The organism is Variovorax paradoxus NBRC 15149 (assembly GCF_001591365.1).
GTDB classification, from domain to species: domain Bacteria; phylum Pseudomonadota; class Gammaproteobacteria; order Burkholderiales; family Burkholderiaceae_C; genus Variovorax; species Variovorax paradoxus.
The window spans coordinates 223,525-277,771 of the sequence record NZ_BCUT01000001.1 but is presented as its reverse complement, the minus strand read 5'-3'; the positions used below and the strand labels follow the sequence as shown (position 1 = coordinate 277,771).

Below are 54,247 nucleotides of genomic sequence, written 5' to 3'. Positions count from 1 at the left end.
GTGTATGTCGAGGCGGGCCACCGCGGCGCGGGCCTCGGCCGCAGGCTCATGGAGGCGATCATTGCCGAGGCCGTGGCGCACGACGTGCACGTCATGGTCGGCGCCATCGATGCCGCCAACGCCGGCAGCATCGGGCTGCATGAGCGCCTGGGTTTCGAGCATGCCGGCACCGTGCGGCAGGCCGGATTCAAGTTCGGCCGCTGGCTCGACGTGGCCTTCTACCAGCGCATTCTTTCCACGCCGCTGAATCCGGTCGACGGCTAGCTCGCGCGAACTACATGAGCGCGAAGAAGCGCATCACGACTTCGGCCGGGTGCCTGAGGCCCGCCCCGACGAACATGCGCTCGTTGATCCATTTCAGAGAAGCAGAGGCCGTCTCGAAGCGCGGACTGCAGCGGAAGTAGACCTGCGCCGGATCGACCGGCTCGCCGCGCAGCAGCATGGCCATGACCTCTGGCGCGGCCGCGCGAATGGCGTGGTTCTGCACGTAGACCAGGTCGCCCGCATCGGTTTCCAGCCCGTAGCGCGCGTCCAGTTCGGAGAGCGTGTCGCTCACGATCAATTGAAAGTCGCTGCCGCCCGGCAGCACCCGGGCGCGCCAGCCGTGGCCCGATGCTTCCCCGCCCGTGATCGGCACCACGCGGCGCAGGCCGCGCGCGCTGCTGCCCAGCACCTGCGGCACGCCCACTTCGACGCGCAGGTCGGCGAAGTGCTCGAGCAGGGGCGTGGCGATGGCGTCGAAGCCGCTCATGGGGCCCGCCTCAGGCCTCGGGGGTTTCGGCGCTGGCCCGGTCCAGCATCTGGATGGTGCCGGCATCGAGCTTCAGCTGGGTGGCGACCACCAGTTCCTCCAGTTGCGCGATGGAGGTGGCGCTGGCGATCGGCGCCGTGACCGAAGGGCGCGCGATCTGCCAGGCAATGGCCACCTGGCCCGGCTTGGCGTTGTACTGCTGGGCCACCTTGTCGAGCGCCTCGAGAATGCGCAGGCCCCGCGGGTTCAGGTACTTCTTGATGGTGGTGGCGCCGCGCGCGCTCTTGGCGGCGTCGGCCTCGGTGCGGTACTTGCCGGTCAGGAAACCGGCCGCCAGCGCATAGAAGTTGATCACGCCCACTTCGCGCTTCAGGCACAGCGGCTCCAGCTCGTCCTCGAACACCGCGCGGTCGTAGAGGTTGTACAGCGGCTGCAGGCTCTCGTAGCGCGCAATGCCCAGCCGCTCCGAGACGTCGAGCGCCTCGGCCAGCCGGGGCGCGCTGTAGTTGGAGGCGCCGATCGCGCGCACCTTGCCGGCCTTGATGAGTTCGTCGAAGGCCTGCAGCGAATCTTCGAGCGGGGTGGCGGCATCGTCGTCGTGCGACTGGTACAGGTCGATGAAGTCGGTCTGCAGGCGCTTGAGCGAGGCTTCCACCGCTTCGCGGATGTAGGCCGGCGAGAGGCCCGACTTGCCTTCGCCCATCGGCTTGCCGACCTTGGTGGCCAGCACCACGCGGTTGCGCTTGCCGCTTTGCTTGAGCCACTTGCCGATGATGGTCTCGGACTCGCCGCCGCTGTGGCCCGGCACCCAGGCCGAATAGACGTCGGCGGTGTCGATGAAGTTGAACCCCGCGTCCACCCAGGCATCGAGCAGGCGGAACGAGGTGGCCTCGTCCGCCGTCCAGCCGAACACGTTGCCGCCGAAGGCCAGCGGTGAAACCAGGAGGCCGGAGCGGCCGAGCGAGCGGAGTTGCGACATGAGTTTGTTTCCTGAGAAAGAGAACGAGGATCAGACGAAGCCCACGGCACCGAGCAGCGCACCCGCGCCCAGCAGCCAGAGCAGGTGGACGCGCGTGCGCCAGACGATAAGCGCGGCCACTGCGGTCAGCAGCCACAGATGCCATGCAGGCGCGTCGCCGGCATGGTTACCCGCCGCCAGCACCCAGCCGGTGGCGATCAGCAGGCCCACCACCACCGGCGCCATGCCCTGCTTGAAGGCGCGCACGCCGCGCCGGTCGCGGTTGCGGTGGCCCCAGCGCGTGGCCAGGTAGGTGAGGGTGGTGCTGGGCAGCATGATGCCCAGCATGGTGACCATGAGCCCGAACAGGCCCAGCAGCCAGGCACCCGGCCCCGCGCCGATGCCGCCGCCCGCATTGAGCCCGACGTTCCAGCCCATCAGCGCGACGAAGAGCACGTTCGGCCCGGGCGCGGCCTGGGCGATGGCCACCGAGGAGCTGAACTGCGCATCGCTGAGCCAGCCGTGCTGCGCAACGAGGTAGCGGTGCATGTCCGGAACCGTAGTGATGGCGCCGCTGATCGACAGCAGCGACAGCAGCAGGTACTGGCCGAAGAGCGCCAGCCAGTCGTGCCATTGCATGGCGATGGTCAGCTGGCTCATGCGGCGATCCTGCGCCAGGTCCACGCACAGGCCACGCCGCCCACGGCCAGCAGCACCCAGCCGAGCGGCATCTTGAACAGCGCAATCGCGCCGAACACCAGCGCCACGAAAGCCAGGCAGGTGGCAAAGCCCAGCGGGTGCTTGCGCAGCTGCGGAATCAGCTTGATGCCGGTGGCGGCGATCAGCCCGCCCGACACCGCGCCCATGCCGCGCAGCGCGGCGGCCACCTGCGGGTTGGCGGCGTAGTGGGCATAGAGCACGGCCAGCACGAGGATGACCACGAGCGGTATCGCGAGCATGCCGGCCACCGCGGCAATGGCGCCGCGCAGGCCGAAGTAGCGGTCGCCGATCATCAGTGCGAGGTTGATCACGTTCGGCCCCGGCATCACCTGGGCCACGGCCCAGTCTTCCAGGAACTGCTCGGGCGTGAGCCAGCGCTTCTTCTCCACCATCTCGCGCTGGACGATGGCCAGCACGCCACCGAAGCCCTGCAGCGCAAGCCAGGTGAATGAAACAAAAAGGTCGCGTGGCGACTTCGGTTGCGGATGGGCGGGCGGCGCCGCCGCGCCTGAAGGAGACGGATGCATGTGGATGCGATTATCGTAGCCAGGCCTGCAACATGCCGGGCACCGGGCTGACATGCCCCTGCATCACTCAAAGGGAGACTCCACCGCCATGCAAATCCGCGCGCTCTTCGATCTCTGCAAGCAGGCCGTGGCCTCCTGGTCCAACGACTACGCTCCGAGCATGGGTGCCGCGCTGGCCTACTACACGGTGTTCTCGATCGCGCCGCTGCTCCTGATCGTGATCTCGGTGGCCGGCCTGGTGTTCGGCCAGGAGGCCGCGCGCGGCGAGATCTTCGCGCAGCTTTCCGGCCTCATGGGCGCGCAGGGCGCGGCCGCGGTGCAGGGCATGCTGCAGGCGGTCAACAAGCCGGCCGAAGGCATCGTGGCCACGGTGGTCGGCCTGGGCCTGCTGGTGGTCGGCGCGACCACCGTCTTCGGCGAACTGCAGGACGCGCTCGACCGCATCTGGCGGGCGCCGGCGCGCACCAAGAGCAAGGGCCTGTTCAACCTGCTGCGCGTGCGGCTGCTGTCGTTCAGCATGATCATGGCCATCGGCTTCCTGCTGATGGTGTCGCTGGTGGCCAGTGCGGCGCTGGCGGCGCTCAGCAAGTGGTGGGCGCCGGTGTTCGGCGGCTGGGCCACGCTGGCGCAGGCGGTGAATTTCGTCTTCAGCTTTGCGATGGTGACGGTGATCTTCGCGATGATCTACAAGATCATGCCGCGCGTCAGGGTGCAGTGGCGCGACGTGTGGGTGGGCGCGGCGGTCACGGCGCTGCTGTTCACCATCGGCAAGCACCTGATCGGGCTGTACATCGGCAAGAGCAGCGTGGCCTCGGGCTACGGCGCCGCGGGTTCGCTGGTCGTGGTGCTGGTGTGGGTGTACTACTCGGCGCAGATCTTCCTGCTCGGGGCCGAGTTCACCTGGGTCTATGCCAAGACCTATGGCTCGCTCAAGGACATGGGGCGCAGCGCCGACGCGAATCCTTCGCCGACGCGCTCGGACCCGCTGCCGCAGCGCTAGGGCAGGCCCTGGCTATCCCGCGAAGCCGCCCTCGTCGAGGAAGCGCTGCTCCTCCGCGCTGCTGGTGCGCCCGAGCAGCTTGTTGCGGTGCGGAAAGCGGCCGAAGCGCGCAATGATGTCGCGGTGCAGCACCGCGAAGCGCTGGGTGTTGGCATCGAGCGCGGCGTTGAGCTCGACCGAGCGCTGCTGGTCGTCCAGCGACTCGGAATGCATGAAGGGCAGGTAGAAAAAGCGCCGCAACTCCTCGTCGGTCTTCAGGTCGAGGCCCGCTTCGATCGCCTGGCGGGCGATGGCCAGCGCCTTGGCATCGGTGGCCAGCATGCGCGCGTTTCCGCGCCAGGTGTTGCGCGGAAACTGGTCGAGCAGCACCAGCAGTGCCAGGGCGCCCTCGGCGCCCTGCGCCCAATGGTCGAGCTCGCCGTGCGCGGCCGCTTCGTGGGCGGCAAGGAAGCGTTCGCGGAACTGCGCGTCGAAGGCTTCGTTCTTGGCAAACCATCGTTCGGGCCCGGCTTGGCGCCAGAAGCCGACGATGTCTCGGGCGGTGGGGAGCTCGGCAGGGTTCATGGCCGCATTCTCTTTCAGCCCGCGCCCGGCCGCCAAAGTCGCGGTGGTGGCCGACAAGGCAAATGGCAAGGCCTGCCTATGCTGTAGCGGTTTTCATAACTCAGGAGATAAAGCTCATGACCCGATATGGCAGCTTTTTGCGCGCAACCCTCATCGCCGGCGTGGCCAGTGCCGCGCTGGCCGGTTGCGGAATGATGTCCAGGTCGAACACCGCGAGCTTCAGCGGCGCGATGAACGCCGCCAGCGAAGTGCCGCCCAACATGACGCGCGGCAGCGGCCTGGCGGAAGCCTGGCTCAACCGGGACACCAATGTCCTCAAGTACAAGATCACCTACAGCGGCCTGAGCGGCCCGGCTACCGCGGCGCACTTCCATGGCCCGGCGGCCGCGGGCGCCAATGCCGGCGTGGTGCTGCCCTTTGCCAACGCGGCCAGCCCGATCGAGGGCCAGGCCACGCTCACGCCGGCGCAGGCGGCCGACCTGATCGCCGGCAAGTGGTATGCCAACGTCCACACCGCCGCCAACCCGGGCGGCGAAATCCGGGGCCAGATGCTGCCCAAGATGTGAGGGGGCCAAGCGGCGCGCGGTCAGCTTGCGGTCTTCGCGCTGGTGTCAAATGACACCATATGACGACGAAGACGACCGGGAAGCCACGTGCCGCAAGCCAAAAAACCCTCAACAACACCTTCGAGGAGCGCCGCGAAGACATGCGCGCCGCGCGCAAGGCGCTGGTGCTGCAGGGCGGCGGCGCGCTCGGCGCCTACCAGGCCGGCGTGTATGCCGCGCTCAGCGAGACCGACCTGCAGCCGCACTGGATTGCCGGTGTCTCCATCGGCGCCATCAATGCGGCGCTGATCGCGGGCAACGCGCCCGAGAAGCGCGTCGACCGGCTGCGCGAGTTCTGGCACCTGGTGTCTTCGGGGCCGGCGCAGCGCCTGCCGTCATGGCTGGGCGACCGCGCCACGCAGAACCAGTGGAGCGCCAGCATGGCGATGCTGGTGGGCATTCCGGGCTTCTTCGAGCCGCGCTATTCGCCCGCGCTGCTGATGGGCGCCGCGGCGCCGCTCCTGAGCTACTACGACACCGCGCCGCTGAAGGCCACGCTCGAGCGCCTGGTCGACTTCGACCGCATCAACGCCTGCGAGGCGCGCTTCAGCGTGGGCGCGGTCGACGTGCGCACCGGCAACTCGGTGTACTTCGACAATACGCGCCAGCGCATCGGCCCCGAGCACATCATGGCCAGCGGCGCGCTGCCGCCGGGCTTTGCGCCGGTCAGCATCGACGGCGACGACTACTGGGACGGCGGCATCGTCTCGAACACGCCGCTGCAGTACGTGCTCGACATCCATCCGCGCTCCGAGCCGCTGGTGGTGCTGCAGGTTGACCTTTTCAATGCACGCGGCGAGATGCCGCGCACGCTGTCGGGCGTGATGGAGCGGCAGAAGGACATCACCTATTCGAGCCGCACCCGCATGAACACCGATGCGCTGGCCGCCAACCTGAACCTGCAGCAGGCCATTGCCGACCTGATCTCCAAGCTGCCGGCGCGCCTTCGCAATGACCCGTCGGTGCTGGCGGTGCAGGCCGAGCTCACGCACCACCCGATCGACATCTTCCACCTGATCTACCGCGACAAGCCCTACGAGGTCGAATCGAAGGACTACGAGTTCTCGCGCGCCGCCGTCGAAGAGCATTGGGAGGCCGGCGCGCGCGACATGCGGCGCACGCTCGCGCATCCCGAGACGCTGCGCAGCGACGCCACCGTGAACGGCGTGACCACCTTCGATCTCGGCGAGCCCGGCGTGGAGCGCGTCAAGCGCCCCGGGCTCTCGCGCTGAAGGCGCCCGATTCTTGCAACCCGTTTTTTCTTCTTTCCAACCTCAAGGACATTCACCATGCAACTCAAGGACAAGGTCGCCTACATCACCGGTTCGGCCAGCGGCATCGGCAAGGAGATTGCCATCCTGTTCGCGCGCGAGGGGGCCAAGGTCGTCATTGCCGACCTCAACAAGCAGGCCGCCGAGGCCACCGCGGCCGAGCTCCAGGCAACGGGCGCGCAGGCCCTGGGCGTGGCGGTGGACGTGACCAGCGAAGAGCAGGTCGATGCCTCGGTCGAGGAGGCCGCCAAGGCCTTCGGCGGCATCGACATCCTGGTCAGCAACGCGGGCGTGCAGATCGTTCATCCGGTCGAGGAATTCAGCTTTGCCGACTGGAAGAAGATGCTCGCGATCCATCTCGACGGCGCATTCCTCACCACCAAGGCCTGCCTCAAGCACATGTACGCCCAGGGCCGCGGCGGCAGCGTGATCTACATGGGATCGGTGCACTCCAAGGAAGCTTCGCTGCTGAAGGCGCCTTACGTCACCGCCAAGCACGGGCTCATCGGCCTGGCCAAGACGGTGGCGAAGGAAGGCGCGAAGCACGGCGTGCGCGCCAACGTGATCTGCCCGGGCTTCGTGCGCACGCCGCTGGTCGAGAAGCAGATTCCCGAGCAGGCGAAGACGCTCGGCATCACCGAGGAGCAGGTCGTCAAGAACGTGATGCTGAAGGAAACGGTCGATGGCGAATTCACCACCACCGACGATGTGGCGCGCGTGGCGCTGCTGTTCGCGGCCTTCCCGACCAATGCGCTGACCGGCCAGTCGCTGGTGGTGAGCCACGGCTGGTTCATGCAGTAGCGACGTCGCCGCGCCGCGCACGGCGCACGATGGTTCACCCTAATGTCTCCGGCGAGCGAACTGTGAGAAAAACCGGTTTGCCGTTCAATCGTCATACCAATGACTTTCGCCTAGGAGACAAAACCATGCGTGTTCGTTCCGCCGGCTTTTTTTCGCGCCGCTCCTTCGTGGCCCATGCGGCAGGTGTGGCAGCAGGGCTTGCCATGTTCGCCGCGGCAGCGCCTGCGGCGGCCCAGGCGTATCCCAGCCGGCCCGTCACGCTGATCGTTCCATGGGGTGCGGGCGGCGGCACCGATGCCACGGCGCGCATCATCGCGAGCCTGCTCGAAAAGGAACTCGGCCAGCCGATGACGGTGGTGAACCGCACCGGCGGCAACGGCGTGGTGGGCCATGCGGCCATTGCCGCCGCACCGCCTGACGGCTACACCATCGGCATGGCCACGGTCGAGATCGGCATGATGCATTGGCAGGGGCTGACGCCGCTGACCAGTGCCTCGTACACGCCGATCGGCCTTGCCAATCTCGACCCGGCCGGCATCCAGGTGCGGGCCGACGCGCCCTACAAGAACGTGGCCGAGTTGCTGGCGGCCATCAAGGCCAGTCCCGGCAAGCTCAAGGCTTCCGGCACGGGACAGGGCGGCATCTGGCACCTGGCCATCGCGGGCCTCTTGCGCGACCAGAAGATCGATCCCGCGGCCGTGCCGTGGGTGCCGAGCAATGGCGCGGCGCCGGGCCTGCAGGACGTGGTTGCGGGCGGTGTCGACATCGCGCCGGTCTCGCTGCCCGAGGCGCGTTCGCTGATCGATGCGGGCAAGGTCAAGAGCCTTGCGATCATGAGCGACAAGCCCTCGGCCCTCTATCCCAACGTGCCCACGCTCAAGGCGGCCATCGGCAGCGACTGGTCGATGGCGGCCTGGCGCGGCATCGTCGCGCCCAAGGGCCTGCCGGCCGACGTGCGCGACAAGCTGGCGGGCGCGCTCAAGAAAGTGGTGGCAAGCAAGGAGTACACCGATTTCATGGCCTCGCGCGGCTTTGGGGTGATCTATGCGGGCCCCGACGACTTCGCTGCCTACATGGCCAAGTCCGACGCCGAACTCGGCGCCACGATGAAGGCCGTGGGTATCGTCAAGTGAGCGCCGGACGGCGCGCGCGCCCGCCGGGCGGAGGTGCGGCGCGATGAAATTCAACGACGCGATCTTCGGCGCGATCCTGCTGGCGCTCGGCATCGTGGTGCTTGCCGTGGTGCAGGGCTATCCGGGCATACCGGGCCAGCAGGTGGGGCCTGCGCTGTTTCCGGGGCTGATTGCCGCGGGGCTGTGCGTCTGCGGCGCGATGCTGCTGGCCAAGGGATGGCGCGAACGCCATGCCGCGGCCTGGGTGCGGCTTGGCGACTGGGCCGCTTCGCCGCGTCACGTGCTGTCCGCCGCGCTGGTCATCGGCGCGGTGCTGTTCTACATGTTCGCCTCCGAGCGGCTCGGCTTCCTGCCGACTGCAGCGATCTCGCTGCTGGCACTGATGCTCGCCATGCGCGTGCCGCCGGGCCGTGCGCTGCTGATCGCGCTGGTTGCCGCGCTGCTGATCCATGCCGCGTTCTACAAGCTGCTGCGGGTTCCGCTCCCCTGGGGCGTCCTGATGCCCATCGCCTGGTAACCGGAAACATCCATCCATGTCCGCAGCACTCTTGCAGGCTTTCTCGATGGTCTTCGAGCCCTACACCATCCTCGTGATGGTGCTGGCCTCGCTCTATGGCCTGTTCGTCGGCGCGGTGCCGGGGCTGTCGGCCACCATGGCGGTGGCGCTGCTGGTGCCAGTCACCTTCTTCATGCAGCCGATCCCGGCCATTGCGGCCATGGTGACTGCCACCGCCATGGCCATCTTCTCGGGCGACATCCCGGGCTGCCTGCTGCGCATTCCGGGCACGCCCGCGTCCGCCGCCTACACCGACGAAGCCTTCGCGATGACGCGCAAGGGCATGGCCGAGACGGCATTGGGCGCGGGGCTGGTGTTCTCGGCCGTGGGCGGTCTTTTCGGTACGGTGGTGCTGATCGTGGCGGCGCCCGCGCTGGCCGACTTCGCGCTCAACTTCAGTTCCTTCGAGTACTTCTGGCTCGTGCTGCTGGGCCTGACATGCGCGGTGTTCATCACCTCCGACCGGCCGCTCAAGGGCATGATCACGCTGCTGCTCGGCCTGCTGGTGGCCTGTGTGGGGCTCGGCAATCCGGCGGGCTTTCCGCGCTTCACCTTCGGCAATGCCGAGATGACCGGCGGCATCGGCATGATCCCGATGATGATCGGCATGTTCGCCATCTCGGAGGTGATCCGCTTCGCGGTCGACACGCTGCCGCCGGGCGAGGTGGTGGTCGAGAAAGTGGGCAGCGTGCTCTCGGGCCAGTGGGCGCTGGCCAAGAAGTATCCGGTGCAGATACTGCGCGGCAGCCTGCTGGGCACGGCGGTGGGTGCGCTGCCGGGTGCGGGTGCCGACATTGCGGCATGGATGTCGTACGCCATGAGCAAGAAGTTCTCCAAGGAGCCCGAGAAGTTCGGCACGGGCCATGTCGAAGGCATTGTCGAATCGGGTTCGGCCAACAACAGCGCACTGGCCGGCGCGTGGATTCCGGCGCTGGTGTTCGGCATCCCGGGCGACTCGATCACGGCCATCGTGATCGGCGTGCTCTACATGAAGAACCTCAATCCGGGGCCGACGCTGTTCACCACCAATCCGCAGAACATCTATGCGGTGTTCATGCTGTTCATCATCGCCAACATCATCATGGTTCCGCTGGGCATCCTGTGCATCAAGGTGGCCAAGCGCATCCTGCGGGTGCCGCGCAACGTGCTGATGCCGCTGATCCTGCTGTTCTGCATCGTGGGCGCGTTCGCCATCAACAACTCGCTGTTCGACGTGGGCGTGATGCTCGTGGCGGGCATGGTGGCCTACCTGCTCGAGGAGAACGGCTTTCCCATTGCGCCGGCGATCCTGGGCGTGGTGCTCGGCGGCATGCTCGAAGAGAACTTCATCACCTCGATGATCAAGTCGGACGGCAACCTGGCCGGCTTCGTGTCGCGGCCGATTGCCGCATCGCTGGCGGCGGTGGTGCTGCTGGTGTGGCTCGCGCCCCTGCTGAAAAAGCTGTGGCTGAGGGGGCGGCGCACCGCTTCGTCTACTGCAGCTTGAGCGACCAGGTCTCGCCCACGAGCTGCTGACCGAAGCCTTCGTAGGGCTCGGCCTTGTCGAGCTTGAAGCCCCGCTTGGCGTAGATGGCGCGCGCGGCCGCCAGGCAGCTGTTGGTCCAGAGCACCATCTTGCGATAGCCCTTGGCGCGCGCGAAGGCGATGCATTCGTCGGTCAGGCGCGCGCCCAGGCCCAGGCCGCGTGCGGATGGCGAGAGCAGCAGCAGCCGCAGCTGGGCCGTGGTGGCCGACTTGCGCACGACGAAGATCGCACCCACGCGTTCGCCGTCGAGCTCGGCGATCCAGCACTTCTCCCATGCGGGCTGGAACTTGCGCACGAACTGCGCCACGATGTCGGCCACCAGGGCCTCGAACTCGCTGTTCCAGCCGTACTCGCGCGCATAGAGCTCGCCGTGCTGCTGCACCACCCAGCCCATGTCGCCGGGCAGCGGGTCGCGCAGCACGATGGTGCGCGTGCGCCCCGCAGGGGCCGCAGCGGGATCGAGCACCCGCTCGATGCGCGCCATGGCATCGATCACCTGCTGGCGCCCGTGCGCAGGCAGCGGCGCAAGCAGGGCGGCCGCCTCGTCACGCGATTTCTGTTGCAGCGGCGCAAATGCGGCGTGGCCGGCTTCGGTGAGGCGCAGCACGCTTTGGCGCGCGTCGCGCGGGTGCGGCGCGCGCGTGAGCCAGCCGGCCGCTTCGAAGCGGCGCAGGATGCGGCTCATGTAGCCGGCGTCGAGCCGCAGGTCGCGGCCGATCTCGCTCGCCACGGGCGTTTCCCGGTGGGCCAGCTCGTACAGCACCCTGACATCGGTCAGCGACATGTCGCTGCCAAGGTAGGGATCGAGCACGCCGATGCGGCTCGTGTAGAAGCGGTTGAAGCGCCGGATCGCCTTGACCGCGGCGGCGTCGGGCAGGGGCGAATTGTCCTGAATGGTTGCTGTTGTCATATTGATGGTTGACTGAGGCAACCATTTAAAAGCCTTGCCGCAGGCGCGTCAACAGCCGCTAACGCGACAGAAGTGGTGGAAAACCCTAAAATCGCGGGTTGCCCACTGCCGCGCCGTGCCCGCCAAGCCGCCGCGGCCAACTTCCCCACTGATGAACGCCCCCGTCGACGTCTCCTTTTTTGCGCGTGCCGCCAAGCCGCTGACCAGCTACCGCAAGTACTGGGCGGCCCGTTTCGGCACGGCCAAATTCCTGCCGACCACGCGCAAGGAGATGGACGCGCTCGGCTGGGACAACTGCGACATCATCGTGGTGACGGGCGACGCCTACGTCGACCACCCGAGCTTCGGCATGGCAGTGATCGGCCGCATGCTCGAGGCGCAGGGCTTCCGCGTGGGCATCATCGCCCAGCCCGACTGGCAGAGCGCCGAGCCCTTCAAGGCACTGGGCAAGCCGAACCTGTTCTTCGGCGTGACCGCCGGCAACATGGATTCGATGATCAACCGCTACACGGCGGACCGCAAGATCCGCAGCGACGACGCCTACACGCCCGGCGACGTCGGCGGTGCGCGGCCCGACCGCGCGGCCATCGTGTATTCGCAGCGCTGCAAGGAAGCCTGGAACGACGTGCCGATCATCCTCGGCGGCATCGAAGGGTCGCTGCGCCGCATCGCCCACTACGACTACTGGCAGGACAAGGTCCGCCGCTCGATCGTGGTCGACTCGAAGTGCGACCTGCTCTTGTACGGCAACGCCGAGCGCGCCATCGTCGAGATCGCGCACCGGCTGGCGGCCCGCGAGCCGGTGCACGAGATCACCGACGTGCGCGGCACCGCCTTCGTGCGGCGCGACACGCCCGCGGACTGGTTCGAGATCAACTCCACCAGCGTGGACGAACCCGGCCGCGTCGAAGCCCACGTCAATCCCTACCTGATGGTGTCCGAGCAGGCCAAGGCCAACGGCGCCACCTGCGCCAAGGAAGAAGAGGCCCAGGCCGTGGCGCAGGCCGCGGAGGCAGGCGCCGCGGTGAACCCGGCCATCAAGCCGCTGACCTTCGTGCCGAACCCTGCGCTTGCGCCGCGCGCAAGGATCAAGGTGCCGCCGCGCGACCGCAGCGTGATCCGCCTGCCGTCGTACGAGCAGGTTCGCGCCGACCCGGTGCTCTACGCCCACGCCAACCGCGTGCTGCACCTGGAGACCAACCCCGGCAACGCCCGCGCGCTGGTGCAGGCGCACGGCGAGGGCGCCACCGCGCGCGACGTGTGGATCAACCCCCCGCCCATTCCGCTCACCACGGCCGAGATGGACCACGTGTTCGACCTGCCGTATGCGCGCAGCCCGCACCCGCGCTACGCCGACGAGAACGGCAGCCACGACTGCGCCACCAAGATTCCCGCGTGGGAAATGATCCGCTTCAGCGTGAACATCATGCGCGGCTGCTTCGGCGGCTGCACCTTCTGCTCGATCACCGAGCACGAGGGCCGCATCATCCAGAGCCGCTCGGAAGAATCGATCATCAAGGAAGTCGAGGCCATCCGCGACAGCGTGAGCGGCTTCACCGGCACCATCTCCGACCTCGGCGGGCCCACGGCCAACATGTACCGCCTGGGATGCAAGAGCCCCGAGATCGAGTCGGCCTGCCGCAAGCCCAGCTGCGTGTACCCGGGCATCTGTCCGAACCTGGGCACCAACCACGATCCGCTCATCAAGATCTACCGCCGCGCGCGTGCGCTCAAGGGCATCAAGAAGATCCTCATCGGCTCCGGCCTGCGCTACGACCTGGCCGTGCAGTCGCCCGAGTACGTGAAGGAACTGGTGCAGCACCATGTCGGCGGCTACCTGAAGATCGCGCCCGAGCACACCGAGCAGGGCCCGCTCACCAAGATGATGAAGCCCGGCATCGGCAGCTACGACAAGTTCAAGCAGATGTTCGAGAAGTTCTCGGCCGAGGCGGGCAAGAAGCAGTACCTCATTCCGTACTTCATTGCCGCGCATCCGGGCACCAGCGACGAGGACATGATGAACCTCGCGATCTGGCTCAAGAAGAACGGTTTCCGCGCCGACCAGGTGCAGACCTTCTACCCGAGCCCGATGGCCACGGCCACCACGATGTACCACACCAACAAGAACCCGCTGCGCAAGATCACGCGCGAGAGCGAGACGGTGGACATCGTGCGCGGCGACAAGCGCCGCCGCCTGCACAAGGCCTTCCTGCGCTACCACGACGCCAACAACTGGCCGCTGCTGCGCGAGGCCTTGAAGAGCATGGGCCGCGCCGACCTGATCGGCAACGGCAAGCACCACCTGATCCCGACGTGGCAGCCGCTGACCGATGGCGGCTACACGAGCGCGCGGCGCAAGAACTCGACCTCCGCGCCGGTGGCGGCCAAGGCGTCGGCGCCGGTCAGGCTGGCGCCGGTGAAGCCCTCGAAGGGCCGCATCCTCACGCAGCACACGGGCCTGCCGCCGCGCGACAACGGTTCGGCGCCGGCGCCGCGCAAGGCCTCGGCCGGCCCGGTGCGCGGCAGCATCCGCAAGCCGCGCTGAGTTGTTCAGCCCGCGAGCAGGCTCGCGGGCAGCAACTTGCCGACCCAGGCCGCTACGGCGGCCATATTCAGCAGCACGGTGGCCCAGTACACCGCCATGAAGCTCGCCTTGCGCGACTTGTGGCGAAAGAGCCGCTGCGCGCACCACGCGCCCGGCCATCCCCCCGCCAGCGACAGCAGGTGCAGCGTGCTTTCCGCCGTGCGCCAGCGGCCGGCCTGCGCGGCGCTCTTGTCGAAGCCGTAGACGGCGAAGGCCAGCAGGCTGATCAACAACAGCACGCCCAGCGCAATGGGCGGCAGGCGCGTGGTCCACACCCCATACCCGAGCAGCCCCGCATAGCCGAGGAGCAGCACTGCGATGGGCAGCATCGACGACAAGGAAGACGAGGCCACCGGCTCGCGGCGCCGCCCTTGGCGCTTCATGGCGTGCGGGAAGAAGGAGGACACATGGCCGCGATTCTCCCTTGCCGGGGCGGCGGCCGTCTCTTGTGTATGGTGTGGTCCATGAGCAGTCCGTTCCATTTGCCGGCTCCATGGTTGCGCGCACAGGCGTGCGCCGTCCTGCTCGCGTTTTCCGCGCATGCCCCGGCGGCGTCGCCCGACACCTCGCCCGCACCGGCCTCGGCCTCGGCCGCGGCGCAGGCACTGCGCGCCACGCACCAGCGCACGGGTGCGAAGCTCGCGCAGAACGGCTTCGGGCGGCCCATCCAGCTGGACTCGATGGAGACGCCGAACGGGCTGCAGGGCGACATCTACGCGGTGGTGGACCACCCGCTGCCGGAGATCAGCGCCGCGCTCAAGGAGTCCGCCCGCTGGTGCGAGCTGCTCATGCTGCACGTCAACAACCGCCGCTGCCGCACCGGCACGTCGCCGCAAGGCGGCGAGATGCTGACGCTGTTCGTGGTGCGGCGCTACGACAAGCCGGTCGAACAGGCGTTCCAGCTGCCCTTTGCCTATCGCGTGGCCAGCGCGACGCCGGAGTACCTGTCGGTCGAGATGAATGCGGCCAACGGGCCGCTCGGAACCAGCAACTACCGCGTCATGCTCGAGGCGGTGGCACTCGACGGGCAGAAGAGCTTCCTGCATTTCGGCTACAGCTACGACCACAACATGATGGTTCGCATGGCCACCGAGGCGTACCTGGCCACCTTCGGCCGCAACAAGGTGGGCTTCACGGTGGTGGGCAAGGAGGCCGACGGGCAGCCCGACTACATCCGCGGCACGCGCGGGCTGGTGGAGCGCAATGCGATGCGCTACTTCCTCACGCTCGACACCTATCTCTCTTCGGGAGCCGGAGCGCCGGCCGAGCGGCGGGAACGTTCCTGGTTCGCCGCGGCCGAGCAGTATCCGCGGCAGCTGCACGAGGTCGACCTGGACACCTATCTCGCGATCAAGCGCGAGGACCGGCAGCGCGACGGCGCCGGCCGCTGAGCACGCGCATCCCCGGCTTCCTGCTTTCACTGGCTTGTCACACGCCGCGGCGCTAATCGCCGGGGCCTGTGCCTGTTGCACAGGCGCAAAACAAGGACAAGCGATGGCGAAGAAGACAAGAGGATCGAGGATGGGCTGGCTGGCGCTCGCGGGTGCCGCCGGTGCGCTGGTGGCTGCCTGCGGTGGCGGCAGCGGCGGCGGAGGAGGAGGGTGGGCATTTCCCGTGACGGGCGGTGGTGGTGGGAGCGGCACCACCAACCCGCCGGCTGCGCAATCGAAGACCGGCATCTTCCTCGACGCGGCCGTCGAGGGCCTCGACTACACCACAGGCGGCGCCGCCGCGGCCAGCACCAACGCGAATGGCGAATTCAGCTGCAAGGATGGCGAGACCGTGGCCTTCAGCGCCGGCGCGCTCGCGCTCGGCAGCGCGGCCTGCGGAGACGCGGTCACGCCGCTGACCCTGGCCGGCGGCACTGGCGTGAAGGCCGATGCGGTCGTCAATCGCCTGCTGGCATTGCAGAGCTTCGACGAGGACCGCGATCCCTCGAACGGCATCCGGCTGACGCCTGCGCTCAAGGCCGGATTGACGGCAGGCGCGCTCGATTTCGGTGCCTCGGCCGAGGCCTTCGACACCGCGCTCAATGCCGTGCTCGCCGCGCTGCCCGCGCCGTACGCCACGCGCACGGTCGACGCCGCCCGCCGCATGCTGGCGCGCGAGCACTTCGAAAACACCCTGGCCTCGCGCCTGGCCGCGCCCGTGACCGAAGCCGCCACCCAGGCCAACCAGCTCGGCGCCATCGGCATCGGCGTGACGCGCTACCAGCTGCAGGCCGACGCCCGTTTCAACGTGCCCTATGAAGGCGACAACGCCAGCATCAAGGCCGATTTTCCCCAGGGCTTCCTGCCGGCCTACGGCTCGGGGCTCGCGTTCAAGGGCAAGGCGGACGACGGCGCGCTCGAGTTCTATGCCATCACCGACCGCGGCCCGAACGGCGACGGCCCGACCGCGCCCGTGCCCGGCGGCAATGGCGCCACCAGCATCAGCAAGGTGTTCCCGGCGCCGTCGTTCGCGCCGAGCTTCGGCATCGTGCGCGTCGGCAAGACGGGCGCCGTGCTCGCCTCGAGCCTGCCGCTCAAGCTCGATGCCGGCAGGAAGATCAGCGGCCTGCCGCCGCAATCGGGCGTGGGTTCGACCGGCGAGACGCCGCTGACCGACCGCTACGTGTTCGACGCCGCCAAGGCCAACTTCGATGCCAACGGCCTCGACCCCGAGACGCTGGTGCTCGACAAGGCGCGCAACGTGCTGTGGACCAGCGACGAATACGGCCCCTTCATCGCGCGCATCAACATGGCGACCGGCGTGATCGAGAAGAAATACGCACCGGGCAGCGGCGCCGCCGACCTGCCGCTGGTGCTGTCGCAGCGCCGCCCCAACCGCGGCATGGAAGGTTTGACGCTCGATGCTGCGAGCGGCGTGCTGCACGGCTTCCTGCAGAGCCCGATCGATCCGCGCGATGGCAGCGGCAAGTCGATCAAGGCCAGGCCGCCGGGCGGCAGCAACACCGACGTGCGCCACATCGCGAAGTTCACGCGCTGGCTCGCCTTCGACCCGGCAACGGAAACTTCGAAGCTCTATGCCTACCCGATCGACGGCAGCCAGTACGACAAGGACCGCACCGGCAACGCCAAGCTCGGCGATGTGGTGAGCCTGGGCAACGGCCGCTTCATCGTGATCGAGCAGGGCGCGCGCAAGGGCGACGGCAAGGTGTTCAACAAGCTGATGCTGGTGGAGCTGCCGGCCAACGCGACGGACATCAAGGCCTTCGACCACAACCTGGAGATCAGCAGCATCACGCAGGCGCCCTCGGGCACCGCCGACTATTCGAGCGTGGTGACGATGCGCAAGACCGAGCTGCTCGACCTCAATGCACTGGGCTGGCTGGCCGAGAAGGCGGAGGGCCTGACGATCGTGGACGACCAGACCCTGGCGCTGGTGAACGACAACGACTTCGGCCTGGGCACGGTGCTGCTCGATGCCGGTGGCAAGACCCTGCCCGGCAGCGTCGAGGACTGCACGGCCGACGCCGGCGGCGTGCTCAGCGGCTGCCCCGCGGGCGCCACCGGCGCGCGCATCACGCGCGGCTCCGACCTGGAGCGGCCGACGCGCATCTGGCTCATCAAGCTCGACCGCAAGCTCGGCGAGCTGCGCCTGCCGGCGTCCTGAGGACGCACGCAGGCCGCTCCGTCAGTTGGCCAGCGTGAGCAGCGGCACGTCGCGCTCGCGGCCCATGGCGTCGAGCTCGGCGCGCGTGCGCGTTGCGAGCCAGGCGGCCAGCGCCGCGTGCGTGGCCGGCGCCGTCATGTCGGGCGGCGACACGCCCGCGGCCTCGCAGAGCCGGGCCGCGAAGTGCGGCTCCAGCGCCGCCACCGCCACGCGGCCGTCGGCGCAGGGATAGACGCGGTAGCCCGCATGGGCGCCGCCGACCGTGCCCGTGGGCTGCGTGAGGCCCCAGGTGCGCGGCAGCGCCAGCCAGTCGGCCGAGGCATTGAGCGCCACCTCGAGGTACAGCCCGTTCGCGCCGGCCACGGTCCGCGCATGCAGGGTGGCTTGCAGCACGGCTTCGCTCGCGAGCAGCGCGCCGCCCATGTCGGCAAAGAGCGTGGGCGGCAGCTCGGTGCCGGTGACGAGGCCGCTTTCGGCGAGGTAGGTCAGGTCGTGGCCCGGCTCCTCGGCGCGCGCGCCGGGCGCGCCGACGATCGCCACTTGCGACAGCCGCGGATGCCGCTCCTGCAGCGCGGCCCGGTCGAGGCCGAGCTTGGCCAGCGCGGAAGGGCGGAACGAAGTCAGCAGCACGTCGGTCTGCGCGAGCTCTGCGTGCAGCTGCTGCCGTCCGGCCTCGGACTTGAGGTCGGCGGTGCGGACCGCGATCCCTTCGTGCAGCGCGGCATAGGCAGGCTTGTTGTAGTGCCCCATCGGGTCGCCCGCGGGCGGCTCGAACTTCACGCAGGCGGCGCCCATGGCCCGGCAGCGCAGCAGCGCCGCGGGGCCCGGAAGGTTGAGCGCAAGGCTCAGCACGCGCACGCCTGCAAGCGGCTGGAAGAGGGAGGCTGTGGAAGTTGGCATGGGCGGATTCCAGGGAACAGGTCGGCTGCCATTCTCACCCGGTGCCGGGAGCCGGATTTCGCAAGCCGCGGCACCGGCAGCGCGCGTAGCATGTGCGACGGCGGCGCTCCCTGCCTTGGCGCTGCCGCAACGACCAAGGAGACCACCATGTTCGAACCTTCCCTCATGACCGGCCAGCGCATTCTCGTGACCGGCGGCGGCACCGGCCTGGGCCGGGCCATGGCCGAGCGCTTTCTGGGCCTGGGCGCCGACGTGGCCATCTGCGGCCGGCGCCAGTCGGTCTGCGAGGAAACCGCGGCCGCGTGGCGCCAGCAGTTTCCGGGGCGCCGCATCGACACCTTTGGCGTCGACATCCGCGTGGCGCAGAGCGTCGACGAGATGGTCGAGAGCCTGTTCCAGGGCGGCGGGCTCACAGGGCTCGTCAACAATGCCGCCGGCAACTTCGTCGCGCCGACCGAGAGCCTCTCGCCGCGCGCCTTCGACGCGATTGCGAACATCGTCTTCCATGGCAGCTTCTACGTCACGCAGGCGGTGGGCAAGCGCTGGGTGGCGGAAGCGAAGGCCGGCAAGTGGAAAGAGGGTGATGCGATGCGCAGCGTGATGAGCATCATCGTCACCTGGGTCGACAACGGCAGCCCCTACGTGGTGCCCTCGGCCATGAGCAAGGCCGGCATCGAGGTCATGACCAAGTCGCTCGCGGTGGAGTGGGCGCGCCATGGCATTCGCCTCAATGCCGTCGGGCCGGGCGAGATTCCGACCGAGGGCATGAGCAAACGCCTCAATCCCGGCGAGGAGCCCGGCGCGCGCAGCAAGAAGACCAACCCGATGGCGCGTACCGGCCGCATGAGCGAGCTGCAGAACCTTGCGGCCTTTCTCATGGCGCCAGGCCAGTGCGACTGGCTCACCGGCCAGAGCATCATGATGGACGGCGGCAACGCGCTGGCCACGGGCGGCAACTTCTACGAGCTGCGGCAGTGGAGCGACGACGACTGGCAGGCCGCGCGCGAACGCATCGAGGCGCAGAACCAGAAGGACAAGGCGCAGCGCTGACAGGCGTTATCGTTGCGCCCCATCCCTCAGGAAAAAACAAGATGCAACTCATCGGCATGCTCGACTCCCCCTACGTGCGCCGCGCGGCCATTTCGCTGCGCCTGCTGGGGCTTGCGTTCGAACACCGGTCGATCTCGGTCTTCAGCACCTTCGAACAGTTCCGGGCGATCAATCCGGTGGTCAAGGCGCCGACGCTGGTGTGCGACGACGGCACGCCGCTGATGGATTCCACGCTGATCATCGACCACGCGGAAAGCATCGCGGGCCGCAGCCTCATGCCGGCCGGCGGCGCCGAGCGGCTGCATGCGCTGCGGGTGCTGGGGCTCGCGCTCGCGGCCTGCGAGAAGACGGTGCAGATCGTCTACGAGCGCAAGCTGCGCCCGCCCGAGAAGCAGCATGCGCCATGGGTCGACCGGGTGCGGGGCCAGCTGGCCGCCGCCTATGCGGGGCTCGAGGCCGAGATTTCCAGGCTGCCGCCGGTGGCCGATGAAGCCACCCTCGGGCAGGCCGGCCTGACCAGCGCCGTGGCATGGGGCTTCACGCAGATGATGCTTCCCGAACTGGTCGCGCCGGCCGACTGCCCGTCGCTCGCGGCCTTTGCCGCCGCTGCGGAAAGGCTGCCGGCCTTCGTGGCCCTGCCGCCGGCCTGAACGGATCAGTTCGCGATGTCCGCCCCGCGCTCGGCCAGGAGGCCGCGCAGCAGCGAGCGGTGGCAGCGCGACTCGTCCTCGCAGTAGCAGCCGACCGAGAACGCCGCGCTGTGCGACAGGGCGGCCAGCAGGTCGATGCTGCGGCTCGCGTCGGCCTCGGCCATCTCGGACTTGTACTTGCGCATGAAGGCGTTCCATTGCGCAGGCGTTTCCGCCTCCTGGCCCAGCTTCATGGTCTCCGCGGAAGGCGCGAGGTTCGGATACCACACGTCATACCAGTCCTGCGATGCGAACTCGGTCTTCGGAACGCCGCGCGGCGGGCGGCGCACGGTGCCGATGCGCAGGCCCTCTCCGGCCGTGCGCGGCGTGCCCAGGCGAACGATGCGGATGCTCATGCAAGGTCTCCTTTGTGTGCTTCCTTGGCTTCAGGTGCCGACGATAGCGCCATCGCGCCGGCGGATCGCCAGCGTGGCCGATCGCGGCCGCGCGCTGCCGGGCACAGTGCCGTCGGGCCAGGCGCTGTTGGGCGTGGCGCTGCCGTCGTCGCGCGATTCGCCCGGGTGCTGGATGTTGACGAACAGCGTGCGCCGGTCCGGCGTCACCACGCAGCCCGTGACCTCGCTGCCGCTGGGTGCCGTGAGAAAGCGCTTGATGCGGCCCGTGGCCGGATCGGCGCACAGCATCTGGTTGTTGCCGAGCGAGGCATAGGGCGGCTTGCCGATGAGCTGGCCGCTCATGTCGGTCTGGATCCAGAGCAAGCCGCCGCTGTCGAAATGCAGGCCGTCGGGGTTGCCGAAGACGTCGGCATCGTCCGATGGATAGTGCGCGCCGCTGCCCGCCTGCGCGGGATCGCCGGCCAGCGCGAAGTGGTCCCAGCCGAAGCCCGCGCTGCCGGCATCCCCGCCGTCCTCGCGCCAGCGCAGGATGCCGCCGAAGAGATTGCCGGCACGCGGATTGGCCGCATCGGGCGCGGGCTTGCCCGGCTCGCCGCGCTGGCTGTTGTTGGTGAGCGTGACGTACACCTCGCCCGTCTGCGGATGCACCGCGATCCATTCGGGACGGTCCATCCGGGTGGCGCCCACCGCATTGGCGGCCAGCCTGGCGTGGATCAGCACCTCGGCCTGGTCGGCAAAGCCGCTGTCCGCGTCGAGGCCGTTGCGGCCGTGCACGAGCTCGAGCCACTGGCCGCGGCCGTCGGCATCGAAGCGTGCGGCGTAGAGCGTGCCTTCGTCGAGCAGGCGGCTGTTGGCGGAGGCGCGGGCGCCGTCGCCGGCCATCGAGACCTTGCCGTGGCTCACGAACTTGTAGATGTATTCGAACCTCGCGTCGTCGCCCATGTAGACGACGACGCGCCCATCCTTGGCAAGCGTGCAGGTCGCGCTTTCCTGGCGCTTGCGCCCGAGCGCGGTGCGCTTGACCGGCTGGGCCACGGGGTCGAATGGATCGATTTCCACCACCCAGCCGAAGCGGTGGGGCTCGTTCGGATGCCGGCTGATGTCGAAGCGTTCCTCGAAGCGCCAGTACTCCACCCATTGCGAGCCCGGCACCGTGCCGTAGCGGCGCTGCGCGGGCGTGGCGTCCTTCGCTGCTTCCTTCGGGCCGCCGAAGTAGCCGTGGAAGTTTTCCTCGCAGGTCAGGTAGGTGCCCCAGGGCGTGACGCCCATCGCGCAGTTGGCGAAGGTGCCGAGCACTTCGTCGCCGGCCGGATTGGCGGCGGTGCGCATCGGCACCGCGCCCGCGGCGGGGCCTGCGATGCGCATGGGCGTCTGGCCGTGCACGCGCCGCGCATAGGGCGAAGGCCGCACCTGGCGCCAGCCGCCCCGCGTGAGCCGGACCTCGATGACCGACACGCCCATCGCATGCAGCGACTTGCGCACCCTCTCGGCGGTCCATTCCTTGCCGCCGCCTGCATGGAGCAGTTGCTCGTCGGTGTATTCGTGGTTCATCACGAGCAGGCCGCGGTCCGGCGACGCGAGCGTAAAGAAGTGCATGCCGTCGTGATGCATGCCGGCCTGCAGCGCCTGGTCTGCGGCGCTGTTGCTGCCGTCGGGCGCGAAGGCCGGCATCGGCTGCCCGGCGATGCCGGTGGGCGTGCCCCAGGGATAGAGCAGCTGCCACTCGTATTCCGGCGGCACCACCACCGCATCGCGCAGCGACGCCGGCACCGCGGTGAAACCGAGCACGGGCCGGCCCGGGCCGGCGGGTGCGCTGGCGCCGCGGGAATGGAGCAGCGCCACTACGGCGGCGGCACCCGATTGCAGAAAGATCCGGCGGTCCAGGGGCATGGGTCCAGGGGTGTTGGGTAGGCGACAGGCGCCATCATCGCCGAGTACCCGTGCCGGGCGATACTGGCGCAGGAACCGAAGGAGACACTGCCATGGCCGAGCGAATCGAATGGACCCGCCACCCCGACGGCGTGGTGCAACTGCAGCTTGCACGCGCGGACAAGATGAACGCGCTCGATCCCGCGATGTTCGACGCGCTGATCGAAGCGGGCGAGGCCCTGCGCGGCGACGCCGCGGTGCGCGCGGTGGTCATCTCGGGCCAGGGCAAGGCGTTTTGCGCGGGCCTGGACATGGCCTCCTTCGAGCGCATGGGGCAGGGCGCCGCCAGTGCGGTGCTGGGCGCAGCCGCGGGCGGCACTGACCTGTCCGCACGCACGCACGGCATTTCGAATGCAGCTCAGTACGTGGCCATGGCCTGGCGCGAGGTGCCGGTGCCCGTGATTGCCGCCGTGCACGGCGTGGCTTTCGGCGGCGGCCTCCAGGTGGCGCTGGGGGCCGACATCCGCATCGTGGCGCCCGACACCAGGCTGTCGGTCATGGAAATTAAGTGGGGCCTGGTGCCCGACATGGGCGGCATGGTGCTGATGCGCGAGCTCGCCCGCAGCGACGTGGTGCGCGAGCTCACCTTCACAGGCCGCATCTTCTCGGGCGAGGAAGCGCTGCAACTCGGCTTTGCCACGCGGCTGGCGGCCGATCCGCTGGCAGAGGCGCTTCAGATGGCGCACGGCATCGCGGGCAAGAGCCCCGACGCCATCCGGGCCGGCAAGCGCTTGCTCAACGCGGCGCTGTCGCACAGCGCGGCCGAGCTGCTGATCGCCGAATCGGTGGAGCAGCAGGCCTTGATCGGAAGCGCGAACCAGAAGGAGGCCGTGCGGGCCAACATCGAACGGCGGCCGCCGCGGTTTGGCTCGCCGGCCTGAGCCGCCCCAAAGAGGAACCCCCAAAGGCCGGATTCCGGCCTCTTTTTTGCCTTTTTGGTGCAGAAAGCAGGCAAACCGTCACATTCGGCTGGCGATATGTAAGAATTAAGTATCCTTTGTAGGGTGTGCGATCTTCGCCACAAAGCTTCAATTTGTGTGAGGAAGATCACGTCTCGCAAAGGAAAAAGGGCCGGGAAAGGTGGATGTCTTGGTCACATTCCCTAACAATTAATCCTTTTGATTGCGACGGCGCTCTGCATGTCGACCACTTTTTTCTGCAACCTCAGCTTGCCCGTGCTGGTGGGCGAGGATCGCTACAGGTACTTGCCCGTCGTCGCGGTCTTCCGCAGCATCCCGTTCGACCAGGTGGACGAGTGGGTGATGCATCCCGACGGCCAGCCGCGCAGCGACCGCGAATTGGCAGCGGAAGTGCTCGTGGAAATCCGCGAGCCGGCTGGCGGCAGCGTACGCAGTGCGCTGCACTCCTTCGAGGTGGCCGATGTCCTCCAGCTGGACCGTGCGGCCGCCATCGTCGTATCGACCTTTCTTGCAGCCCTGCCGCGCGCCTGACGAGGGCGACAGCCCCGATGCGGGGCTTCTTCAGTGCCTGCCGCGCGCGTCCACCGGCCAGATGGCGACCAGCGTGTCGCCGTCGACCACGTGGTAGGCGTCATGCAGGTTCACGGTCGGGTCGCAATGCGGCGTGATGAACTCCACCCGGTCGCCGAGCGCGGGCCGCTGCCCGGCGCAAAACAGCTTGCCGTGCTCGTCGCCGAAGAAGGCGTAGCGGCTCGCCGGATCGGCCCCGCGCGCCACCAGCGGCACGCCGCAGTCGGTCGCAAAGCACTTGGTGCCGCCGTCCACGGTGACCCATTCCGCCGCATTGGTGCTCACCACCGCCGTCTGCACGAACAGCGACACCTCGAAGGGTGAAGGCTGCCCCGGGCTGGCCTGCAGCACCTGTGCATATTCCGCATCCATGAACACATAGGAGCCGGCCTGCAGTTCGGTGAAGGCGTCCCGCTGCGCGTCGAGGTCGTGCGTGCCGGTGCCCGCACCCGTGACGATCTCGAAGTGAATGCCGCTGCGCTCGGCCTCCGCAACGATGCGCGCGATGGTTTCGCGCAGGCGGGCCGCGGCGGCGCTGCGCTGCTCGCGGTCGACGATGTGCTGCAGGTTGCCGGCATAGGCCTGCAATCCGCGCAGCTTCAGGCGCGGCTCGGCCGCGATGCGGCGTGCAAGCTCGAGCACCTGCGCTTCGCTGGCCGCGCCCGTGCGGTTGTAGCCGGCGCCGTAGTCCACCAGCACCTCGAGCGGATGCGGCAGGCCGAGCGTGGCGGCGGCCAGGTCCGCGGCATTGCGCGGGTCGTCCACCACCACCATCATTCCGCCGGGGCCGGCCAGCCTGGCCAGCTTGACCACGCGCGCGATCTTGCTCGGCGTGACGGCCGGGGAGGTGATCAGCACGTCCGGAATGCCGGCCTTGACCATGACCTCGGCCTCGCCCAGCGTGACGCAGCTCACGCCGATGGCGCCCGCGGCCACCTGGCGGCGCGCGATCTCCACCGACTTGTGCGTCTTCACGTGCGGCCGCAGGCCGACGCCGCGCGCCTTGGCAAAGGCGGCCATGCGCTCGATGTTGCGCGTCAGCGCGCCAAGGTCGAGCAGCAGCGCCGGCGTGTCGAGCGACTGCCGGCCGCCGGCAATTCCGATCAGCGGTTGGTTGACTTGCGAATCAGGAAGCATGGAAAACCTTCGGAGTGCGGGGCGCGCATCGGCGCGATGAACGAATGGCGAAATGATCGCACCGAAAGGCTTGCGGCGATGCGTCGTCAGTCGTCCTGCGCCGGCAGCCGGTGCGCCGGGCGCCGCAGCGCCAGCCACCAGAAGAACGCCGCGTTGACGGCCCAGCCTCCGGCCAGCAGGAGCAGCGCGGTCTGCGCCACGCCCGGCGCAAGATCGAGCGTCAGCAGGGCGAGCGACCAGGGCAAGGCCCCCGTGATCGCCGCCAGCATGGCCGTCTCGCTGTCCGGAAAGGCCGCGCTCGAAACAACGCACACCAAGCCCGCGGCCGTATAGGCGAGCGCGCCGGCGCGCCACCAGGAAGGAAAGATCGGTCGGGTGTCCATGGTGTGCATGGTGCAACGATTGCAGAGGGCCGTGGCATGCCGCGACAGCCGCTCGCGCGAAGCGATGTAAGCCTTCATGCGATGGCGGGCGAGCCGTCGGAGAGAGATCAACCGGCCGGGTTGTGCCGGCAGGGAAGCGCGAAGGCGACCGAAGGCAGGTCGGGACGCGGCCCCTCGCCCGATCCGAAGTAGCGCGCGGCAGCGCGTCCCAGGTTGGTGACCTCGTGCACCGTTGCAGAGGGCGGTGCCGCGCCTTGCGATGGTGCGAACGCCACCTTGATGTACCCGGCATCGCGCAGGTCCTTGAGCCGGTCTATTTCAGACGGACTGTGAAACCGCGCCGGCAGCTGCGTCATGAGGATCTGCTTGAAAAGCGTATGCGCCACGTTACGGCTCCCGACCTGAAGGTGATGGGGTAACAAGCGCGCGCATCGTTGCGCGCCAGTCCGGTGCGGAAGATACCCCGGCCGATGCGGCCTATCGATTCCACGTTCGGCATAGGCCTTGGCATACGGGTAGCGCAGGGCCGGCCTTCGAAAGCGGTCTTCTTCCTAGCGCGATCTGGCTGGACTGGTGCTCTCCTGGGCCGGTGCCGCGGCGCCGCTGGCGGGAACGTTGCCCGGTCCTTTCGATGGATCGGTGATGCCGTAGAAGAAAAGCACCGCCACCACGATGACCGCAATGACGGCCAGCAGGATCCACATCAGGCGGCGGCCGATGTCGCCTTGCTTGCGCTGCTCTTGTTGGGTTGCCATGAACCCAGCCTGAACCTGCAAGGCGCCGGTGCCATGTCGCTTTGGCGCCTCTTGCTGACGGTGGATTTCCTACGTTGGCCCGCCTCAGTTGCTGAGCCACAAAGCAAGCAGCGCGAGCAGGTACACGAGAACCAAGAAGCAATTTCCGGGCAGCTGGCTGCGTTCCATGTGCGTTCTCCAGTGAGGTGGACAACCGGCGCCGCTTGTTTGCATGACTTGGATCAAAGCGTTTCGCCGTGAAGCCACTGTAGGAATTGCGCCGCACGCGCGCATGAGCGGTACGCACCTTTTTCGGGGAGACAAATGTCCTCGCTGCCGCTGCCCACGACGTGACAGGGCTCGGAGACGGCGAGGTGCTGCATTTCCGGGCGCCACGCCCCAACTCAGCCGTGGCAACGCTTTCCGGCCATGCGCGCCTGTTTGTGCACCGCCTTATCCACCGCAACGGTGGAGAACTCTCCCTCTGCCATGGGTGGATCAGAGGGCGTCAGCGAGAAAAGTTGTACACATTTGGTATTACATATGGGTAATAACTAACTCGCGACGCAAGCGGAGAGAACGATCAAGCTGCTTTCCGTCGCGCAGGACTCCGCTGCCTTCCTTTGCTGGGAGGAATCTCAGCGGTTTGTCGTGGTTGCTCGTGGAGCAGAGAAGTGGCCCCGGAGGGGATCGAATATTTGGCTAGAAACCGCATGGGCGCTCGCTTCTGGCGGTTCTGGTGGCATCAGGTACCTACAAAAATACCGACAAAAACTGAGGCCTGTCGTTATGTCGCACGTTTGCTACGCGCAAGCGCTTGGTCACGAATTGTGCGAGGGAATAGCGAGTCCTCGTCCCGATTATGGGTTTCTCGGGACGGCTCGGCATGGGGCCGGGAACAGTCAACAGCGCCATGATAATGCAAATTTGCACGATAACAATGAATGTGTTATCGTGTGGAACTAAAGTTATTCAGGATGAGCCTTGCCAACCCTCGCGACCGCCGTTCTGCGCTACCTCCATGAGGTCCTGGGCATTGAAGCGCGAGCCGTGAAGCCGTGGGCGCGTGCCAACGAACTGCCGTACTTCCTTCGCGATGCCTTCCAGTTCGGCGAGCTCGAACTGCTGGGGCAGCCCCTTGTCCTGGCGATCGGGCGCGCGCAGGCCAAGCAGTCCCTCAGCGAAGTCCGGACCTGGCTGGACAAGGTTCAGGCCCTGGCCGGTCAGCCGGCGGTCTACGTCACCGATGCACTGGCCTCATACGACCGTCGACGCTTGATCGAGCAAAAAGTCCCGTTTATCGTGCCGGGCAACCAACTCTATCTGCCGGACCTGGGCCTGGACCTGCGCGAGTATTTTCGGCAGCGCGCGCTGGCCACGGAAGCGCTGAGCCCTTCCGCGCAAGCCATGCTGATCACTGCCTTGCTGCGCCAGCCGTGGCAATCCGATTGGCAGCCCTCCGAGATCGCAGTCGCCTTGGGCTACACGCCCATGACACAGTCACGCGCGGTCAAGGAACTGACTGCGGCCGGGCTGGCGACGGCATACACGGTCGGCCGCTCGCGCTGGCTGCGAATGGAACTCCCGCCGGAGCAGGTCTGGGAGCGTGCGAAGCCCGCACTGCGGACGCCGGTCAGGCGTACGGTCTGGGTGGCCGCCCATGGCACCGTTGCACGCCGGCCCGGCCGCCTCGCGGGTCTGAGCGCGCTCGCGCGCTATTCCATGCTGACCGAGCCGAAATGGCCGGTGTTTGCGTTGACCGCCGCTGACTGGAAGGCTGCGACGGATGCCGGCGTTCGCGAGTTGCCTGAGCCCGAAGCGGGCGCCCAGGAATGGCAGCTGTGGAGCTACAGCCCGGCATTGGTGCCAGACGCCAGCACGGTGGACCCGCTCTCGCTGACGCTCAGCCTGCAGGAGAACGCCGACGACCGAATCCAGCTCGCACTGGATGAACTGAAAGGACAACTTCCATGGTGAGAGGCTTGGATATTTTCCAGGAGCGCTTTGCGGCATACGTCGACCAGTACGTCCTGATTGGCGGCACGGCCGCGACCTTGACGATGGAGGAGGCCGGGCTGGAATTCCGAGCCACCAAGGACCTGGACATCGTCCTGCATGTGGAGGCGCTGACCCCGGCATTTGGCGAGGCCTTCTGGAAATTCGTCGAGGACGGTGGCTATGAAATCCGCCAGGCCAGCGACACCGGAAAACCAATCTTCTATCGGTTCCAGAAGCCCGCTGATGCCCGCTACCCGGCGATGGTCGAGCTGTTCGCGAGAGCCCCCGACGGGCTGCAACCGGCTGAGGGCAGTCAGCTGACACCCATACCGCTCGACGACGCCGTCTCCAGCTTGTCTGCCATCTTGCTGGACGAGGTCTACTACGCATTCATCATGGCCGGCCGCCGCGAAGTCGATGGCCTGCCCTGGGTCGGCGAAGACTGCCTGATCCCGCTCAAGGCCGTCGCGTGGCTGGAACTCACGGCGCGAAAAGAGCAGGGCGCCAAGGTGGACACCAAGGACGTGCGCAAGCACCTCAACGATGTTCTGCGCCTTTCACAACTGCTCGCGCCCGCCACACGCATCGCGGTCGACGAAAAGATCAGCGCCGACATGACGCGGTTCCTTGTTGCCGTTGCTGCCGACACGTCCATCGACCCGAAAACGCTGCAGCTCGGCAACGTCGCCGTCGCCGAATTGGTCGCCCGTATCGCCCAAGCATACGAAATTGAACTGCCTGCGCAGGCGGCGGGATGACGGACGAGAAGTCAAGCGGAGCGGATCGATGGGCAGCCAGTCTGACCGGAACTCACAAAGAACGGAGGAGGAGACATGGCATTGTTCAAGGCTTGGTGCGCTGGCACCGAGGACAAAAGCAAGAAGAAGACATTCCGAACGTGCTTGGAAAAAGATAGCGGCCGTGCAGCCGTTCTTACGCAGCTGGGCGAAACCGTCAGGACGCACGACGACCAGGCTGACCCGATCGCTGACGATGTCGCCCGCCCTCGGATACGACGGCGCCTCCGAAATCTGAGGGCACTGCTGCCTCAGTCGAAGCGCGCGGGCTCCGGTGATCTCGGCGAAATCCTGGCCTCTGAACTGGTCGAGGAGGACATGGGCTTTCGTGTTCCCGTTTGGCGGATGCGATTCAAAGATGACGGCGAGACCGCCCATCGCGTTGCGGCTTGAGGCTATGCCAACGCACATGCAGCGCAGGGGCGGGCCCGGTTTGACGGCAACCCGGCGTTGCTGGCTTGACGCCGATTTTTTGCTGCCATTTGCTTGTGCAGAACGAGGCCGCGTGCTGGCGCTGGAAGATGCCGCCACGAAACTGCTGAAGCCGGAGAATGCGTGAGCATGGGTACGAGGAAAGCGCTGAGTTGGAGCGACGTCAAGGACAAGCTTGCCGACTTTGACCGCCCGGGCTTGATCGGCCTGGTGCAGGACCTCTACGCCGCCAGCAAGGATAACCAAGCCTTCCTGCACGCGCGTTTGGGGCTCGGCGACGATGTGTTGAAACCGTACAAGGCAACCAGCGACCGCTGGTTGTGGCCCGACGTGTTTAAGAACCAGGACACCTCGGTCACGAAGGCCAAGAAGGCCATCGCGGATTACAAGAAGGCCGTCGGCCAGCCGGAGAGCCTGGCCGAGCTGATGGTGTTCTTCTGCGAGCGGGCGGTGGGCTTCAGCAACGATCTCGGCGTGCAGGACGAAGGCTACTTCAATGCCCTGGTGCGGATGTTCGGGCAGGCGTTGAAAGTCATGGACGCTTTGCCCGAAGGACGCAGGTCCGCCTTATTGGGTCGTCTGGATGCTGTCCGACGCCTCGGCCACAACCTGGGATATGGCGTTGGCGATAACATGGACGACCTGTTGGCCGAGCGTGTATTCGATGGCGGACCCCGATGAACTCACCAAGCTGCGCGCGGAGAACAGCCGGCTGATCGCGCTGCTCGAATCGCACGGCATCGAATGGCGGTCGCGGCAGCAGCCGTCCCCATCGCCCGTCGAGTCCTCGAGATTGTCCACTGACGCGAAAGTCGCTATCTTCCGACGGCTCTTCCGCGGTCGTACCGATGTGTTTCCCGTCCGATGGGAGAGCAAGACCACCGGCAAGTCGGGCTACGCGCCGGCTTGCGCGAATGAGTGGCGCACCGGGGTGTGCGAGAAGCCCCGCATCAAGTGCGGAGACTGCGGCAATCGTCTGCTCGTCCCGCTGTCGGACGCGGTGATCTACAAGCACCTGGCTGGCGAGCATACGGTCGGGGTGTATCCGCTGCTGGAGGACGACAGCTGTCATTTCCTGGCCGTCGACTTCGACGAGGCCGAATGGCGGGACGATGCGCAGGCGTTCATGCAGTCTTGCGCGGAACTGGGCGTGCCAGCAGCGCTGGAGGTCTCGCGCTCCGGCCAAGGGGCCCACGCCTGGGTGTTCTTTGCCGCTCGCGTGCCGGCGCGCGATGCCCGTCGCCTCGGCACAGCCATCATCAGCCACACCTGCGCGCGCACGCGGCAGCTCCGGCTCACGTCCTACGACCGACTGTTTCCGAATCAGGACACGATGCCCAGAGGCGGCTTTGGTAACCTGATCGCCTTGCCCCTGCAGAAGGGGCCGCGCGAAAGGGGCTACAGCGTCTTCGTCGACGCTGAGCAGCGTCCCTACCCGGACCAGTGGGCGTTCCTGGCTTCCCTCCGGCCGATGGCCGCACACGACATCGAGCCGACCATCCTGCGGGCCACAAGTGGCATCCATCCGTTGGATATCACCTTCATTGACGACGAGGATCTGGCCACGCCCTGGAAGCGCAAAGGCACCGCGTCGAAGAAGCTGCCCGGAACCATGCCCCGCTCGCTGACGATGACCGTGGCCAACCTGATCTACTTCGAGAAGGCGCAACTGCCTCAGCCCCTCGCCAATCGACTGATCCGTCTGGCGGCGTTCCAGAACCCCGAGTTTTACAAGGCGCAGGCGATGCGGGTGTCGGTGTGGGACAAGCCACGGGTCATCGGCTGTGCCGAGAATTATCCGCAACACATCGCCTTGCCCCGCGGGTGTCTGGATGCCTCCCTGTCGCTGTTGCGCGAGAACGGCATCACGTGTGAGCTGCGAGACGAGCGCTTCAAGGGCCAGCCGCTGGACGTGTCGTTCGTCGGCAATCTGCGTCAAGACCAGCAGACCGCCGTCGCTGCGATGCTGCCGTTCGATGCCGGGGTGCTGTGCGCACCGACCGCCTTTGGCAAGACAGTCACCGCCGCGGCGATGATCGCCGAGAAAGGCGTCAACACGCTGATACTGGTGCATCGCACGGAACTGTTGAAGCAATGGCAGGAGCGGCTGCAGACCTTTCTGGGCGTCGGTACGGGCGTGGTCGGCACCATTGGCGGCGGCAAGGCCAAACCGACCGGCAGGATCGACATTGCCGTGATGCAGTCTTTGTCCCGCCGGGGTGAGGTGAACCCGCTGGTCGAGGACTACGGCCACGTGATCGTCGACGAGTGCCACCACGTCGGCGCGGTTTCGTTCGACGCCATCCTGAAGCGGACCAAGGCGAAATACGTGCTCGGCCTGACCGCCACGCCGTTCCGACGCGACGGGCAGCAGCCGATCATCTTCATGCAGTGCGGGCCGATCCGTCACACGGCGGCCACGCCGGCCGGGGCACCGCACGATCTGGAGGTGGTGCCGCGGTCCCGCCATGCCCGGATCGATTTGCCGCAAGATGCCGGCATCCAGAATGTATTCCGGCATCTGGCTAACGATCAGGCGAGGACTGAAGCCATCGCAGCCGAGGTGCGCGATGCCTTCGCGCAGGGGCGCAAGATACTGGTGCTGACGGAGCGCACGGAACATCTCAACGCGATTGAAGCAGCCCTCGGCGGCCTGGGGCCGGACTTCTTCGTACTGCATGGCCGGATGTCCAGAAAGCAGCGTGCGGCGCTGGTGGCAGGCCTTGATGCGTTGGCGCCCGACGCACCGCGGGTCCTCCTGGCGACCGGCAAGTTAGTTGGCGAGGGCTTCGACCACCCGCCGTTGGACACGCTGGTGCTCGCCATGCCGGTGTCCTGGAAAGGGACGCTGCAGCAGTATGCCGGCCGCCTGCACCGGGAGCACGTCAGCAAGGCCGACGTGCGGATCATCGACTTCGTGGACACCGGCCATCCAGCGTTGCTGCGTATGTGGGATAAGCGTCAGCGCGGATACCGAGCGATGGGATATCGGACCGACGCCGATACCGTGCCGAATGAAGGCCTGTTTTGATGCGCAGATGCAGATGCAGATGCAAGTGTTTCAACTACGCTTGAATTGGAGCGGGCGCCAGTCACAATCGTCGGCGGCCGTGTGGCAGAGAGTATGACGTTGTAGATACTTCGTTGGCATCAATGTTTCTGGGTAGTAGCCCGCTCAGGGCCGTCGTTGACGATCGACGGGTTTAAGGTGCGACGTCGACGATGTGCTGGAGCAGAGCGAAGGCGACTCGCCACGAGCGTCCGTCGCAGTGAACCGTGGCCGTGCGCTGGTTGATCCGAACGATTTCTCCGACATGCCGCTTCAGGCCTTGGTCGGTGAAGCTCACACGCTGGCCGACGCGGAAGTCCTGCTTGTGGTGGATCTCCGGCGGCGGCCTCAGCGGCGCGGCATGCGCCGGTGAGGATGACGTGCCTGCCTGCTGATCATCGACAGGCACGACGGCCGCGTACAGCACGCTGAAGCGCTGTTTGCTTTGTTCGTCGAGCAGCGTGACCTGCTGGTCTTTCATCGCCGCGATGCGAGCCTCACGCAGCTTGCCGGTGCCCCAGTCCCAGTACTTCACCAGTTGGCCCATGTGCAGCTGCGAGCGCGCCTGCACGATGCGCCTCGGGTCGGCCATGAGTTGCTCGATGACCCAGCTGAGCTGGTACAGCTCGGCGCTTGTGGCCATGGGGAGATCTTCGATCTGCTTGACGCGCATGGCCGAACTTCTTATTTGGTGCTGCGAGTCTTGCCTCTGGGTAACGAGTTCGGAGAGAACGCCGACAACCCGAGGCTCGCGATTTCTCCTGCCACCAGTTCCTGGAGTTTGCCGATTTCTTCGGACGACGGCGAACTTGCGTAGGCGAGCGTGAGCACAGTCAACGGGTGCAGGCCCAGTACCCGAACCAGAGCATCGATCTTCGTGAGCGTGGGAACATTCACGCCTCTCTCAAGAATGCTGACGTAAGTCCGAGATGAGACGGTGTCGAAGGCCTCCTGCGAAATGCCTACCGCGACCCGCGCAGTCCGAAAGGCGCGCGGAAAGTTGGGTGGCGGAACAGGAGGAACGCGGCGGCTTGGCACCGCCCGATTGCCACATATAGAATGGCATAGAGCTACAAAGTATATGACGAGTTATTGTGTGTCGCACTCGTCCCCGAATGCTTTGCACAAGGTGCTCACTGACCATTCTCATGTGCGAGATTCAAGATGGCCCATAGAGAGCTTGCTTCGCCTCTGCCAACGGTTCGCCCGTTGCGCCTGCCAGCGTCGGTGACGCGTGTCCGGCCGCGGCAACCAGCACCGGTCGTGCGCAGCCTGTCCGCGGTTCGCATCGGTGCGCAGGTGAGGGCGCTGCGCATGGCGGCTGATGTGTCTGCCGGGGCTCTGGCGAAGGCCTCTGGGATTTCTGCTTCAATGCTTTCCCGCATCGAGCGCGGTCTGGTCTCGCCTTCGGTGGAGACCCTGGAGCGCCTCGCGAATGGTTTGGGGGTGCCGGCGTCGCGCTTCTTCGGCCATCAGGCGCGGCGCACGGACTTCTGCCATGTGCGTGCAGGACATGGTGTCCTGGTCGATCGCATCGGCGCGGTGGCGGACTACCGCTACGAGCTGCTGGGCCACCTGCTGTCGGGCAACCTGTTCGTCGAGCCCTACCTGGTCACCTTGCTGCCCGGTGCCGATCCCTATGTGACCTTCCAGCATCCAGGTCTCAAGTTCCTGTACTTTCTGTCGGGAGAGGTCCGCTACCGTTACGGCGGCAAGACTGCAGAGGTGAGGGCAGGGGACGCGCTGCTGTTCGATGCGACCGCTCTGCATGGGATCGAGGCCATCCAGACCCAGCCAGTCTCTTACCTGTCAGTGGTGTTCACGCTGCGAGAGTAGGCTGTTCTTGGCGGCCTTGCCGCGCAGCGCGCGGCGATGCGGATGCCCATTCGATGGTTCCCCCGAGAATTCGCTGCGTGCCGAATTCACCTCTCTGTCCGGTTCTATTTCTCGGTGTTCGGCATGCCGAACACCGAGAAAGCCTCGAACGGGTCTCGACAGCGGAGGTCTTCTGCTTGATGGCGCCGTGAGGAAATTCATGCAGCGGCCGTGGGCTCGCTGTGCGAACGGGATGGATGTCGGTTTCGCCAGCATGGACACGGCGGGCGCAGGACGACATCGCACTCCGAGGGCAAAGTCCTTGTGCGGCTACGAGGGCGGGATCGTTCCGTCTACCTCCGTCATGTTCGGCATGCCGAACATTGATGGAGGGCTCCGAACTGCGATTGACCGCAACGCTCCGGAAGCGGCGAAACGGCGAGGTGAGCTCGACGCTGGAATGGCGAGGGCAACGTCCTTGTGCGGCCATGAGGGCGGGATCGTTCCGTCTACCTCCGTCATGTTCGGCATGCCGAACATTGATGGTGGTCTTCGAGCTGTCGATCGACGGCAACGCTCCGGGAGCGGCGAAACGGCGAGGGGAGTTCGAGGCAGGAATTCCGAGGGCAAAGTCTTTGTGCGGCCATGAGGGCGGGATCGTTCCGTCTATCTCCGTAATGTTCGGCATGCCGAACATCGATGGAGGGCTTCGAGCTGTCGATCGACCGCAACGCTGCGGGAGCCGCGAAACGGCGGGGTGGGCTCGACGCTGGAATTCCGAGGGCAAAGTCCTTGTGCGGCCATGAGGGCGGGGTCGTTCCGTCTACCTCCGTAATGTTCGGCGTGCCGAGCATCGATGGGGAGCGCCGAACTGCCGATCGACCGCAACGCTCCGGAGCTGCGAAACAGCGAGGTGAACTCGACGCTGGAATTCCGAGGGCAACGTCCTTGTGCGGCCATGAGGGGGGATCGTTCCGTCTGCCTCCGTAATGTTCGGCATGCCGAACATCGATGGAGGGCTCCGAACTGCCGATCGACCGCAACGCTCCGGGAGCGGCGACACGGCGAGGGGAGCTCGACGCTGAATTCCGAGGGCAAAGTCCTTGTGCGGCTATGAGGGCAGGATAGACTGACGTCAGACATTGTTAACAACGGTGGCGTTGCGATGACCATGACCTCCCGTTCGTGTGTGCTGGGCACCCGCGTGTCATCTGGCACGAAGATGCGATTCGTCGCGCTGGCCGCGCATCATCAACTCAGCGCATCCGGTTTTCTCGCGAAACTCGTCGAAGACGTGTTGAAGGCGAACCCCCTCACGGCGCTCGATTCGGATGCGCCACACGGCAGGTCCAATGCGCCTGCTGACGATCCAGCAAACGACCGCCTCACACTGCGGCTTCGCCCCGGCGATCGCGCCTTGGCAGCAGCGCGAGCCGACTCGCGCGGCATGAAGACCTGCAGCTATCTCACGCTCCTGGTCCACAACCACGTCCGGCGCGCGGCGGTGCTGCCGCCGAACGAGCTGGACCATCTCAAGGTGATCTGCGCACGGCTGGCTGCGCTCGGCCGCGAACTCCGGATGTTCGGCATGCCGAACACTGCCGCGCAGCCGCCGGCTGGCGAGCCGTGCGGTGATGTCTTCGCGCAGCTCCGCCGCGAGATCGAAGTGGCATGCGACGCCACAGCCCGCGTGGTGCGCCAGAACCTCGTCAGCTGGGAGGCGGCCGGCGGGGAGGACGGCTGGGAGGGCCGCCATGCCTAGGCAGACCGTCCGGCTCGAACGACACCGCCCGGGCGTGGCCGGCGGCACGCGCGACATGGCCCTGGACATCGTGAGCTACGGCCGACGGGGGCAGAGCGGCACGCTGCGCTTCGGCACCGACCAGGTGGCGCAGATTCGGCGAACGGTAGGCCGTGCGCCCGAGGTTATGGTAAAGATCTCGGGTGGCGGCCGGGATCTTGGGGGCGTTGACGCGCATCTGCGCTACATCGGTCGGCACGGCAAACTGCCGATCGAAACCGATGAGGGACTGGCACTGCAGGGACGAAGCGCCGCCAAGCAGATCGTGACCGATTGGCAACTGGACCTTTGCAAGGGCCAGTACGCACCCCAGCCGGCCGATCGCCGGAAGGACAGGCGCGCCAAGCTCGCTCACAACATCGTTCTGTCGATGCCGGCCGGCACGCCCGCGCAGAAGGTGCTGGTCGCCGCGCGCGTATTCGCGCGCGAGAACTTCGCGCTGCAGTACCGCTTTGCGATAGCGCTGCACACGGACCAGCCGCATCCGCACGTCCACCTAGTGGTCAAATGCGAGCACGAGTTCGAGCCCGGTAGGCGCCTCTACATCCGAAAGGAGACATTGCGGCAATGGCGGGAACAGTTCGCCGCCCTGATGCGCGAGCAGGGCGTGTCGGCCAATGCCACGCCACGGCAGGTGCGCGGTCAGGTACGCCAGCCTTACCGCGACGCGATCCATCATCGGCTGCGGGCGCTTCGAGCGTTCAGCCAATTGCCGGCCGACGAACGGACCAAGCGCCAGCCGCCAAAGACTTCGACCTTCATGCGCGCGAAGCTCGATCGCTTGCTCTGGGTTCTTCGATGGGGGCAAGGTGCCTTGGGCGCCGGTCAGGAGGCGATGCAGGCCACCCGGCAGGCTGTGATGGCGGACTGGCGCACCACGGCGGAGGCGCTTCGAAGACAAGGCGAAGTTGACCTGGCCGCCCAGGTCGATCGCTTCACTGCGCACATGCCGCCGGTGCAGACCGATGCGCAGCGGATCGCCGACCGGTGGACAGAGGCCGAGAAGAGCCGTGCGCCGGAGCACGCGCGCGCCAAGCCGCCTCCGCTGCATGTCCGGTGAATGGCCGTGCATCATCTCGCCAAAGCGCGCAGAAAGCCGAAGGACCCCGGTGCGTCAGATTCGCCTCGGCGACCCCTCGGGCGATTGAGCAAGGGGCGGCCCGCGAGCGGACCCAGGGGCCGCACCGACGGCCTTAACGGGCGAACCGGGCTCGCCCAAGGTCCAGTCGTCCGTTCCTGTGCTCGCCGCGCTCGCCGAGGCCATGAACGTGAGTCCGATCCCGTGGAAGGCGCCATGTCTCGCCGCTGACAGAAGCTCTGAGTGGCAGTGAAGCAGAAAGCTGCGGTCAAGAAGTCCCGGGCCTGAAGGTGAGCGTCATTGCGGGATATGCCGGTCGCGCCACGCCATCTTGGTTCGCCTGGAGCAAACCAATGCGATAGAGACCATCAAGCCATCGGCATCGGCATCGGCATCGGCATCGGCATCGGCATCGGCATCGGCATCAGCATCGGCTTGGAGGTAGCCCATCGCACGTTCTCCCGGTCCTGTCAGAACTGACAGTTGACCGGTTGGTGGCTTGACTGCACGCTCGCCGAAATCCTTGCGAAAGACATCGTTCCGGCATGGGAGGGTATCCGCGCGACGCGGCGGCGATGGTGCGCGAGATGCGGTGCTTTGCGCTGCTCGACGGTGCGCGCGGCCGGCCCACGGCCGACGTGGCCGCGATCGAGGCGCTGCTCGTGCGCATCTCCGACTTCGTGGTGCGGCGCGCCGATCGCATCGAGGAGATGGACCTGAGCCCGGTCTGGGTTGGTGCGAAGGGCGAAGGCGCGATGCCATTCGATGCCATGATCATCGAACGCGTGGAGCAGGGCGCATGCGTGCAGCGAGCGTGCCGCTGCCGCTGCCGCCGCTGCAGTCGTTTCCTCTTCTTCTCGAGTTTGTGGTCGGACCGCCGGTCATCTGGCTCGGCGTCACCCTGCGCACGACCCGCATAAGACGCACCGAACGCAGCCAGTTCACCACGCAGTCGTCCGTCGAGGCGCTTTTTCATGTTTCTTTAGGGCCGCGGGGTCCCGTGCACATTGGGAAATGAAGGGCCACTCCCGGCCGAAGCTGTCAGTCTGGCGAGGTGGACGATAGTTCTTTCCAGTCCTTGGACGAGGCTCACACGTGGCTTCCAGCAGAACATCCGCTCGGCGTTGCTCACGTCGGGCCGGCGCTGAGTCGGGTCGTCGCTCGGCAGGGCAGAGAAAGCGAGCTTCGACGACGAGCCCGTGAGTTCGATGATCAGTCCGGCGAGATCGCGAACCGTGAACTCGTGCGGATTGCCGATGTTCACCGGGCCGGTCCCACCGGAATCGGCCTCCATGAATTGGTGTAGACCGGTGACCATGTCGTCGACAAAGCAGAAACTGCGTGTCTGCAAGCCATCGCCGTAAACCATGAGCGGCTCTCCGCGCAGGGCTTGCACGATGAAATTCGAAACGACGCGCCCGTCCTGTGGGTCCATCCGCGGACCATAGGTATTGAAAATTCGCGCGACGCGGATGTCCACGTCATGCTGGCGGTGATAGTCGAAGAACAGCGACTCGGCACAACGCTTGCCTTCGTCATAACAGCTGCGTATGCCGATCGGATTAACGTTGCCCCAGTAGCTCTCGTGTTGCGGATGCATCTGAGGATCGCCGTAGACCTCGCTGGTCGATGCCTGCAGGATGCGTGCGCCTTCCCTCCGGGCCAGAGCCAACATGTTCAACGCTCCGAGGACGCAGGTCTTCGTCGTTTGCACGGGGTCGCGCTGGTAATGCACGGGCGAGGCCGGACAGGCGAGGTTGTAGATCCGGTTCACATGCGCATCAAGCGGCACGGTTACGTCATGGGTCATGAGCCTGAAACGCGGATGGCCGAGCAGATGTTCCACATTGTGCCGAGCGCCGGTGGAGAAGTCGTCCACACACAGCACCTCGCAGCCTTCAGAGAGCAGCAGTTCGCACAGATGACTGCCGAGGAAGCCGGCTCCCCCAGTCACAAGAACGCGCTGCCGTGCGCTGTCACTATGCATACAAGAGCCTTGATGTTTCAGCGGCCAAAGGCCCGATAGTCGATACCTTTTGCGCGAATCGAAGGATCATAGAGGTTGCGGCCGTCGAAGATCAGCGGCTCTCTGAGCCTGGCCTTCAGCGCATCGAAATCCGGATTCTTGAATGCGTTCCAATCGGTGAGGATCACAAGTGCATCGCAGTTGTCTGCTGCCTCCAGGGCTTGGCCGTTGAAGCTCAGGCGGGCGGCTTGGTCCGGATGACCGTCAAGGTCTTTCGCGAGCGCCATGCGGGCCTCGTCGATGGCCACTGGATCGTGCGCGACCACCTCCGCGCCGCGCATCAGCAACGCCTGAATGATGATACGGCTCGGTGCCTCGCGCATATCGTCGGTGCCGGGTTTAAACGCCAATCCCCAGATGCCGAAACGGCGCCCGTGCAGGTCCTCACCGAAGTGTCCAACGATCTTGTCGACCAATCGCAATTTCTGCGCGTCGTTGACGACACGCACAGCCTCGAGCAGGTGCAGGCGCTGTCCGTGGGCCGCCGCCGTATGGACCAGCGCCTGCAAGTCTTTCGGGAAGCAGCTGCCGCCATAGCCAGCGCCGGCCTGCAGGAAGCTGTTGCCGATGCGGGGATCGGCTACCAGCCCGCAGCGCACCTGCTCGATGTCCACGCCAACCTTCTCCGCCAGATTTGCGAGCTCGTTCATGAAGCTGATCCGCGTGGCGAGCATCGCGTTGGCTGCGTACTTGGTGAACTCGGCCGCCTCCAGGCTCATGTGGATCGTGCGGTCGTGGTCGCGGTTGAAGGGTGCATACATGCGGCGCATGAGATCGCGCGCATATTGGCCCGCGGCGCCGGGCTCGCTGCCGAGCACGATGCGATCGGGCTGCATGAAGTCGGCGATCCCGGTGCCCTGCTTGAGGAACTCAGGGTTCGAGACGATCGACAAGTGAACACCCACCGCAAGGTTGCTCCCGCGACGAGTGGCGAGTTCCTCTTCGATGACGGCGCGCAGCTTGATGCCCGTGCCGACCGGCACAGTGGATTTCGCCACCACGACCTTGGAATCATGCATATAGCGGCCGATGTCGCGAGCCGCGGCCAGCACGTGTTGGAGGTCGGCACGTCCGTCGTCGCCTGCAGGAGTGCCGACCGCGATGAAGATCAATTCGCCATGGTGAACGGCGTGTGAGATATCGTTCGTGAACACCAGGCGCGCGGCGAGCACGTTACGCGCAATGAGTGGCGGCAGCCCTTCCTCATAGATCGGCACGTCGCCCGAAAGCAATCTCTGCACCTTGCGTTCGTCGACATCAAAGCAAAGGACGTCGTTGCCGGTCTCTGCAAGGCAAGTGCCAGTGACGAGGCCGACGTAGCCCGTTCCGATGATGGAAATTTTCATGGGTTGCGCGACGGCACCGGCAAGGGCGCCAATTTGGGCTGCTGGGCGCAGACGCGAAACCACAGCAGGTACCACAGTGCCTTGACTCCGTCACGCCAGTTGATCTTCTTGCCCTCGTCGAAGCCGCGGCCGTGATAGCTCACGGGCACCTCGGTGATCCTCCACCGCCGCGGTCGCACGATCTGCGCGCTGATCTGGATCTCGCAACCGAAGTCGGGGCAGGTCAGATGCAGCGTGTCATTGACCTCTTTCGTGAACATCTTGTAGCAAACCTCGACGTCGGAGAACTTCTTGCCATACAAAACACCAAAGAAACTGGAGATCAGCCAGTTGGCCGAAACCTGCGACAGGGAAATGAACTTGGCGCCGCCGTTCCGTCGCCCCTCAAAGCGCGATCCGTACACCACATCGGCGATATTGCGGCGCGCTATCAGGTCGTACATGGGTTCCCAGTCGGCAGGGTCGTATTCGAGATCGGCATCTTGGATGACGACGACATTGCCGGTGGCAGCGGCCAGCCCCGTCGCAACGCCGGCGCCCTTTCCTCGATTGCATTCGTGATAAAGCGCACGCACGGTGAGGCGCGAAGCCGCGGGCTCGTCGTTCCAGTTCAGGGTTCCGTCAATGCCGCTGACTGGGCGCGCACCCGTGCGCAGCCCCTGAGGCACGTGGGTCTGGATCCATTCGCGGGTTCCGTCGGTGGACCCGTCGTCCACCAGAATGATTTCTTTGTCGACTTCCGGGAGAACATTGGACACGGCAACGAGCACGCGAGGCAGCGTGCGGGCTTCGTTGAGCACAGGAATCACGATAGAGAGCATGGGCAGCTTGAGAAGGGTGCAGGAAGGATCGGTGTGAGCCGTTGGACTACCACGGTGCGATGGTGGCCAACATGGCCAGGCCAATCAGCACGTGAATGTTTCTGTAAACGGTCTGCAGCCGGCGAATGCTCGCGTAGGTCAGGCCTTCGCGCAGTGCCCGCCATGCCGTCCACAGGTGCACCGCATAAAACACCAGGGCCAGCGACAGGATGGGGGGAACGAGTGCGCGCAGCGCTAGCACGGTCAGCGCGATGTAGGCGATGCTGAAGAGAATTTGGCCAGCTAAGAACGACGTCTTCTTGCCGAACGTGACTGCGTTAGTGCGGATACCGTTTCGCGCGTCGCTGTCGTGGTCTCGGGCCTCGTGGACCAGGTGCCCCGCCGCAAAGACGAGCCCGAAATAGCCACCAAGGACCACCATCTGCGGCGTCACAGGCGACAACGCGACGTAGCCGAGCAGGAAGTGCAGCGTCCCGCCGACCATGTGCAGCAGAGAATTCAGCACCGGCACGCCCTTGCCATGCACGCCGGGGAACGAGTAGATCGCGCTGAGCGCAGCGATGCACAGTGCGATCGCGGACGGCGCTTTGCCGACCACGGCGAAGACCAGCAACGCCAGCACGAGCAGCGCCCAGGCGAGGCCTGCCATCCTTGAGGAGCTTTCGCCCTTGGCAAGGAAGGTCCCCTTGACGCGCGTCGGGTCGTTGAGATCGCCTTGCGCGCCTGCCCAGTCGTTGAGCACGAACACATGCGCCACTAGCAAGAGGTTGCCAGCGACCAGCGCGGCAATCGTGAGCAATGTTGCCGCGCGAAAATTGGTCATTGCGAAGCACGCTCCGATCACGGGCGCTCCCTGCAGCACGCAGACTTCGTCCAAGCGGATGCACGACATCAAGCGACCCAACGAGGCGGGGTGTTGCGGCACGATGACAGTCTTGACTTCGGGCCGCGTCATGAAGCATTTCTTGGCGAAGCGCCATGAGATGGTTTCGGCGGGAACTGCGCACCACGGGCGGCGTGGTAGAGCCTCAACCAGAGCGCGTAGCCCACTTCCTGTGACCAGTAGAAGCGCCGCACGGTGGCGCTCATGTCATTGTGATAGAGCAGGGGTGGATTGCCGGCCAGCGCGGCGAATTCATTGGAGGCGAGAACCTGCAGCAACCGCGTCGCTTCGGCTTTCTGCCCGGTGGTGGGTGTGGAGCCCTGCAGTTGGACCACGAGCGAAGCGACCTTCGCCCACTCGGCTTGGGCGGGGACCGCCGGTTGCAGGCGGGAGGCAGGCACCTCCAGCGCGCAGCCGGCGCGGCGCAGCTCCGCCAACCGCAGGCTCATCACCGTGGGCGCAGCGGAGTAGTAAACCCAGAGGCTACCGTCGTCGGCGCGCGGCTTCAGCTTCGCGCAGAGCGCATGTGCGGCGGAAGGATCCTCTTGTGCGAGCAGCAGGTATATGTGCATCTGAATGCCGATGTCCGCCGGATTCGGATCCGCCCCGGGATCGAGGCAGCGATAGTCCGATCGGGGCGCGAGCCAGGTGCGAAAGAGCCCGTCGTCGGTGCTGAAGCGTCGCATGATCCGCATTGCCGTCGCCAGCTTCGTGCGGTCTTCGGATGGCGCCACGCGCCACACCAGCGCGGTATCGTCCGAGTCCGGCGTGATCGCGCATCCGAGCACGCCAATAGTCGATGCGTCGGGCCTACCGTGATAGCGCACCAACCCATTGCTCTCGATCTGCCGGGTGAGGAAGCCTCGTGCGCGCGCCAGCATCTCGTCCATCTGCGCAACGTGCGCGATCGGCCCGACCAGGTCGATCATGATCGCGTTCAGATAAGTATTCAGTTCGGGCTGCGGCTGCTCGAAGAGCGTGCCGCCGGTGAACGAAGTCAGCCAATATCCGGGGGCCTGCTGGGCTTGGGCGATGCGCTCGATGGCCCGGTGTGATGCGTGATCGAGGAAGCGTTCTGCAGCGTCGCCCCCTCCTTCTGGCGATAACTCGAAGAACCGCTCGCGCAGCAGCCGCACCTCGCCGCCGGCATGGGCACGCACGAGAACCGAGAGCTTGTGACGCCCGGCTTTCAGGTCCCCGACCGGGATCTGCAAACGCCATCCGGCGGGGCTCTTTTCAGCCAACGTCCGGGCCACGTCGGGCCGCTCGAAGAAGTGATCCGTGCCCCCCACCTCTCGCCCATCGATCAGCACCGCGATGTCCTGGGGTGATGAGGAATCGACGAGCGCCCATCCGGCTACATCGACCTGGCGTTCCAGGCGATCGCCCATTGCCGCGTCATGCACCACCACGTCGAGTGGCTGGATCAGATCGATATTCCCGCGCAGGTTCACCAGAAGATCCGGTTGCACGCGCGGGTGCGAGAGTTCTGCCACGAACGCCGCGTTGCGCAGCTCCCACATGGGTCGCATCCGGTCGTCGGTCTTCATTGTCAGCACCGCCGTGTCGACCTTCCCGGTGTACCAGAAGGCCCCGATGGCCTGGATGGCGATGGACACGACACATGCAGCGGCGAACAGCACGCGCGCATGGCCCGACAGGCGCGCCACGATGGGTGGGAGCATCCACACGAGCAGCGGCACGATGTCGGTGAGCCAACGCGGCCCCCAGGCAATGCCTTGTCGCCAGTCGACCAAAGCATAGCCCAAGACCTGGGCCGCAATGGCCGCGCACAAGGCCAGCGTCAGAACGCAAGTATCGCGGTCCCTGAGCGCGAGGAGCAATAGGCACGGGACAAACAGAAGGAAGGGCGAGAAGACGAACAGACCGCGCGTCGGACTGAAGAAAAGGCCGGCAATACCCTCTAGTAGGTTGTCGTTGAAATCGCTGGGATGCACGCTCAAGGCATAGGCACCGGCCACATGGCCGACCGTGCCCAGGTTGTACGCCAGCGTGAGGAGGACCGGGACGGCGCCGGCCACAATGAACCAAGCCCAGCGGTTCCCGGCCCAGCGCAATCCCCACAGGCCCAGGGCGAGAGCAATAATCGTATCGGGTGGGCGGTTAGCTGCAACCAGGGCGCACAAGAAACCGGCCACGGCTACCCGCGGCAGTGTCGCTCGCCCCGTGATCAGCCACATCGTCGCGACGATGAGTAGTTGCGCGAGGCCGTGCGTCCACAACGCCTGACTGCTGATCATCCAGGTGGTCGTGCCGAACGCGTAAACAAGACTGAGCACGCACGCGGCGCGAGCATCGCTGCGCCGACGCAGCAACATGTACATCAGGGCGACGGATGCTGCCGCGATCAAGGAGGCGCACAGTTTCTCCATCAGGCGGGCCACCTTGTCGGTGATGTGCGGGTCCCAACCCACAATGCCGAGGTAGTGCACAGCAGGGATGTACAGCGGCGCGACGACGATCGGCACGACAAGGGGATACTTGGAGACTAGGCGTCCCCCGCGTCCATGCTGTATCCAGAAGGCCGTGCCGTCGTTACCGGCACTCGGCGGAGAACGGCCGAACGCGACTGCATCGACGATCGGATCGAGCAGCACGGTGTGATTGCGCAGCATCGAGAACGGCAGGTGGCGTGCCGCGAAGGTGTCGGCGGCCGCGATTAAGCGGCCGTTCGCGTTGAAAACCAAGAACGCGGCGATCGCCAGCACAAAGGCGATTGCCATGTCATGAAGTAGAACCTTCGCTTGCGGTTTTTGCTCTGTGCTGCTTCCTGACCGTCCGCGCGCGTTTCCACTCATCGATATGCTTTCTCGTGCGAGACGCCGCCTGTCAGCGGCTGTTCTGTGCGGCAGGATTATGCTTTGTAAACTATAGTAACGAGTCATCGCCGCCACGCGGCTGGGGTTTCCATGCTGCGCCGTCCTTCTTTCGATCGATCTTCGACGCCGACAGGTCTCGCGGTCTTCACCATCTGTGCGAGCAACTATCTCGCCCACGCCGCTGTGCTGGGCGCCTCCCTGCGAAGACATCAGCCTGGCACCACGCTCCTCGTCTTTCTGCTTGACGAGCCGCCCGAGGGCACGAAGCTGCCGGAACATGTGATTCTTCTTGCTGCCGAGATGGCATTCGAGCGCACGGAATGGAACCATCGCCGAAGCCACTACAGCCTGCTGGAGTTCGCCACGAGCGTAAAGCCGGCCTGCTTCCGTTACCTGCTCGATCAAGGCGTGGCGCGCGCGGTCTATTTGGACCCGGATATCCAAGTGTTTCAGCGCCTGGATCAATTCTGGCAAGGGACGGCGAACGATCCCGAATTGGTGCTCACGCCCCACACCCTGTCACCGCTGCCGGACGACGGATACCTACCGGACGACCTCACCATCCTGCGCGCGGGCCTGTACAACCTCGGCTTCGCGGCACTGCGGGACACACCGAGGGTGCGCGAACTGCTGCAATGGTGGGACCGCAAGCTGCGCACGCTCTGCCTCGAGGACGTGCATGCCGGCGTGTTCACTGACCAGAAATGGATGGACTACGCACCGCTGCTGGTGCCGGGGGCGTGCGTCCTGCGGCACAAGGGCTTCAATGCCGCGTATTGGAATCTCCACGAGCGCACGCCGCGCTGGTTGGACGAGCGCTGGTGGATGCAGGACGAAGCGGGCGATGCTCAGAAGCTGGTCCTGTTTCATTTCAGCGGCTTCAACCCCGACCTGAAACAACTGTCGCGCCACGAAAGTCGCTTCGGTTGGAACCTGCCAGGCGACGCGGGGCGCCTGTTCGGCGAATATGCACAATCGCTGCTGGACGCGGGCATTCACCGATTTCGCGCGCTGGGCCTTCCGCAGGTTGCCTTTGCAGACGGCACCGGTTGGGACCCGGTATGCCGTGCGGTGTACCGTCAGGCTCTCGCGAAGGGCGTCGACTTGGGCGACCCACTGGAAGATCCGGCGTTCCTTCTTTGGGCGGCGGCCGAAGCACCCGGCGATCACCTGACGCGATACCTGAGGGCTGTGTTGCACATGCGCGGCGATCTCGTGAACGCCTTCGCCGATGGCCGGGACACAGTGGGCCTGATGACGTGGATGCGAACCTCCGGCGTGCGCGAACTCGGGTTGGACCGCAAGGTCGTGGAGCGCCTCGGAATGGCCCGCCAAGCGCAGCGCATAAGCGTGAACTATGTTGGGTACCTCCAAGCCCATTTGGGGGTCGGGGAGGCCGCGCGCAACAGCGTCGCGGCGCTGGATGCGGCGGGCGTAGCCGTCCATTGCCACGACATCTCATGCGACACTCCGGCGCCGACAGGTCGCTACTCCCTTCCAGCTGCGCGCTGGACGTCCGAAACTCCCACCGCGACCATCCTGGGCTGCAATGCGGACATGCTGCCCGACGTGCTGTCGAAACTCCCGGCGGAGCTCCTCACCCCGTACCGCATCGGCTGCTGGTACTGGGAAACACCCGAGTTTCCCAGCGACTGGGCGGACCGTTTCGAGATGGTCGACGAGATCTGGGCCGGCACACGATTCATTGCCGATGCCATCCGTTGCAAGACGACTCTGCCCGTCAACGTCATGCCGCCAATGGTAATGCCTCCACCCATGCAGCGCGATCGCGAATGGCTCGCAGCCATGCTGCCGGAGATCAAGCAGGACGAGTTCGTGTTCCTGTTTCAATTTGATGTTGCTTCGGTCCCTTATCGCAAGAACCCCGAAGGCGTCGTGGCCACATTCGTCCGCGCGTTTCGGCCATCTGACGCGGTGCGTTTGATCGTCAAGGCACTGAATGTGCAGGCTGCGCCGACATTGATTCAGTCGCTGCACGAGGCGGCCGCGGGCCACCGCGTATCGTTCCTGACAGCGGCGATGGAAAGCGACGATCGTTTCCGGCTGTTGGCGTCCGTGGACAGCTTCGTCTCACTGCACCGCTCCGAAGGCTTCGGCCTTTCGATTGCCGAGGCGATGGCCTATGGCCTCCCGGTCGTAGCGACCGATTGGAGCGGCAACGTGGATTTCACGCACGCCGGCAATGCTGCGCTGGTGCCATACGATCTCGTGCCCAGCGCCGTAGCGAATGGGCCCTACCCGGCAGGTACGCTTTGGGCAGAGCCGAAGCTTGAGGCCGCAGCCAAGCTCATGCGGCGCTTGTGGCTGGACCCGGCATGGCGCGCACAGATCGCGCAGGCCGGCCAGCAGACCATCGTCGCGACCTTTTCCGCCAGTGTGGTGGGCCCTGCCATGCGAGATCGCCTTGATCAGGTCGCCGGTCTGCGTCGAGGTCAGAGCGCTCCGCAGCAACGGCAATCGCCCCAGAGTGGCCCCAAGGCAGCCGCTGCACGCAACGCTCCGCTGTGGGCCAGAGTGCTCTTGGACATGCTGCGGTATCCCGGCTACTACTTCGTACGGCTGCCACGCGTGCCCGTGCTCCTGTGGCGCCACGGGATTTCCGGAGTGGTGATGAGGGCCGAACTGGTCGCCAGCACAATCGTCGACGTCAAGGGGCAGTACCTCGTCACGCGCATTCTCACGCGTTTGCGAGAGCGAATCCACCGCTGGCGCTACGGCGGTCGACGCGTCCGATAGTTGTTAATGGGCTAGAGAGACGGGCAAGACTGAACGGGCTCATTCCCTGCATGCGCGACCTCTCCAGCCGACGCTGCTGTGCTCGCAGTCAGCCATCGATCACCATCGATGCGAGCCAGTCGACCTCGGCCCTCAACGCGGGACGCCGCACCGAGGAGAGCGGACTCTGGGGCAGTGACCGCAGCATGGAGCAGGGCACCTTCGGTTCGACCGGCGTCATCGGCAGCAGCCTGGGCGGCAAGACCGTGGTGCTGGATGCCGGCAATGACATCCGCATCCGCGGCTCGAATGTGGTGAGTGACAAGGGAACCGAGCTCCAGGCCGGCAACAACATCACCATCGAGGCCGCGACGCAAACCCGGGACAGCCAGTACCTCCGAGAGGAGTCCAAGAGCGGCATGTTCGATGCGAGTTCGGGCTGGACTGGGGCCAGCAGGACATGCGAAGCACCAGCAACCGCACGGAGAGTACGGCAGTGGGCAGCACCGCGGGAGCGATCTCAGGCAATGTCGTCATCACCCCCGGCAACCGCTACAGCCAGGTGGGCAGCGATGTGGTCGCGCCGGGCGGTGACGTCGACATTCAGGCGCGCGATGTGCAGATCGTCGAGGCGCGCGAGAGCAGCCGCAGCGAGAGCACGCAGAGCTTCTCCCAGAGCGGCATCACGCTGGGGATCGAGGCGCCGTTGATCGACCCTGTTGCGCAACGTTGAGGAAACCTCCGACGCCATAGGCGATACCAAGGATGACCGCGTGCGCGCACTGGGCATCGCCAGCATCGGGATGAGCGGCTATTCGGCGTACCAGGACATTGCAAAGCAGGCAGCGACCCAGAATCCGGACGGCACCCGTGCGGTCAGCATGGGCGCATGCGCTGACCATCGGCAGCAGCTCGAGCGAATCTACACGGACGCAGAGCAGCGACACATCGGCGGGCTCACGCGTGCAGGCTGGCGGTAACGTCACCATCACTGCCACCGGCGGCGGGCGGGATTCCAACATCCTCATACGCGGGAGCGAACTCGACGCCGGCAAGAACGTCAATCTCTCGGCGGACAACAACGTGATGCTCGAGGCGGCGGCGAACACCCACGAGCAGAGCTGGCGCGGCAGCGTGTTGCGCATACTTAGAAACTCGACTGGAGCTTTTGATTGGTATCCTGGTGCTTATACGGATTTTTTTGATCTTTGTCGCGGCGAATGAGGGGAATTACGGATTGATGGTTATTTCTGGGTATAGAGCCGGAATTATAAATTTTATTCTTCCTCGGGAATCAAGAGGTGATAACGGTATTGGATTAAAACTCCGATGGCTGATAGAAGTTTGGAAAAAATGGATATATCAGATGGCTTGACTGAGGGTATTTGGATTCGCGAGCCAGAGGTAGTCGAATTTTGGAGCATGGATTAATCGTTCCATGTTAGGAAAATGAAATTCAATCCTGTTAGAATCCGCGAGATCACGCCCGGCGCCGTGGCACGAGCCCTGCGGACGGAGTACACCGCTGAGCGGCCCATGGGCAATGTCGCCGCGTCCGAACTGAACGAGTGCATCCGTGCATGGCTGGTCGGTTTTCATTCGGAAGTAGCACCGATCGTCCGCCGAAGCAAGGATTGGCTGAATCGTGCAATTGAAGAAGGCGAAAAATTTTGAATAAACCCGGCTCTTCATCTCGTGACCCTGTGTCAGGCTAAAGCTGTCGCCGAATGGATGGGCAATGGACGTGATGACCAGGCCACGTGGAATCAAGCTCGCCTGTATGAGGAATCCGCTTGGCGCGATAGGTCGCGCCCGTGGACGGACAAAGAAATCCTGCAAGATGGCTTGAACGATTTCATGGCTTTCGCATGTCTGGGTGGTATCCAGGAGGGGGCCGTCGAAGCGGGGATCGTCATGTACGAACGCTGGAAAGGTGCAAAGGAAATCTCCTTGAAAAAGGCGCTCAAGCCCTGCGACTTTGGGTATGTCAAGTGCCTATATTTTGCGCGGCGGAAATTCGAAGCGGAAGACCTGTTACAGGCGGGCCGCAAGATGCTGCAGGCTCATTTGGAGGAAAAATGGCTCGGGGCGGGACAATATACCAGGGCAACCACATGGCTAAAAATTGTCTATTCCGATAATGCAAGTCTGAGCCCTCTTCAGACGGTGCTTGCGGCTTATGAAGATATGCCGGGAATTACCCGTCCTGACCTCGTCATAACGTAAATGACGGGTGCTCGGACAGATTTTTTCGAAGACATCGAAATCTCAATGGAGCACTGGACAAAGGTCGTGTCAGTCGCATTGACCAATCCCATGCCGAGCTCGAATGGGTGGAGGAGCAGGAGCCCTATAGGAGGATTCAGCAAGCGCTGGAGAACTCCGGCGTAGCAATAGAAGATGTCGCTAAAGTATTCTCAGAGTGCTTGCGAGGGTCGCCGATCGGCCGCGACCTGAACGCGGACGGCCGGTGTCGTGGGGAGTTATTGGACGCATAAGCCGGAAACCTCAGGGCAGCACCGATCGCCGCAATCATTGACTTCGAGATTCTAAAAGCTGCGCTTCAATTGATGCCTTGTCAATGACGGACCAGACCCGAGCGATCTTGTCATCGCGAAGTTCGTAGAACACGTTCTCCGAAAATACGACCCTCTTGCCGTTGACGGGCAGACCCAAGAACTTGCCTCGAGGCGAGCAGTCGAATCGAAGTCGGCTCCCCACGCAGTTTGTATTGACGACCAATAGCTCAACCTCGTAGCGAAGGTCAGGAATATTTGCGAAGTCGTTTTGAAGCATCACCCGATAGCCCGCCACACCGAGTGGGCGGTCGTTGTGACGCACATCGACCTCAACGAAGTCGGCAAGGCGAGACCAATCTTGCGCATTCAGACAAGCGATATACGCGAGGTAAAAGTGTTCGATCTCTGTTGCCTGCATTTCCGTTCTCCAAAGCATCTGCGCTCGCCCCACTGGTCCATCTTCACGGAGCATCTTACGGCTCCGGTCAATTCAAGATGACCTGGGCGGACGCATACCGAGACATCAAGCAATTAACATCCGCCTCGGGTTCGGTGTAAGCGCCGATGTAAAACTAACCCAGTGGGTCAGATTTACTTCGGCGTTGACATCGGCCCATCGCAGGTTCCCACGTACCCTGTCAGAACTGACAGTTGACCGCCCGTGGACTTGATTGCACGCTCGCCGAACCCTGCCGAAACACCACCCCGGGACGGGGAGGGCAGGGGACTGGTGGTGACGTGTGGCGGGCTGGCGGTGCTGCGCTGCCCTCTGCACGGAGCGTGTGTGTGCTCTGTCCGAGTTCTCCAAGGAAGGCATTCCTCTTCAAACGCAAGCCGCCTTGAGGGTCGGGTTCCATTTGAGGATTTGTCATGCATATCGAACCCCATGCCAACCGCGGCGATGTTGACTTTCAGTCGGCGGCCGGCCCTGCGTTCTTTCGCATGGCCGACGTGATCCGGATCACTGCGCTGAGTCGTACCACCGTGTATCGACGGATTGCAGACGGCAAGTTCCCGCCTCCCGTGCACTTGGGAGGACGCGCCTGCGGATGGCCGCGTGCAGCGCTTCAGCGGTGGATCGATGATCCGGACGGCTACTCGAATTCGCCCGTCACGCACCTGCGCCGAATGAACTGAGCGGAGCGGGCCGCTCCGGGGCCTTCCCGCGGGACCCGGATGCCTTCCGATCCTCGCCCTGTTGGATTCCGTCGACCTCTGTCCCCCTTCAACAGAGACGCGGCAGGGTGTGTCAGGCGACACGACAAACTGCTCCCCGCAGCTCCTGATGTCGCTTGACAGGGGGGACTTCTGGGATGCGTTCGTCGAGATGAGCTTCTCAGGACAGCAGTCATGGATGAAGAGGTGCAACCTGCACGACCCGCCATTGGACAGGAGCGCTTCGCCCCGGAAAAGTCAGGGGCAGCAAACAGACGCGGGCCTCCCTCGCGCGAGTCGGCGCTCGCGATCGCAGCCAATGGCCGCCAGAGGTGCGGCAGCGGCTGGTCGATGTCGTGTGATCGTTGTCGACGGGCCGCGCCGGCCCGTCGGCGTCACGCAGCAGCGTCAGCCGGCGCTTCAGGCTGCAGCCGATGGCCCTGGCCATGGCGCGCACCGTCTGGTCGCCGACAGGGCGCGCCGGCGCGAACGCCGGCATCTCGGCAGGTGGACTGCCCGGGGGTGCACGGCGGCCGCTTGATCGCGTCGTGCCATCCATCCGGAATGGCTTGGTTCACGGCTGCCGATAGCAGCTTGCCTCGGCTCGTACGGGCCGTGCGGCCGCTGGGTTGAGCAGGCGCTGGTGGTGGTCGGTTCTCAAGAGCGCGGCGCCTCCGGCGGCCGATCGGCGGCTGTGCGGGTGGATGGTGTTTTTCCCAATGCGAGGGTCGTTGACGCCGCTCGTCGAGTTTGGTCCGTTGCATTCATCCAACGCCGAATACTCAAAAGTAATGCACATGGATTACTTGCGGCGGCTGTGATTGATAAGTGCGCAGCATTCGTGAATAAGTACCGCGCAGACGAGAACGGGCCCCTCCCATAATCGGCCCGCCGAAGCATCCTGTCACAGAAATAACGATGCCCGGCGGCCAATCCAGAGGGAGCACCAGAACATGAATCGCCATTTGCATCGCATCGTCTTCAACGCCAGGCGCGGCCTGCGCATGGTGGTCCAGGAGACGGCGAAGAGCACAGGCAAGGGCTCGTCCAAGGCAACCACCGTGGCAAGCGCGGCCGGCGCCGGCGCGGCCGCCTTTGCGCCGATGCTCGTGGGTGCGGCGCTCGCGGGCATGCTGTGGGCGCCGCCGGTTCAAGCCCAGATCGCCGGCGCGCCCAATGTTCCGGCCAACCTGCGCCCCACCGTGCTGGTGGCGCCCAACGGCGTGCCGCTCATCAACATCCAGACGCCCAGCGCGGCCGGCGTCTCGCGCAACGTCTTCAACCAGTTCAACGTGGCGCCCAACGGCGCCATCCTGAACAACAGCCGCACGAACGTGCAGACCCAGCTCGGCGGAATCGTCCAGGGCAATCCGTTTCTTGCCACCGGCCCCGCGCGCATCATCCTCAACGAAGTCAACGGCGGCAGCCCGAGCCAGCTGCGGGGCTACATCGAGGTGGGCGGCACGCGGGCCGAGGTGATCATCGCCAACCCCGCGGGCATCAGCGTCGACGGCGGCGGCTTCATCAATGCGAGCCGGGCCACGCTGACCACCGGCACGCCGCAGTTCAATGCCGTGGGCGGCCTGGACAGCTTCCTCGTGCGCGGCGGCACCATCACCATCGACGGGGCGGGCCTGGACGCCAGCAAGACCGACTACGCCGCCATCCTCGCGCGCGCCGTGCAGGCCAACGCCGGCATCTGGGCCAGCGAACTGAAGGTGGTGACCGGCGCCAACACGGTCAGCGCCGACCACAGCCAGGCCACGCCCACCACGGGCACCGGCACGGCCCCCACCTTTGCCCTGGACGTGGCCGCGCTCGGCGGCATGTACGCCGGCAAGATCACCCTCATCGGCACCGAGGCCGGCCTGGGCGTGCGCAATGCCGGCACCATCCAGGCCGTGCCGGGCGCCACCGCGCTGATGGGCGCGGGCCAACTGGTGGTCACCAGCGCCGGGCGCCTGGAGAACATCGGCACGCTCCAGGCCACCGCCGATGCGAACCTCGCGGCCTCGGCCCTCGCCAACAGCGGCCGCATCAGCAGCGGCGGCAACCTCAAGATCACCACGCAGGGTGACCTGGCCAATGCACTGAACGGCACCGGCGGCACGCTCGAAGGCGCGCGGCTGGAGCTCGCCAGCACCGAGGGCGACATCGACAACCGCGGCGGCACCCTGCGCCAGACCAGCGGCGCCGGCCTCGGGCTGAGCGCGCCGGCCTTGAGCAACACCAGCGGCGGCGTCATCGGGCTGGAGCCGGTGGCGGCTGCGCCGTCCACCCCTGGCACCGGCGGCGGCACGGGCGGCACAGGAACCGGCACGGGCGGCACCGCCAGCCCGGGCACGCCGGCCGCAGGCACCGGCGCCGGCGGCACCATCGCACCGGCACCGTATGTGCCGCCATCGCCCGGCACCGTCACCGCGGCCGGCACCCTGCGCAACGACGGCGGCAAGATCTACGCGGGCGGCCCCATCAGCCTGCAAAGCGCCCACATCAACAACAACGGCGGCACCCTGAGCGTCGCGAGCATGGCCGTGAGCCAGCCGAGCTTCGACAACCACGGCGGCACGCTCAATGTCAGCAACGGCTTCAGCGCCAATGTCGATCGCTTCGACAACACCGGCGGCACGCTGAATGCCGGCAGCCTGAACATCGCCACCACCGGCGACCTCATCAACGTCGGCGGCACGCTCACCAGCGCCACCGATGCCACGCTGGCGGTGGGCGGCCAGGCCGACAACACGCGCGGCACCATCTCGTCGG

57 protein-coding genes and 1 pseudogene (2 of these 58 running past the window's edge) are annotated in these 54,247 nt (G+C 65.8%); 34 read left to right on the top strand and 24 right to left on the bottom strand.

All coding sequences use genetic code 11. The annotated features are described in order from the left end of the window. Window positions 1-264, top strand: the 3' portion of a protein-coding gene (locus VPA02S_RS01295; RefSeq protein ID WP_062361589.1) for a GNAT family N-acetyltransferase. It extends 258 nt beyond the left edge of the window; 264 of the gene's 522 nt are visible here — the last part of the coding sequence; its start codon lies beyond the left edge, outside the window; it ends in the stop codon at window positions 262-264. Window positions 265-274: 10 nt separating this feature from the next. Here the strand turns inward: VPA02S_RS01295 and VPA02S_RS01290 are convergent, their stop codons facing one another. From VPA02S_RS01290 to VPA02S_RS01275, 4 genes are read right to left on the bottom strand one after another with little or no spacing between them, the layout of a single operon-like run. Then, the gene (locus VPA02S_RS01290; RefSeq protein ID WP_012747331.1) at window positions 275-751 is read right to left on the bottom strand and encodes a DUF3237 domain-containing protein; all 477 of its coding nucleotides are present in this window, start codon (window positions 749-751) and stop codon (window positions 275-277) included. Between the two features lie 10 nt (window positions 752-761). Beyond that, complete coding sequence (locus VPA02S_RS01285; RefSeq protein ID WP_018902774.1) at window positions 762-1,730, bottom strand: aldo/keto reductase; 969 nt, start codon at window positions 1,728-1,730, stop codon at window positions 762-764. Window positions 1,731-1,760: 30 nt separating this feature from the next. Continuing rightward, window positions 1,761-2,369 carry a chromate transporter gene (locus VPA02S_RS01280; protein WP_018902773.1) on the bottom strand — a complete coding sequence of 203 codons (609 nt, stop codon included), beginning with the start codon at window positions 2,367-2,369 and terminating at the stop codon, window positions 1,761-1,763. Next, window positions 2,366-2,956 carry a chromate transporter gene (locus tag VPA02S_RS01275; protein WP_018902772.1) on the bottom strand — a complete coding sequence of 197 codons (591 nt, stop codon included), beginning with the start codon at window positions 2,954-2,956 and terminating at the stop codon, window positions 2,366-2,368. The genes VPA02S_RS01280 and VPA02S_RS01275 overlap by 4 nt, the downstream gene beginning before the upstream one ends. 88 nt (window positions 2,957-3,044) lie before the next feature. Between VPA02S_RS01275 and VPA02S_RS01270 the strand changes: the two genes are divergently transcribed. Beyond that, a complete protein-coding gene (locus VPA02S_RS01270) occupies window positions 3,045-3,956 on the top strand; it encodes a YihY/virulence factor BrkB family protein (protein WP_062361586.1) in 912 nt (303 codons plus the stop codon). A 12-nt stretch (window positions 3,957-3,968) separates the two neighbouring features. On the opposite strand, the gene VPA02S_RS01265 is transcribed toward VPA02S_RS01270, so the two are convergent. Next, on the bottom strand, window positions 3,969-4,520 hold the full coding sequence (locus VPA02S_RS01265; RefSeq protein ID WP_062361582.1) for a DUF924 family protein: 552 nt from the start codon (window positions 4,518-4,520) through the stop codon (window positions 3,969-3,971). 116 nt (window positions 4,521-4,636) lie between these two features. Between VPA02S_RS01265 and VPA02S_RS01260 the strand changes: the two genes are divergently transcribed. The 6 genes from VPA02S_RS01260 to VPA02S_RS01235 all read left to right on the top strand — a co-directional run bounded on the left by VPA02S_RS01260 (window position 4,637) and on the right by VPA02S_RS01235 (window position 10,372). Then, window positions 4,637-5,086, top strand: a complete 450-nt coding sequence (locus tag VPA02S_RS01260) for a CHRD domain-containing protein (protein ID WP_012747337.1) — start codon at window positions 4,637-4,639, stop codon at window positions 5,084-5,086. A gap of 59 nt (window positions 5,087-5,145) precedes the next feature. Beyond that, window positions 5,146-6,357, top strand: a complete 1,212-nt coding sequence (locus VPA02S_RS01255; RefSeq protein WP_062361580.1) for a patatin-like phospholipase family protein — start codon at window positions 5,146-5,148, stop codon at window positions 6,355-6,357. Between the two features lie 57 nt (window positions 6,358-6,414). Continuing rightward, complete coding sequence (locus VPA02S_RS01250; RefSeq protein WP_012747339.1) at window positions 6,415-7,197, top strand: 3-hydroxybutyrate dehydrogenase; 783 nt, start codon at window positions 6,415-6,417, stop codon at window positions 7,195-7,197. Window positions 7,198-7,322: 125 nt separating this feature from the next. Further along, a complete protein-coding gene (locus VPA02S_RS01245) occupies window positions 7,323-8,330 on the top strand; it encodes a tripartite tricarboxylate transporter substrate binding protein (RefSeq protein WP_062361577.1) in 1,008 nt (335 codons plus the stop codon). A 43-nt stretch (window positions 8,331-8,373) separates the two neighbouring features. Further along, entirely contained in the window at window positions 8,374-8,847 is a 474-nt protein-coding gene (locus tag VPA02S_RS01240) for a tripartite tricarboxylate transporter TctB family protein (RefSeq protein ID WP_018902767.1), read from the top strand. Window positions 8,848-8,863: 16 nt separating this feature from the next. Continuing rightward, window positions 8,864-10,372: a tripartite tricarboxylate transporter permease gene (locus VPA02S_RS01235; protein ID WP_062361576.1), complete on the top strand. Its 1,509-nt coding sequence runs from the start codon at window positions 8,864-8,866 to the stop codon at window positions 10,370-10,372. Here the strand turns inward: VPA02S_RS01235 and VPA02S_RS01230 are convergent. Further along, complete coding sequence (locus VPA02S_RS01230) at window positions 10,359-11,321, bottom strand: bifunctional helix-turn-helix transcriptional regulator/GNAT family N-acetyltransferase (RefSeq protein ID WP_062361565.1); 963 nt, start codon at window positions 11,319-11,321, stop codon at window positions 10,359-10,361. The genes VPA02S_RS01235 and VPA02S_RS01230 overlap by 14 nt on opposite strands. A 151-nt stretch (window positions 11,322-11,472) precedes the next feature. Here VPA02S_RS01230 and VPA02S_RS01225 point away from each other — a divergent pair, with 151 nt between their 5' ends. Beyond that, a complete protein-coding gene (locus VPA02S_RS01225; RefSeq protein WP_062361562.1) occupies window positions 11,473-13,866 on the top strand; it encodes a YgiQ family radical SAM protein in 2,394 nt (797 codons plus the stop codon). 5 nt (window positions 13,867-13,871) lie between these two features. On the opposite strand, the gene VPA02S_RS01220 is transcribed toward VPA02S_RS01225, so the two are convergent. Next, on the bottom strand, window positions 13,872-14,288 hold the full coding sequence (locus VPA02S_RS01220) for a DUF1294 domain-containing protein (protein WP_244883323.1): 417 nt from the start codon (window positions 14,286-14,288) through the stop codon (window positions 13,872-13,874). Between the two features lie 81 nt (window positions 14,289-14,369). Here VPA02S_RS01220 and VPA02S_RS01215 point away from each other — a divergent pair, with 81 nt between their 5' ends. Further along, window positions 14,370-15,296 carry a hypothetical protein gene (locus tag VPA02S_RS01215; RefSeq protein WP_244883322.1) on the top strand — a complete coding sequence of 309 codons (927 nt, stop codon included), beginning with the start codon at window positions 14,370-14,372 and terminating at the stop codon, window positions 15,294-15,296. A gap of 103 nt (window positions 15,297-15,399) precedes the next feature. After that, on the top strand, window positions 15,400-17,520 hold the full coding sequence (locus tag VPA02S_RS01210; RefSeq protein ID WP_244883321.1) for an esterase-like activity of phytase family protein: 2,121 nt from the start codon (window positions 15,400-15,402) through the stop codon (window positions 17,518-17,520). A 21-nt stretch (window positions 17,521-17,541) separates the two neighbouring features. Here VPA02S_RS01210 and VPA02S_RS01205 read toward each other — a convergent pair whose 3' ends face one another. Continuing rightward, entirely contained in the window at window positions 17,542-18,420 is an 879-nt protein-coding gene (locus VPA02S_RS01205; protein ID WP_062361555.1) for a CoA transferase, read from the bottom strand. Window positions 18,421-18,567: 147 nt separating this feature from the next. Between VPA02S_RS01205 and VPA02S_RS01200 the strand changes: the two genes are divergently transcribed. Further along, complete coding sequence (locus VPA02S_RS01200) at window positions 18,568-19,470, top strand: SDR family oxidoreductase (RefSeq protein WP_062361552.1); 903 nt, start codon at window positions 18,568-18,570, stop codon at window positions 19,468-19,470. Window positions 19,471-19,511: 41 nt separating this feature from the next. Continuing rightward, complete coding sequence (locus VPA02S_RS01195) at window positions 19,512-20,120, top strand: glutathione S-transferase (protein ID WP_062361549.1); 609 nt, start codon at window positions 19,512-19,514, stop codon at window positions 20,118-20,120. A 5-nt stretch (window positions 20,121-20,125) separates the two neighbouring features. On the opposite strand, the gene VPA02S_RS01190 is transcribed toward VPA02S_RS01195, so the two are convergent. Beyond that, on the bottom strand, window positions 20,126-20,515 hold the full coding sequence (locus tag VPA02S_RS01190) for a DUF488 domain-containing protein (protein ID WP_012747351.1): 390 nt from the start codon (window positions 20,513-20,515) through the stop codon (window positions 20,126-20,128). 30 nt (window positions 20,516-20,545) lie between these two features. Beyond that, the gene (locus tag VPA02S_RS01185; protein ID WP_062361547.1) at window positions 20,546-22,405 is read right to left on the bottom strand and encodes a PhoX family protein; all 1,860 of its coding nucleotides are present in this window, start codon (window positions 22,403-22,405) and stop codon (window positions 20,546-20,548) included. 92 nt (window positions 22,406-22,497) lie between these two features. On the opposite strand from VPA02S_RS01185, the gene VPA02S_RS01180 reads away from it, so the two are divergent. Both VPA02S_RS01180 and VPA02S_RS01175 read left to right on the top strand, forming a co-directional pair. After that, window positions 22,498-23,325, top strand: a complete 828-nt coding sequence (locus VPA02S_RS01180) for a crotonase/enoyl-CoA hydratase family protein (RefSeq protein WP_062361544.1) — start codon at window positions 22,498-22,500, stop codon at window positions 23,323-23,325. 258 nt (window positions 23,326-23,583) lie between these two features. Further along, window positions 23,584-23,895, top strand: a complete 312-nt coding sequence (locus VPA02S_RS01175; protein ID WP_012747354.1) for a hypothetical protein — start codon at window positions 23,584-23,586, stop codon at window positions 23,893-23,895. Window positions 23,896-23,925: 30 nt separating this feature from the next. Here VPA02S_RS01175 and VPA02S_RS01170 read toward each other — a convergent pair whose 3' ends face one another. The 4 genes from VPA02S_RS01170 to VPA02S_RS01155 form a co-directional block, all read right to left on the bottom strand. Next, window positions 23,926-25,071 (bottom strand): DSD1 family PLP-dependent enzyme, encoded by a 1,146-nt coding sequence (locus VPA02S_RS01170; protein ID WP_062361541.1) that lies wholly within the window; start codon window positions 25,069-25,071, stop codon window positions 23,926-23,928. Between the two features lie 86 nt (window positions 25,072-25,157). After that, window positions 25,158-25,454, bottom strand: a complete 297-nt coding sequence (locus VPA02S_RS01165) for a hypothetical protein (RefSeq protein ID WP_244883320.1) — start codon at window positions 25,452-25,454, stop codon at window positions 25,158-25,160. A gap of 107 nt (window positions 25,455-25,561) precedes the next feature. Then, on the bottom strand, window positions 25,562-25,840 hold the full coding sequence (locus tag VPA02S_RS01160) for a hypothetical protein (RefSeq protein WP_012747357.1): 279 nt from the start codon (window positions 25,838-25,840) through the stop codon (window positions 25,562-25,564). A 165-nt stretch (window positions 25,841-26,005) separates the two neighbouring features. Continuing rightward, a complete protein-coding gene (locus VPA02S_RS01155) occupies window positions 26,006-26,209 on the bottom strand; it encodes a hypothetical protein (RefSeq protein ID WP_018902753.1) in 204 nt (67 codons plus the stop codon). Between the two features lie 963 nt (window positions 26,210-27,172). Here VPA02S_RS01155 and VPA02S_RS01150 point away from each other — a divergent pair. From VPA02S_RS01150 to VPA02S_RS01130, 5 genes are all read left to right on the top strand, one after another. Next, window positions 27,173-28,165 carry a hypothetical protein gene (locus tag VPA02S_RS01150; RefSeq protein WP_062361534.1) on the top strand — a complete coding sequence of 331 codons (993 nt, stop codon included), beginning with the start codon at window positions 27,173-27,175 and terminating at the stop codon, window positions 28,163-28,165. Further along, window positions 28,159-28,944: a hypothetical protein gene (locus tag VPA02S_RS01145; RefSeq protein WP_062361531.1), complete on the top strand. Its 786-nt coding sequence runs from the start codon at window positions 28,159-28,161 to the stop codon at window positions 28,942-28,944. The genes VPA02S_RS01150 and VPA02S_RS01145 overlap by 7 nt, the downstream gene beginning before the upstream one ends. 75 nt (window positions 28,945-29,019) lie before the next feature. Next, on the top strand, window positions 29,020-29,376 hold the full coding sequence (locus VPA02S_RS01140; RefSeq protein WP_062361529.1) for a Hachiman antiphage defense system protein HamA: 357 nt from the start codon (window positions 29,020-29,022) through the stop codon (window positions 29,374-29,376). A gap of 168 nt (window positions 29,377-29,544) precedes the next feature. Next, window positions 29,545-30,096, top strand: a complete 552-nt coding sequence (locus VPA02S_RS01135) for a hypothetical protein (RefSeq protein ID WP_062361527.1) — start codon at window positions 29,545-29,547, stop codon at window positions 30,094-30,096. Continuing rightward, on the top strand, window positions 30,080-32,446 hold the full coding sequence (locus VPA02S_RS01130; RefSeq protein ID WP_062361524.1) for a TOTE conflict system archaeo-eukaryotic primase domain-containing protein: 2,367 nt from the start codon (window positions 30,080-30,082) through the stop codon (window positions 32,444-32,446). The genes VPA02S_RS01135 and VPA02S_RS01130 overlap by 17 nt, the downstream gene beginning before the upstream one ends. A gap of 172 nt (window positions 32,447-32,618) precedes the next feature. Here the strand turns inward: VPA02S_RS01130 and VPA02S_RS01125 are convergent, their stop codons facing one another. Next, a complete protein-coding gene (locus tag VPA02S_RS01125) occupies window positions 32,619-33,137 on the bottom strand; it encodes a hypothetical protein (protein WP_062361521.1) in 519 nt (172 codons plus the stop codon). An 11-nt stretch (window positions 33,138-33,148) separates the two neighbouring features. After that, the gene (locus tag VPA02S_RS32270) at window positions 33,149-33,502 is read right to left on the bottom strand and encodes a helix-turn-helix domain-containing protein (RefSeq protein WP_081247468.1); all 354 of its coding nucleotides are present in this window, start codon (window positions 33,500-33,502) and stop codon (window positions 33,149-33,151) included. Window positions 33,503-33,727: 225 nt separating this feature from the next. Between VPA02S_RS32270 and VPA02S_RS01120 the strand changes: the two genes are divergently transcribed. The 3 genes from VPA02S_RS01120 (at window position 33,728) to VPA02S_RS01110 (ending at window position 37,140) form a co-directional block, all read left to right on the top strand. Next, a complete protein-coding gene (locus VPA02S_RS01120; RefSeq protein ID WP_062361518.1) occupies window positions 33,728-34,300 on the top strand; it encodes a helix-turn-helix domain-containing protein in 573 nt (190 codons plus the stop codon). A gap of 1,144 nt (window positions 34,301-35,444) precedes the next feature. After that, window positions 35,445-36,041: a hypothetical protein gene (locus VPA02S_RS32130; RefSeq protein ID WP_244883319.1), complete on the top strand. Its 597-nt coding sequence runs from the start codon at window positions 35,445-35,447 to the stop codon at window positions 36,039-36,041. Further along, window positions 36,034-37,140 carry a relaxase/mobilization nuclease domain-containing protein gene (locus VPA02S_RS01110; protein WP_028256398.1) on the top strand — a complete coding sequence of 369 codons (1,107 nt, stop codon included), beginning with the start codon at window positions 36,034-36,036 and terminating at the stop codon, window positions 37,138-37,140. The genes VPA02S_RS32130 and VPA02S_RS01110 overlap by 8 nt, the downstream gene beginning before the upstream one ends. Window positions 37,141-37,455: 315 nt before the next feature. Here the strand turns inward: VPA02S_RS01110 and VPA02S_RS31625 are convergent, their stop codons facing one another. Further along, window positions 37,456-37,608: a hypothetical protein gene (locus tag VPA02S_RS31625; protein WP_155736538.1), complete on the bottom strand. Its 153-nt coding sequence runs from the start codon at window positions 37,606-37,608 to the stop codon at window positions 37,456-37,458. Between the two features lie 95 nt (window positions 37,609-37,703). On the opposite strand from VPA02S_RS31625, the gene VPA02S_RS01105 reads away from it, so the two are divergent. Then, window positions 37,704-38,078: an acetate--CoA ligase family protein gene (locus tag VPA02S_RS01105; protein ID WP_028256399.1), complete on the top strand. Its 375-nt coding sequence runs from the start codon at window positions 37,704-37,706 to the stop codon at window positions 38,076-38,078. A gap of 62 nt (window positions 38,079-38,140) precedes the next feature. On the opposite strand, the gene VPA02S_RS01100 is transcribed toward VPA02S_RS01105, so the two are convergent. Genes VPA02S_RS01100 through VPA02S_RS01080 form a run of 5 tightly spaced genes read right to left on the bottom strand, consistent with a single transcriptional unit; the run spans window position 38,141 to window position 44,978 of the window. Next, window positions 38,141-39,145, bottom strand: coding sequence for a UDP-glucuronic acid decarboxylase family protein (locus tag VPA02S_RS01100; RefSeq protein WP_049809411.1), 1,005 nt, complete (start codon window positions 39,143-39,145; stop codon window positions 38,141-38,143). Window positions 39,146-39,162: 17 nt separating this feature from the next. Further along, window positions 39,163-40,530, bottom strand: coding sequence for a UDP-glucose dehydrogenase family protein (locus tag VPA02S_RS01095; protein ID WP_028256400.1), 1,368 nt, complete (start codon window positions 40,528-40,530; stop codon window positions 39,163-39,165). Further along, window positions 40,527-41,351, bottom strand: a complete 825-nt coding sequence (locus VPA02S_RS01090) for a glycosyltransferase family 2 protein (RefSeq protein ID WP_049810507.1) — start codon at window positions 41,349-41,351, stop codon at window positions 40,527-40,529. The genes VPA02S_RS01095 and VPA02S_RS01090 overlap by 4 nt, the downstream gene beginning before the upstream one ends. 46 nt (window positions 41,352-41,397) lie before the next feature. Continuing rightward, on the bottom strand, window positions 41,398-42,306 hold the full coding sequence (locus VPA02S_RS01085; RefSeq protein WP_028256401.1) for a UbiA family prenyltransferase: 909 nt from the start codon (window positions 42,304-42,306) through the stop codon (window positions 41,398-41,400). Continuing rightward, on the bottom strand, window positions 42,303-44,978 hold the full coding sequence (locus VPA02S_RS01080; protein WP_028256333.1) for a hypothetical protein: 2,676 nt from the start codon (window positions 44,976-44,978) through the stop codon (window positions 42,303-42,305). The genes VPA02S_RS01085 and VPA02S_RS01080 overlap by 4 nt, the downstream gene beginning before the upstream one ends. Window positions 44,979-45,164: 186 nt before the next feature. On the opposite strand from VPA02S_RS01080, the gene VPA02S_RS01075 reads away from it, so the two are divergent. Further along, window positions 45,165-47,831 carry a glycosyltransferase gene (locus VPA02S_RS01075; protein WP_062361513.1) on the top strand — a complete coding sequence of 889 codons (2,667 nt, stop codon included), beginning with the start codon at window positions 45,165-45,167 and terminating at the stop codon, window positions 47,829-47,831. Between the two features lie 88 nt (window positions 47,832-47,919). On the opposite strand, the gene VPA02S_RS32125 is transcribed toward VPA02S_RS01075, so the two are convergent. Beyond that, window positions 47,920-48,135 carry a hypothetical protein gene (locus tag VPA02S_RS32125; RefSeq protein ID WP_244883318.1) on the bottom strand — a complete coding sequence of 72 codons (216 nt, stop codon included), beginning with the start codon at window positions 48,133-48,135 and terminating at the stop codon, window positions 47,920-47,922. Between VPA02S_RS32125 and VPA02S_RS32335 the strand changes: the two are divergent. The 7 genes and pseudogenes from VPA02S_RS32335 to VPA02S_RS01055 all read left to right on the top strand — a co-directional run. After that, window positions 48,077-48,229, top strand: a pseudogene (locus tag VPA02S_RS32335) (hemagglutinin repeat-containing protein); the annotation flags it as partial. The gene VPA02S_RS32125 and the pseudogene VPA02S_RS32335 sit on opposite strands and share 59 nt — an antisense overlap. Before the next feature lie 41 nt (window positions 48,230-48,270). Continuing rightward, window positions 48,271-48,543: a hemagglutinin repeat-containing protein gene (locus VPA02S_RS31910; RefSeq protein WP_028256336.1), complete on the top strand. Its 273-nt coding sequence runs from the start codon at window positions 48,271-48,273 to the stop codon at window positions 48,541-48,543. Continuing rightward, on the top strand, window positions 48,530-48,790 hold the full coding sequence (locus VPA02S_RS31905; RefSeq protein WP_028256337.1) for a hypothetical protein: 261 nt from the start codon (window positions 48,530-48,532) through the stop codon (window positions 48,788-48,790). The genes VPA02S_RS31910 and VPA02S_RS31905 overlap by 14 nt, the downstream gene beginning before the upstream one ends. After that, the gene (locus VPA02S_RS31190; RefSeq protein ID WP_162269807.1) at window positions 48,681-49,034 is read left to right on the top strand and encodes a hemagglutinin repeat-containing protein; all 354 of its coding nucleotides are present in this window, start codon (window positions 48,681-48,683) and stop codon (window positions 49,032-49,034) included. Before VPA02S_RS31905 ends, VPA02S_RS31190 begins: the two co-directional genes overlap by 110 nt. Window positions 49,035-49,050: 16 nt before the next feature. Further along, a complete protein-coding gene (imm45, locus tag VPA02S_RS32330; RefSeq protein WP_369688553.1) occupies window positions 49,051-49,185 on the top strand; it encodes an Imm45 family immunity protein in 135 nt (44 codons plus the stop codon). A 74-nt stretch (window positions 49,186-49,259) separates the two neighbouring features. Continuing rightward, window positions 49,260-49,484, top strand: a complete 225-nt coding sequence (locus VPA02S_RS31615; protein ID WP_155736536.1) for a hypothetical protein — start codon at window positions 49,260-49,262, stop codon at window positions 49,482-49,484. 21 nt (window positions 49,485-49,505) lie between these two features. Next, window positions 49,506-50,036 carry a hypothetical protein gene (locus tag VPA02S_RS01055; RefSeq protein WP_049809393.1) on the top strand — a complete coding sequence of 177 codons (531 nt, stop codon included), beginning with the start codon at window positions 49,506-49,508 and terminating at the stop codon, window positions 50,034-50,036. 306 nt (window positions 50,037-50,342) lie between these two features. On the opposite strand, the gene VPA02S_RS01050 is transcribed toward VPA02S_RS01055, so the two are convergent. Next, window positions 50,343-50,747, bottom strand: coding sequence for an ester cyclase (locus VPA02S_RS01050; protein ID WP_028256338.1), 405 nt, complete (start codon window positions 50,745-50,747; stop codon window positions 50,343-50,345). Between the two features lie 452 nt (window positions 50,748-51,199). Between VPA02S_RS01050 and VPA02S_RS31185 the strand changes: the two genes are divergently transcribed. Together VPA02S_RS31185 and VPA02S_RS01045 are read left to right on the top strand one after the other, a co-directional pair. Next, window positions 51,200-51,466, top strand: coding sequence for a helix-turn-helix transcriptional regulator (locus tag VPA02S_RS31185; RefSeq protein WP_049809394.1), 267 nt, complete (start codon window positions 51,200-51,202; stop codon window positions 51,464-51,466). Window positions 51,467-52,437: 971 nt separating this feature from the next. Continuing rightward, window positions 52,438-54,247, top strand: partial view of a two-partner secretion domain-containing protein gene (locus VPA02S_RS01045; protein ID WP_081247465.1) — the 5' end (the start) only. 8,063 nt of this gene lie beyond the right edge of the window; only the first 1,810 of its 9,873 coding nucleotides appear in the window; it begins with the start codon at window positions 52,438-52,440; its stop codon lies beyond the right edge, outside the window.

Coding starts and splice junctions, on each gene's coding strand:
- VPA02S_RS01125 (WP_062361521.1), bottom strand. CDS start 33,137: ATGCGCGTCAAGCAGATCGAAGATCTCCCCATGGCCACAAGCGCCGAG.
- VPA02S_RS32130 (WP_244883319.1), top strand. CDS start 35,445: ATGACCATGACCTCCCGTTCGTGTGTGCTGGGCACCCGCGTGTCATCT.
- VPA02S_RS01170 (WP_062361541.1), bottom strand. CDS start 25,071: ATGCTTCCTGATTCGCAAGTCAACCAACCGCTGATCGGAATTGCCGGC.
- VPA02S_RS01195 (WP_062361549.1), top strand. CDS start 19,512: ATGCAACTCATCGGCATGCTCGACTCCCCCTACGTGCGCCGCGCGGCC.
- VPA02S_RS01265 (WP_062361582.1), bottom strand. CDS start 4,520: ATGAACCCTGCCGAGCTCCCCACCGCCCGAGACATCGTCGGCTTCTGG.
- VPA02S_RS01180 (WP_062361544.1), top strand. CDS start 22,498: ATGGCCGAGCGAATCGAATGGACCCGCCACCCCGACGGCGTGGTGCAA.
- VPA02S_RS01245 (WP_062361577.1), top strand. CDS start 7,323: ATGCGTGTTCGTTCCGCCGGCTTTTTTTCGCGCCGCTCCTTCGTGGCC.
- VPA02S_RS01255 (WP_062361580.1), top strand. CDS start 5,146: ATGACGACGAAGACGACCGGGAAGCCACGTGCCGCAAGCCAAAAAACC.
- VPA02S_RS01095 (WP_028256400.1), bottom strand. CDS start 40,530: ATGAAAATTTCCATCATCGGAACGGGCTACGTCGGCCTCGTCACTGGC.
- VPA02S_RS01215 (WP_244883322.1), top strand. CDS start 14,370: ATGAGCAGTCCGTTCCATTTGCCGGCTCCATGGTTGCGCGCACAGGCG.
- VPA02S_RS01235 (WP_062361576.1), top strand. CDS start 8,864: ATGTCCGCAGCACTCTTGCAGGCTTTCTCGATGGTCTTCGAGCCCTAC.
- VPA02S_RS01090 (WP_049810507.1), bottom strand. CDS start 41,351: ATGCTCTCTATCGTGATTCCTGTGCTCAACGAAGCCCGCACGCTGCCT.
- VPA02S_RS01275 (WP_018902772.1), bottom strand. CDS start 2,956: ATGCATCCGTCTCCTTCAGGCGCGGCGGCGCCGCCCGCCCATCCGCAA.
- VPA02S_RS01130 (WP_062361524.1), top strand. CDS start 30,080: ATGGCGGACCCCGATGAACTCACCAAGCTGCGCGCGGAGAACAGCCGG.
- VPA02S_RS01240 (WP_018902767.1), top strand. CDS start 8,374: ATGAAATTCAACGACGCGATCTTCGGCGCGATCCTGCTGGCGCTCGGC.
- VPA02S_RS01285 (WP_018902774.1), bottom strand. CDS start 1,730: ATGTCGCAACTCCGCTCGCTCGGCCGCTCCGGCCTCCTGGTTTCACCG.
- VPA02S_RS01210 (WP_244883321.1), top strand. CDS start 15,400: ATGGCGAAGAAGACAAGAGGATCGAGGATGGGCTGGCTGGCGCTCGCG.
- VPA02S_RS31615 (WP_155736536.1), top strand. CDS start 49,260: ATGAAATTCAATCCTGTTAGAATCCGCGAGATCACGCCCGGCGCCGTG.
- imm45 (WP_369688553.1), top strand. CDS start 49,051: ATGGTTATTTCTGGGTATAGAGCCGGAATTATAAATTTTATTCTTCCT.
- VPA02S_RS01140 (WP_062361529.1), top strand. CDS start 29,020: ATGGCATTGTTCAAGGCTTGGTGCGCTGGCACCGAGGACAAAAGCAAG.
- VPA02S_RS01155 (WP_018902753.1), bottom strand. CDS start 26,209: ATGGCAACCCAACAAGAGCAGCGCAAGCAAGGCGACATCGGCCGCCGC.
- VPA02S_RS01105 (WP_028256399.1), top strand. CDS start 37,704: ATGGGAGGGTATCCGCGCGACGCGGCGGCGATGGTGCGCGAGATGCGG.
- VPA02S_RS31910 (WP_028256336.1), top strand. CDS start 48,271: ATGCGAAGCACCAGCAACCGCACGGAGAGTACGGCAGTGGGCAGCACC.
- VPA02S_RS01135 (WP_062361527.1), top strand. CDS start 29,545: ATGGGTACGAGGAAAGCGCTGAGTTGGAGCGACGTCAAGGACAAGCTT.
- VPA02S_RS01230 (WP_062361565.1), bottom strand. CDS start 11,321: ATGACAACAGCAACCATTCAGGACAATTCGCCCCTGCCCGACGCCGCC.
- VPA02S_RS31185 (WP_049809394.1), top strand. CDS start 51,200: ATGCATATCGAACCCCATGCCAACCGCGGCGATGTTGACTTTCAGTCG.
- VPA02S_RS31625 (WP_155736538.1), bottom strand. CDS start 37,608: ATGGGCTACCTCCAAGCCGATGCTGATGCCGATGCCGATGCCGATGCC.
- VPA02S_RS01100 (WP_049809411.1), bottom strand. CDS start 39,145: ATGCATAGTGACAGCGCACGGCAGCGCGTTCTTGTGACTGGGGGAGCC.
- VPA02S_RS01085 (WP_028256401.1), bottom strand. CDS start 42,306: ATGACGCGGCCCGAAGTCAAGACTGTCATCGTGCCGCAACACCCCGCC.
- VPA02S_RS01260 (WP_012747337.1), top strand. CDS start 4,637: ATGACCCGATATGGCAGCTTTTTGCGCGCAACCCTCATCGCCGGCGTG.
- VPA02S_RS01175 (WP_012747354.1), top strand. CDS start 23,584: ATGTCGACCACTTTTTTCTGCAACCTCAGCTTGCCCGTGCTGGTGGGC.
- VPA02S_RS01190 (WP_012747351.1), bottom strand. CDS start 20,515: ATGAGCATCCGCATCGTTCGCCTGGGCACGCCGCGCACGGCCGGAGAG.
- VPA02S_RS01075 (WP_062361513.1), top strand. CDS start 45,165: ATGCTGCGCCGTCCTTCTTTCGATCGATCTTCGACGCCGACAGGTCTC.
- VPA02S_RS01250 (WP_012747339.1), top strand. CDS start 6,415: ATGCAACTCAAGGACAAGGTCGCCTACATCACCGGTTCGGCCAGCGGC.
- VPA02S_RS01080 (WP_028256333.1), bottom strand. CDS start 44,978: ATGGCAATCGCCTTTGTGCTGGCGATCGCCGCGTTCTTGGTTTTCAAC.
- VPA02S_RS01270 (WP_062361586.1), top strand. CDS start 3,045: ATGCAAATCCGCGCGCTCTTCGATCTCTGCAAGCAGGCCGTGGCCTCC.
- VPA02S_RS01220 (WP_244883323.1), bottom strand. CDS start 14,288: ATGAAGCGCCAAGGGCGGCGCCGCGAGCCGGTGGCCTCGTCTTCCTTG.
- VPA02S_RS01110 (WP_028256398.1), top strand. CDS start 36,034: ATGCCTAGGCAGACCGTCCGGCTCGAACGACACCGCCCGGGCGTGGCC.
- VPA02S_RS01205 (WP_062361555.1), bottom strand. CDS start 18,420: ATGCCAACTTCCACAGCCTCCCTCTTCCAGCCGCTTGCAGGCGTGCGC.
- VPA02S_RS01290 (WP_012747331.1), bottom strand. CDS start 751: ATGAGCGGCTTCGACGCCATCGCCACGCCCCTGCTCGAGCACTTCGCC.
- VPA02S_RS01185 (WP_062361547.1), bottom strand. CDS start 22,405: ATGCCCCTGGACCGCCGGATCTTTCTGCAATCGGGTGCCGCCGCCGTA.
- VPA02S_RS01165 (WP_244883320.1), bottom strand. CDS start 25,454: ATGGACACCCGACCGATCTTTCCTTCCTGGTGGCGCGCCGGCGCGCTC.
- VPA02S_RS01145 (WP_062361531.1), top strand. CDS start 28,159: ATGGTGAGAGGCTTGGATATTTTCCAGGAGCGCTTTGCGGCATACGTC.
- VPA02S_RS01225 (WP_062361562.1), top strand. CDS start 11,473: ATGAACGCCCCCGTCGACGTCTCCTTTTTTGCGCGTGCCGCCAAGCCG.
- VPA02S_RS01280 (WP_018902773.1), bottom strand. CDS start 2,369: ATGAGCCAGCTGACCATCGCCATGCAATGGCACGACTGGCTGGCGCTC.
- VPA02S_RS01050 (WP_028256338.1), bottom strand. CDS start 50,747: ATGCAGGCAACAGAGATCGAACACTTTTACCTCGCGTATATCGCTTGT.
- VPA02S_RS01200 (WP_062361552.1), top strand. CDS start 18,568: ATGTTCGAACCTTCCCTCATGACCGGCCAGCGCATTCTCGTGACCGGC.